At 69.5% G+C, this 55,998-nt stretch carries 53 protein-coding genes, 1 tRNA gene and 1 pseudogene (2 of these 55 cut by a window edge); 36 read left to right on the top strand and 19 right to left on the bottom strand.

Annotation, left to right across the window (positions count from 1 at the left end):
* Positions 1-636: the 3' portion of a glycosyl hydrolase family 95 catalytic domain-containing protein gene (locus ACZ6SA_RS15500; RefSeq protein ID WP_465828438.1), read on the top strand. Its footprint begins 2,184 nt before the window's first position; the window shows 636 of its 2,820 coding nt (coding positions 2,185-2,820); its start codon lies off the left edge, out of view; the stop codon is at positions 634-636.
* A gap of 237 nt (positions 637-873) precedes the next feature.
* On the opposite strand, the gene ACZ6SA_RS15495 is transcribed toward ACZ6SA_RS15500, so the two are convergent.
* Positions 874-2,046, bottom strand: coding sequence for an SGNH/GDSL hydrolase family protein (locus tag ACZ6SA_RS15495; RefSeq protein ID WP_347642427.1), 1,173 nt, complete (start codon positions 2,044-2,046; stop codon positions 874-876).
* A gap of 302 nt (positions 2,047-2,348) precedes the next feature.
* On the opposite strand from ACZ6SA_RS15495, the gene ACZ6SA_RS15490 reads away from it, so the two are divergent.
* The 6 genes from ACZ6SA_RS15490 (at position 2,349) to ACZ6SA_RS15465 (ending at position 10,266) form a co-directional block, all read left to right on the top strand.
* Positions 2,349-3,134, top strand: a complete 786-nt coding sequence (locus ACZ6SA_RS15490; protein ID WP_347642428.1) for a GntR family transcriptional regulator — start codon at positions 2,349-2,351, stop codon at positions 3,132-3,134.
* Positions 3,135-3,265: 131 nt separating this feature from the next.
* Positions 3,266-4,303, top strand: coding sequence for an ABC transporter substrate-binding protein (locus ACZ6SA_RS15485; RefSeq protein ID WP_465828435.1), 1,038 nt, complete (start codon positions 3,266-3,268; stop codon positions 4,301-4,303).
* 4 nt (positions 4,304-4,307) lie between these two features.
* Positions 4,308-6,008 carry an ABC transporter permease gene (locus tag ACZ6SA_RS15480; RefSeq protein WP_465828433.1) on the top strand — a complete coding sequence of 567 codons (1,701 nt, stop codon included), beginning with the start codon at positions 4,308-4,310 and terminating at the stop codon, positions 6,006-6,008.
* 20 nt (positions 6,009-6,028) lie between these two features.
* The gene (locus ACZ6SA_RS15475) at positions 6,029-7,156 is read left to right on the top strand and encodes an ABC transporter ATP-binding protein (protein WP_465828431.1); all 1,128 of its coding nucleotides are present in this window, start codon (positions 6,029-6,031) and stop codon (positions 7,154-7,156) included.
* A 4-nt stretch (positions 7,157-7,160) separates the two neighbouring features.
* A complete protein-coding gene (locus ACZ6SA_RS15470; RefSeq protein WP_347642432.1) occupies positions 7,161-7,967 on the top strand; it encodes a phosphatase in 807 nt (268 codons plus the stop codon).
* 10 nt (positions 7,968-7,977) lie between these two features.
* A complete protein-coding gene (locus ACZ6SA_RS15465; RefSeq protein WP_465828430.1) occupies positions 7,978-10,266 on the top strand; it encodes a phosphodiester glycosidase family protein in 2,289 nt (762 codons plus the stop codon).
* A 76-nt stretch (positions 10,267-10,342) separates the two neighbouring features.
* On the opposite strand, the gene ACZ6SA_RS15460 is transcribed toward ACZ6SA_RS15465, so the two are convergent.
* Positions 10,343-10,627, bottom strand: coding sequence for a hypothetical protein (locus ACZ6SA_RS15460; RefSeq protein ID WP_465828429.1), 285 nt, complete (start codon positions 10,625-10,627; stop codon positions 10,343-10,345).
* 282 nt (positions 10,628-10,909) lie between these two features.
* Between ACZ6SA_RS15460 and ACZ6SA_RS15455 the strand changes: the two genes are divergently transcribed.
* Positions 10,910-12,370, top strand: a complete 1,461-nt coding sequence (locus ACZ6SA_RS15455; RefSeq protein ID WP_465828427.1) for an RICIN domain-containing protein — start codon at positions 10,910-10,912, stop codon at positions 12,368-12,370.
* 290 nt (positions 12,371-12,660) lie between these two features.
* Here the strand turns inward: ACZ6SA_RS15455 and ACZ6SA_RS15450 are convergent, their stop codons facing one another.
* Positions 12,661-13,116 (bottom strand): nuclear transport factor 2 family protein, encoded by a 456-nt coding sequence (locus ACZ6SA_RS15450; protein ID WP_443150850.1) that lies wholly within the window; start codon positions 13,114-13,116, stop codon positions 12,661-12,663.
* A gap of 383 nt (positions 13,117-13,499) precedes the next feature.
* Between ACZ6SA_RS15450 and ACZ6SA_RS15445 the strand changes: the two genes are divergently transcribed.
* From ACZ6SA_RS15445 to ACZ6SA_RS15430, 4 genes are all read left to right on the top strand, one after another.
* On the top strand, positions 13,500-13,664 hold the full coding sequence (locus ACZ6SA_RS15445) for a hypothetical protein (protein ID WP_465828426.1): 165 nt from the start codon (positions 13,500-13,502) through the stop codon (positions 13,662-13,664).
* Between the two features lie 444 nt (positions 13,665-14,108).
* Positions 14,109-15,815 carry a CocE/NonD family hydrolase gene (locus ACZ6SA_RS15440; protein ID WP_465828425.1) on the top strand — a complete coding sequence of 569 codons (1,707 nt, stop codon included), beginning with the start codon at positions 14,109-14,111 and terminating at the stop codon, positions 15,813-15,815.
* 390 nt (positions 15,816-16,205) lie between these two features.
* Positions 16,206-16,967 (top strand): glucose 1-dehydrogenase, encoded by a 762-nt coding sequence (locus tag ACZ6SA_RS15435; RefSeq protein WP_465828627.1) that lies wholly within the window; start codon positions 16,206-16,208, stop codon positions 16,965-16,967.
* A 156-nt stretch (positions 16,968-17,123) separates the two neighbouring features.
* The gene (locus tag ACZ6SA_RS15430; RefSeq protein ID WP_465828423.1) at positions 17,124-17,483 is read left to right on the top strand and encodes a hypothetical protein; all 360 of its coding nucleotides are present in this window, start codon (positions 17,124-17,126) and stop codon (positions 17,481-17,483) included.
* On the opposite strand, the gene ACZ6SA_RS15425 is transcribed toward ACZ6SA_RS15430, so the two are convergent.
* Positions 17,440-17,754 (bottom strand): hypothetical protein, encoded by a 315-nt coding sequence (locus tag ACZ6SA_RS15425; RefSeq protein ID WP_465828421.1) that lies wholly within the window; start codon positions 17,752-17,754, stop codon positions 17,440-17,442. The genes ACZ6SA_RS15430 and ACZ6SA_RS15425 overlap by 44 nt on opposite strands.
* 174 nt (positions 17,755-17,928) lie before the next feature.
* Here ACZ6SA_RS15425 and ACZ6SA_RS15420 point away from each other — a divergent pair, with 174 nt between their 5' ends.
* Positions 17,929-19,197, top strand: a complete 1,269-nt coding sequence (locus tag ACZ6SA_RS15420) for a DUF5685 family protein (RefSeq protein ID WP_465828419.1) — start codon at positions 17,929-17,931, stop codon at positions 19,195-19,197.
* 327 nt (positions 19,198-19,524) lie between these two features.
* Here ACZ6SA_RS15420 and ACZ6SA_RS15415 read toward each other — a convergent pair whose 3' ends face one another.
* The 5 genes from ACZ6SA_RS15415 to ACZ6SA_RS15395 all read right to left on the bottom strand — a co-directional run bounded on the left by ACZ6SA_RS15415 (position 19,525) and on the right by ACZ6SA_RS15395 (position 23,574).
* Complete coding sequence (locus ACZ6SA_RS15415; RefSeq protein WP_465828417.1) at positions 19,525-20,283, bottom strand: SDR family NAD(P)-dependent oxidoreductase; 759 nt, start codon at positions 20,281-20,283, stop codon at positions 19,525-19,527.
* The gene (locus ACZ6SA_RS15410) at positions 20,280-21,041 is read right to left on the bottom strand and encodes an HpcH/HpaI aldolase family protein (protein ID WP_465828415.1); all 762 of its coding nucleotides are present in this window, start codon (positions 21,039-21,041) and stop codon (positions 20,280-20,282) included. Before ACZ6SA_RS15410 ends, ACZ6SA_RS15415 begins: the two co-directional genes overlap by 4 nt.
* A gap of 3 nt (positions 21,042-21,044) precedes the next feature.
* The gene (locus tag ACZ6SA_RS15405) at positions 21,045-21,932 is read right to left on the bottom strand and encodes an ABC transporter permease (protein ID WP_347642445.1); all 888 of its coding nucleotides are present in this window, start codon (positions 21,930-21,932) and stop codon (positions 21,045-21,047) included.
* 8 nt (positions 21,933-21,940) lie between these two features.
* Entirely contained in the window at positions 21,941-22,729 is a 789-nt protein-coding gene (locus ACZ6SA_RS15400) for an ABC transporter ATP-binding protein (RefSeq protein WP_347642446.1), read from the bottom strand.
* A gap of 65 nt (positions 22,730-22,794) precedes the next feature.
* On the bottom strand, positions 22,795-23,574 hold the full coding sequence (locus tag ACZ6SA_RS15395) for an IclR family transcriptional regulator (RefSeq protein WP_465828413.1): 780 nt from the start codon (positions 23,572-23,574) through the stop codon (positions 22,795-22,797).
* Between the two features lie 211 nt (positions 23,575-23,785).
* On the opposite strand from ACZ6SA_RS15395, the gene ACZ6SA_RS15390 reads away from it, so the two are divergent.
* From ACZ6SA_RS15390 to ACZ6SA_RS15335, 12 genes and pseudogenes are all read left to right on the top strand, one after another.
* Positions 23,786-24,676, top strand: a complete 891-nt coding sequence (locus tag ACZ6SA_RS15390; RefSeq protein WP_443150858.1) for a DUF6282 family protein — start codon at positions 23,786-23,788, stop codon at positions 24,674-24,676.
* 35 nt (positions 24,677-24,711) lie between these two features.
* Positions 24,712-25,578, top strand: coding sequence for a cupin domain-containing protein (locus ACZ6SA_RS15385; protein WP_347642449.1), 867 nt, complete (start codon positions 24,712-24,714; stop codon positions 25,576-25,578).
* Positions 25,579-25,593: 15 nt separating this feature from the next.
* The gene (locus tag ACZ6SA_RS15380) at positions 25,594-26,685 is read left to right on the top strand and encodes an ABC transporter substrate-binding protein (RefSeq protein WP_465828410.1); all 1,092 of its coding nucleotides are present in this window, start codon (positions 25,594-25,596) and stop codon (positions 26,683-26,685) included.
* On the top strand, positions 26,686-27,657 hold the full coding sequence (locus ACZ6SA_RS15375) for an LLM class flavin-dependent oxidoreductase (RefSeq protein WP_347642451.1): 972 nt from the start codon (positions 26,686-26,688) through the stop codon (positions 27,655-27,657).
* Positions 27,654-28,736 carry an ABC transporter substrate-binding protein gene (locus ACZ6SA_RS15370; protein WP_465828408.1) on the top strand — a complete coding sequence of 361 codons (1,083 nt, stop codon included), beginning with the start codon at positions 27,654-27,656 and terminating at the stop codon, positions 28,734-28,736. Before ACZ6SA_RS15375 ends, ACZ6SA_RS15370 begins: the two co-directional genes overlap by 4 nt.
* A 28-nt stretch (positions 28,737-28,764) precedes the next feature.
* The gene (locus ACZ6SA_RS15365) at positions 28,765-29,958 is read left to right on the top strand and encodes a thiolase family protein (protein ID WP_465828407.1); all 1,194 of its coding nucleotides are present in this window, start codon (positions 28,765-28,767) and stop codon (positions 29,956-29,958) included.
* Complete coding sequence (locus ACZ6SA_RS15360) at positions 29,955-30,617, top strand: 3-oxoacid CoA-transferase subunit A (RefSeq protein ID WP_465828405.1); 663 nt, start codon at positions 29,955-29,957, stop codon at positions 30,615-30,617. Before ACZ6SA_RS15365 ends, ACZ6SA_RS15360 begins: the two co-directional genes overlap by 4 nt.
* Positions 30,614-31,297 (top strand): 3-oxoacid CoA-transferase subunit B, encoded by a 684-nt coding sequence (locus ACZ6SA_RS15355; protein ID WP_465828403.1) that lies wholly within the window; start codon positions 30,614-30,616, stop codon positions 31,295-31,297. The genes ACZ6SA_RS15360 and ACZ6SA_RS15355 overlap by 4 nt, the downstream gene beginning before the upstream one ends.
* A 12-nt stretch (positions 31,298-31,309) precedes the next feature.
* The gene (locus tag ACZ6SA_RS15350) at positions 31,310-32,737 is read left to right on the top strand and encodes an aldehyde dehydrogenase family protein (RefSeq protein ID WP_465828401.1); all 1,428 of its coding nucleotides are present in this window, start codon (positions 31,310-31,312) and stop codon (positions 32,735-32,737) included.
* A 16-nt stretch (positions 32,738-32,753) separates the two neighbouring features.
* Positions 32,754-33,377 (top strand): nuclear transport factor 2 family protein, encoded by a 624-nt coding sequence (locus ACZ6SA_RS15345; RefSeq protein WP_465828399.1) that lies wholly within the window; start codon positions 32,754-32,756, stop codon positions 33,375-33,377.
* A gap of 288 nt (positions 33,378-33,665) precedes the next feature.
* Positions 33,666-34,766, top strand: a complete 1,101-nt coding sequence (locus ACZ6SA_RS15340) for an integrase core domain-containing protein (protein ID WP_465828397.1) — start codon at positions 33,666-33,668, stop codon at positions 34,764-34,766.
* Between the two features lie 65 nt (positions 34,767-34,831).
* A pseudogene (locus tag ACZ6SA_RS15335) lies at positions 34,832-35,140 on the top strand (ISKra4 family transposase); the annotation flags it as partial.
* 27 nt (positions 35,141-35,167) lie between these two features.
* On the opposite strand, the gene ACZ6SA_RS15330 reads toward ACZ6SA_RS15335, so the two are convergent.
* Positions 35,168-35,956 carry an inositol monophosphatase family protein gene (locus ACZ6SA_RS15330; RefSeq protein ID WP_347642459.1) on the bottom strand — a complete coding sequence of 263 codons (789 nt, stop codon included), beginning with the start codon at positions 35,954-35,956 and terminating at the stop codon, positions 35,168-35,170.
* 252 nt (positions 35,957-36,208) lie between these two features.
* Between ACZ6SA_RS15330 and ACZ6SA_RS15325 the strand changes: the two genes are divergently transcribed.
* The gene (locus ACZ6SA_RS15325) at positions 36,209-36,847 is read left to right on the top strand and encodes a TetR/AcrR family transcriptional regulator (RefSeq protein WP_465828394.1); all 639 of its coding nucleotides are present in this window, start codon (positions 36,209-36,211) and stop codon (positions 36,845-36,847) included.
* Between the two features lie 72 nt (positions 36,848-36,919).
* Complete coding sequence (locus ACZ6SA_RS15320; RefSeq protein WP_465828392.1) at positions 36,920-37,753, top strand: alpha/beta fold hydrolase; 834 nt, start codon at positions 36,920-36,922, stop codon at positions 37,751-37,753.
* Between the two features lie 381 nt (positions 37,754-38,134).
* Here ACZ6SA_RS15320 and ACZ6SA_RS15315 read toward each other — a convergent pair whose 3' ends face one another.
* Positions 38,135-39,901, bottom strand: a complete 1,767-nt coding sequence (locus tag ACZ6SA_RS15315) for an ISL3 family transposase (protein WP_465828390.1) — start codon at positions 39,899-39,901, stop codon at positions 38,135-38,137.
* Between the two features lie 155 nt (positions 39,902-40,056).
* Positions 40,057-40,689 carry a carbonic anhydrase gene (locus tag ACZ6SA_RS15310; RefSeq protein WP_347642464.1) on the bottom strand — a complete coding sequence of 211 codons (633 nt, stop codon included), beginning with the start codon at positions 40,687-40,689 and terminating at the stop codon, positions 40,057-40,059.
* Between ACZ6SA_RS15310 and ACZ6SA_RS15305 the strand changes: the two genes are divergently transcribed.
* Entirely contained in the window at positions 40,688-41,302 is a 615-nt protein-coding gene (locus ACZ6SA_RS15305; protein WP_465828388.1) for an STAS domain-containing protein, read from the top strand. The two genes, ACZ6SA_RS15310 and ACZ6SA_RS15305, sit on opposite strands and share 2 nt — an antisense overlap.
* Here the strand turns inward: ACZ6SA_RS15305 and ACZ6SA_RS15300 are convergent.
* On the bottom strand, positions 41,287-44,559 hold the full coding sequence (locus tag ACZ6SA_RS15300; RefSeq protein ID WP_465828386.1) for a BTAD domain-containing putative transcriptional regulator: 3,273 nt from the start codon (positions 44,557-44,559) through the stop codon (positions 41,287-41,289). The two genes, ACZ6SA_RS15305 and ACZ6SA_RS15300, sit on opposite strands and share 16 nt — an antisense overlap.
* A 159-nt stretch (positions 44,560-44,718) precedes the next feature.
* On the opposite strand from ACZ6SA_RS15300, the gene ACZ6SA_RS15295 reads away from it, so the two are divergent.
* The 3 genes from ACZ6SA_RS15295 (at position 44,719) to ACZ6SA_RS15285 (ending at position 48,437) form a co-directional block, all read left to right on the top strand.
* Positions 44,719-46,230 (top strand): MFS transporter, encoded by a 1,512-nt coding sequence (locus ACZ6SA_RS15295; protein ID WP_465828384.1) that lies wholly within the window; start codon positions 44,719-44,721, stop codon positions 46,228-46,230.
* A 55-nt stretch (positions 46,231-46,285) separates the two neighbouring features.
* Complete coding sequence (locus tag ACZ6SA_RS15290; RefSeq protein WP_347642468.1) at positions 46,286-47,185, top strand: NAD(P)-dependent oxidoreductase; 900 nt, start codon at positions 46,286-46,288, stop codon at positions 47,183-47,185.
* Between the two features lie 229 nt (positions 47,186-47,414).
* On the top strand, positions 47,415-48,437 hold the full coding sequence (locus ACZ6SA_RS15285) for an integrase core domain-containing protein (RefSeq protein WP_465828382.1): 1,023 nt from the start codon (positions 47,415-47,417) through the stop codon (positions 48,435-48,437).
* 219 nt (positions 48,438-48,656) lie between these two features.
* Here the strand turns inward: ACZ6SA_RS15285 and ACZ6SA_RS15280 are convergent.
* Positions 48,657-48,730, bottom strand: a tRNA-Ile gene (locus ACZ6SA_RS15280).
* A gap of 259 nt (positions 48,731-48,989) precedes the next feature.
* Here ACZ6SA_RS15280 and ACZ6SA_RS15275 point away from each other — a divergent pair.
* Complete coding sequence (locus ACZ6SA_RS15275) at positions 48,990-49,514, top strand: histidine phosphatase family protein (protein WP_347642470.1); 525 nt, start codon at positions 48,990-48,992, stop codon at positions 49,512-49,514.
* A 131-nt stretch (positions 49,515-49,645) separates the two neighbouring features.
* On the opposite strand, the gene ACZ6SA_RS15270 is transcribed toward ACZ6SA_RS15275, so the two are convergent.
* Together ACZ6SA_RS15270 and ACZ6SA_RS15265 are read right to left on the bottom strand one after the other, a co-directional pair.
* Positions 49,646-51,085 carry a S1 family peptidase gene (locus tag ACZ6SA_RS15270; RefSeq protein WP_465828380.1) on the bottom strand — a complete coding sequence of 480 codons (1,440 nt, stop codon included), beginning with the start codon at positions 51,083-51,085 and terminating at the stop codon, positions 49,646-49,648.
* An 84-nt stretch (positions 51,086-51,169) separates the two neighbouring features.
* A complete protein-coding gene (locus tag ACZ6SA_RS15265) occupies positions 51,170-52,102 on the bottom strand; it encodes a LysR family transcriptional regulator (protein ID WP_465828378.1) in 933 nt (310 codons plus the stop codon).
* A gap of 96 nt (positions 52,103-52,198) precedes the next feature.
* On the opposite strand from ACZ6SA_RS15265, the gene ACZ6SA_RS15260 reads away from it, so the two are divergent.
* The 3 genes from ACZ6SA_RS15260 to ACZ6SA_RS15250 all read left to right on the top strand — a co-directional run bounded on the left by ACZ6SA_RS15260 (position 52,199) and on the right by ACZ6SA_RS15250 (position 53,573).
* Positions 52,199-52,426, top strand: coding sequence for a DUF6158 family protein (locus ACZ6SA_RS15260; RefSeq protein WP_347642473.1), 228 nt, complete (start codon positions 52,199-52,201; stop codon positions 52,424-52,426).
* Positions 52,423-52,659, top strand: coding sequence for a hypothetical protein (locus ACZ6SA_RS15255; protein WP_347642474.1), 237 nt, complete (start codon positions 52,423-52,425; stop codon positions 52,657-52,659). Before ACZ6SA_RS15260 ends, ACZ6SA_RS15255 begins: the two co-directional genes overlap by 4 nt.
* A gap of 131 nt (positions 52,660-52,790) precedes the next feature.
* Positions 52,791-53,573 carry a putative hydro-lyase gene (locus tag ACZ6SA_RS15250; RefSeq protein ID WP_347642475.1) on the top strand — a complete coding sequence of 261 codons (783 nt, stop codon included), beginning with the start codon at positions 52,791-52,793 and terminating at the stop codon, positions 53,571-53,573.
* Here ACZ6SA_RS15250 and ACZ6SA_RS15245 read toward each other — a convergent pair.
* From ACZ6SA_RS15245 to ACZ6SA_RS15235, 3 genes are read right to left on the bottom strand one after another with little or no spacing between them, the layout of a single operon-like run.
* Complete coding sequence (locus tag ACZ6SA_RS15245; protein WP_347642476.1) at positions 53,555-54,181, bottom strand: P-loop nucleotide/nucleoside kinase family protein; 627 nt, start codon at positions 54,179-54,181, stop codon at positions 53,555-53,557. The two genes, ACZ6SA_RS15250 and ACZ6SA_RS15245, sit on opposite strands and share 19 nt — an antisense overlap.
* 9 nt (positions 54,182-54,190) lie before the next feature.
* On the bottom strand, positions 54,191-54,586 hold the full coding sequence (locus ACZ6SA_RS15240) for a PPOX class F420-dependent oxidoreductase (RefSeq protein ID WP_347642477.1): 396 nt from the start codon (positions 54,584-54,586) through the stop codon (positions 54,191-54,193).
* A 34-nt stretch (positions 54,587-54,620) separates the two neighbouring features.
* Positions 54,621-55,541: a phosphotriesterase family protein gene (locus tag ACZ6SA_RS15235; protein ID WP_347642478.1), complete on the bottom strand. Its 921-nt coding sequence runs from the start codon at positions 55,539-55,541 to the stop codon at positions 54,621-54,623.
* A 148-nt stretch (positions 55,542-55,689) separates the two neighbouring features.
* Between ACZ6SA_RS15235 and ACZ6SA_RS15230 the strand changes: the two genes are divergently transcribed.
* Positions 55,690-55,998 carry the 5' portion of a TIGR02611 family protein gene (locus tag ACZ6SA_RS15230; RefSeq protein ID WP_347642479.1) on the top strand. 153 nt of this gene lie beyond the right edge of the window, so only the first 309 of its 462 coding nucleotides appear in the window; the start codon lies at positions 55,690-55,692; the stop codon falls past the right edge of the window.

Raw genomic sequence — 55,998 nt, 5'->3', positions numbered from 1 at the left:
ACGGTGGACGTGACCTGGAGTTCCGGCGCGGCCACCGAGACCCTCGTCACGTTCGACCGCGACGCGACGATCAACGTCCGCAGCCGCTCGTTCGCCGGAACCGTCCAGGTGACCGACACCACGACCGGCGGCGCCGTCACCGTCACCAGACCCGAGCCCGACGTCGTCGCCCTGACCGGCCAGGCCGGCCGCGCCTACCGCGTGACGGCGTCCGCCCCGCCCGCCGCCTACGTCCGCCTCGCCAACGTCTCCACCGGCCTCGTCCTGGACAGCGGAGGCAACGTCGCCTCCGGCTCGGTGCTCAAACAGTGGAATTATGACGGCAGCCCCAACCTGCAGTGGCAGCTCCTGGACCTGGGTGGCGGCTGGTACCGCATCGTCAACCGCACCAACGGCATGGTCATCGACAGCTGGGGCGACACCGCCAACGGCGCGAGCGCGCGGCAGGCGGTCTGGAACGGCGGCAACAACCAGCAGTGGCGGCTCAACGCGGTGAGCAGCGGGCGCTGTCAGATCATCAACCGGGGCACGGGGACCGCTCTGGACGGGATGGGCAACAGCACCGTCGGCTCCACCGTGGCGATGTGGACGCCCAACAGCAGCACCAACAACCAGTGGACCGTCACGGGCACGTGAGGGCCCGGCAAGCCAGGCGGCGAAGCCGTGGACGTGGCGGAGCGCGGGGCGTCGCGGGAGCCGGTGCCGGGCTGGGAGAGCGTCGCCTCGCCATCAGGTCCGGCGGGCGTGCGACGCGGGGCGGTCGGCGAACCAGGGGTGTGGATCGAAGCCGGTGCGGAGTTCGGCCGGGGAGCGTTCTCCAGGCCGGCTACCGGCACAACCCGAAGTGCACCGGGGTCATCGGCGCGGTCCGTCTCACCTGTCGTGGAGGATCGGGCGCAGGACCTTCTCGTACGCCTTGGCGTACGTGACCATGCCCAGGTCGCTCGGATGCGATCCGTCGACCATTTCCTCCGCCTGCGGGAGTTTGTCGGCCTTGAGGTACCAGAGGTGCTTGACGCCGGAGGCGCGCAGGTTCATGTACGCCGCGTGGAGGGCGGCCGCGTTCTGGGCGTTGCGATCCCGGCGGAACTGGACGAACTGACCGTCCCCGTACCGACGGTCCTCGACGAGGAGGATGGGGGTGTCCGGGCGCGCCTCGCGCAGGATGCGGACGAAGGGTTCGGCGCGTTCGGAGATCTGCTGCGGGTTCATGTTGGGGGAGCTGTCGACGGCGTAGACCGACGCCTCGAGCTCGGTCATCAGCTCGGCGATCTCGGGTTCCATCCTCGCGTTGCCGGAGAATCCCAGGTTGATGGTGGGCATGTCGAAGCGGCGGCCCAGGAGCGCCGTGATGGACATGCCGGGCCGGGACGCCACCCCGCCCTGCATGATCGAGCTGCCGTAGAAGACCGCGGGCCTGGCGGTGCGCGGGGCGACCCCGGCGAACGAGGCGCCGGCCTCGACGCCGATCTGGAGCTGCTGCGGGCTGTTGTACAGCGGGAGGTAGGCGGTGTAAAGGCGCTCTCCGGGGTCGACCGCGAGGCCCATCTGCTGGTCGACGGTCTGCGCCGTCGGGTGCGTGTTGGCCAGCCAGGCGTCCTGCCCGGCTCCGGTGCGCGCGTACAGGTCCACGCCGCTGTGGCCGATGGCCGGCATGTGGTACATCGCGGTGGTGGCCAGGTTGAGCCGGTAGCGGGCTCGGAAGATCGTCGAGTTGGTCACGAACCGGGTCGAGAGCCCGGAGGAGTTCCTGCTCCGCACCCAGACCTCAGGGGTCACGAGGCCTTCGGCCCTGGCCGGCAGCCGGTCGTAGAAGGCTGCCGTGTCGGACCAGCCCTTGCCCTCGACGCCCCAGTGGGACACGTCGTACCAGGCGACGTCGCCCTCGACGGTGGGCGTCACCTCGACGAACTCCGTGGGCCACGCCGCGGGCGGTTGCGGGGCGGCGTGGGCCGGCGTGGGTAACAGGCCGGGTATCGCGAGGGCGGCTCCGCCGGCGCCGGCGAGTCCGAGGAGGTGACGGCGATTGACCATGTGGTTTCCCATCGGTGCTCCCTTGTCGATCGATGTTTCTCAGGGCTCGGGCCGGACGGGGAAGGCGCTGGTCGAGGCAGGGTGGTCATGCGTCGGCCCTGATGCGACGATGATCGGACCCGGCCTGACGGTCGCGGCCAGCCGTGGGACGGAGGAGTGGCGGTGCGTCGGCGCTCCGCCATGGTTCACCGGGAGGTCATGATTCCTCGGTGACTTTATGAGCTGGTATACAAGTCGTCAATACCAATTCATGGCCGTGGCGTAAAATGCGGGATAAGCGAGGGTGCCGCCGTGAAGGGCTGGAGGGGGTGGACGTGAGCGACGCAGACGCTCGTCGCGGGCGCAAGCACAACATGGTCCGGGAGCGGATCATGAGCCTGCTCGAGGACCTCAACGTGGGCGATCCGATCCCGCCGGAGCGGGTGCTGGAAGAGGACTGCGGGGTCTCCAGGCTCACGGTGCGGCGAGCCGTCGACGACCTGGTCAGGGACGGTCATCTCATCCGCAGGCAGGGCAGCGGGACCTACGTCGCGCGGCCCACGATCACGCAGTCGCCGGCGGCGTCGTCGTTCTCGATGAGCCTGCGTCAGCGGGGGATCACGCCGTCGACCCGCGTCGTCGGGGTGGAGCGCTCGGACGCGGGCGTCCGGCTGAGCTGGCGGCTCCAGATCGCGCCCTCCGACGCGATCGTGACCGTACGGCGGCTGCGGCTGGCCGACGGCGATCCGATCGCGATCGCCACCACGACGCTGCCGGACGCCCTGGTCCCCGGCCTGCCCGCCGGAGAGCTGGAGGAGAAGTCCCTCTACCGGCTGCTCGCCGATCGGTACGGGCTGAAGGTGGCCTCGGGGACCCAGACCATCGAGCCGACGGTGCTCAGCCCGGAGGAGTCCGCGATGCTCGACGCGCCGCCCTACTCTCCCGCGTTCCTGTTCCGGACCGCGACCCGCACGTCGGACGGCGTTCCCGTCGAGTTCACCCGGACGTTGTTCAGAGGCGACCGGTACATGATCACATCGGAGCTGGACCTGACGGCCACGCCGGAAGAGGACCTCGGGCACCCCCGCGGGGTGACGCACACCGCGACGTCCCTGGGCTGACGGCGGCCCTCCGGCGACTGCAATTGGTGTACAAGAGGTATTGACACCTAGAGCCTCAGATATCACCATTTCGTGCAGCGTGACCTTGCGCCCCTCTCTTCGCGGGCCTATCGATCCGAAGGCGGTCACTCATGCGCACACCCCTGTTACGCGTCGCCGCAGGCGCGCTCTCTCTCGCACTCCTCATGTTCGGGTCGGCGGCCTGCGGATCCGGCGGCGACGATGACGCCGCGTCCGCGTCCGGCGGCCCGGTGACGTGGTACACGCCGATGCCCGAGGAACCCGCTCGACGGCTGGCCGAGGCGTACGAGGCCGAGTCGGGGATCGAGGTCGAGGTGCTGCGGCAGAGCGCCGGCGAGCTCCTGGCGAGGCTGAAGGCCGAGGCCGGCCGCCCGGCGGCCGACGTGATCGGCCTGGCCAGCGGGGACGCCGGCCCGCTCGCCAAGGAGAAGCTGATCCGGCCCCACAAGTCCACCGTCGAGGGCGTCGACAAGCGGTTCGTCGACCCGGCCGGCTACTGGCACGCCAACGAGCTCATCCTGATGACCGTCGGCGTCAACGCCGAGCGGTGGAAGGAGGAGACCGGCGGGGCCCCGCTCCCCAAGACGTGGGACGAGCTGCTCCGCCCCGACCTGAAGGGCCAGCTCGTCATGCCGAACCCGACGCTGTCCGGGACCGGGTACACGTTCGTGGCGACGCAGTTCTTCCGGCACGGCGACGACGCGGCCGCGTGGAAGTTCCTCGACTCGTTCCACGAGCTGGTCGGCCAGTACACCGACAGCGGGGGAGCGCCGTCCCAGCTGGTCGCCACCGGCGAGTACGCGGCCGGCGTGTCCTTCGCCCACGACCTGCTCAACGTGCGCGGGGCCGGGTTCCCCATCGAACTCGTCTACCCCAAGCCCACCGGCGTCGTCATCTCCGGCAACGCGCTCGTCCAGGGGTCGCCGAATCCCCAGGGAGCCGAGAAGTTCATCCAGTGGCTCCAGGGCAGGAAGGCGTCCCAGATGATCGTCGACCTGGTCCACTCGTACCCCGTGCGGAACGACGTCGACCTCCCCGACGGCGCGCAGGGGCTCGCCGAGCTCGACCTCGTGGACTACGACCCGGTGCGCGCCGGCGAGATGCGCGACGCGGTGTCGAAGGAGTTCGCCAAGCGGTACGGGGTCTGACGCCGTGCCCTCGACGACCCGACGCACCGTCCAGGAACAGCGGACCGAGCAGGAGCCGGCCCCCGGGACCCGCCCGGACTGGCAGCGGCGCAGCCGCAGGCGGCTCCTGGCCGACCGGATCACGGTCGGCACCCTCGCGGTCTACGTCGGCGGCCTGCTCGTCCTCCTCGTCCTGGTGCCGACGGTGGCCATGCTGTTCGAGCCCGACGGCGAGGCATGGAGCGGGCTCGCCGAGCCGCGCGTGGCCCAGGCCGCGAAGAACACCGTCGTCATCGGCGTGGCCTCGACGCTGAGCGCCACCGTGGTCGGCTTCCTGTTCGCCTACGCCCTCAGCCGGCCCGACATCAGGGGCCGGGCCGTGCTGCGGGTGATGGCCCTCCTCCCGCTGATCTCGCCGCCGTTCGTCGTCGGTCTCGCGGTGCTGCTGCTGTTCGGGCGGCGGGGGCTGGTCACGCACGAGCTGCTGGGGCTGGACGTCAGCCTCCTGGGACTCGGCGGTCTCTGGCTCGTCCAGACGCTCGCCTTCTTCCCCATGGCCACGCTGACCCTGCTGCCGACGCTGAAGAACATCGGCTCCACCCTGGAGTGGGCCAGCCGGGATCTCGGCTGGACGTGGTTCCAGACCTTCCGCCGGGTCACGCTGCCGCTGGCGTTCCCCACGATCCTGAACGCGCTGCTCCTCGTCGGCATGTTCGTCATCACCGACTTCGGCAACCCCGTCCTCATCGGCGCCGGGTACCAGGTTCTCTCGGTCGAGGCCTACGTGCAGGCCGTGGGCAGGCAGGACTTCGGGATGGCGGCGGTGCTGTGCGTGCTGCTGTTCGTGCCGACGCTGGTCCTCTTCCTGATCCAGCGCCGCGTCCTCGCGCGGCGCTCCGCGGTGACCGTGTCGGGGAAGACCGGGAGCCTGCCTCCCGCGCCGCTCCCCGCGACGGTGCGGCGCGGGCTCCTCGCCGTCCTCGGCATGGTCAGCGTCCTGATGATCCTCATCTACGGGAGCATCCTGGTCGGCTCGTTCACCCGGGCGTGGGGCGCGGACTGGAGCCTCACGCTGGACCACTGGCAGACGGCTCTCCTGCGCGGGGACGACATCCGCAACTCCGCGCTGTTCTCCGCCACGGCGGCGATCATCACGACGATCAGCACCCTGGTCGCCGCCTACGTCGTGCACCGCACGAAGGTCGTCGGCCGTGGCGTGATGGACGGGCTCGCGGTGCTGCCGTCGGCGATCCCCGGGACGATGATCGGCATCTCGTGGCTGCTCACGTTCAACGAGGCCCCGCTCGCTCTGACCGGCACCGCGCTGATCCTGGTGCTGGTCATGGTGGTCCGCGCCATCCCGGTCGGCTACCGGACCGCCGTGACCACGATCAACCAGATCAGCCCGTCGATCGACGAGGCCGCCACCGATCTCGGCGCCTCGCGGGCCCGGGTCATCGTCCAGATCATGTTCCCCCTGCTGGGCGGCGCGTTCACCACGTCGCTCGTGTTCGGGTTCCTCCACGCGATCAACACGCTGAGTGCCGTGATCTTCCTGACGTCGCCGGGGATCGGCCTGGGCGCCCCCACCATCGTCAACCTCGCCGAGTTCGGCCAGTGGGGCGCCGCGACCGGCGTCGCGGCCGGCCTGATGGTGGTCAGCTTCGCCGGGCTCGCCGTCGCCAAGCTCGCCCTCGGCTCCCGGCTGCGGCTCTACGACCTGTGACACCTGCTGATGGAGATTCCATGATCGAACTGAAGTCGTTGTGCAAGTCGTTCGACGGGGTGCCGGCCGTCCGTGACCTCGACCTCGTCGTCGGCCGCGGCGAGTTCCTCTGCCTCCTCGGCTCCAGCGGGTGCGGCAAGAGCACCACGCTGCGGATGATCGCCGGCTTCGTCCGGCCCGACAGCGGGACCGTGCTCATCGACGGCGTCGACGTGTCCGGCTTCGGCCCGGACGCCCGGCCGACGTCCATGGTGTTCCAGGACTACGCGATCTTTCCGCACCTCACCGTCGCGGAGAACATCGAGTTCGGGTTGAAGGCCCAGAAGCTCGCCAGGGACGAGCGGGCCCGCCGCACCGAGGAGGCGCTCGAACTCGTCGGCCTCACGGGCCTCGGCGGCCGGCGGCCGAACGAGCTCTCCGGCGGGCAGCAACAGCGCGTCGCCGTCGCCCGGTCGCTGGCGATCCGGCCGTCGGTGCTCCTCATGGACGAGCCGCTGTCCAACCTCGACGCGAAGACCCGCATCCAGCTACGCACCCAGCTGCGCGAGATCCAGCGCGACACCGGGACGACGATCGTCTACGTCACCCACGACCAGGAGGAGGCGCTGGCCCTCGGAGACCGGATCGCCGTCATGAGGGACGGCTCGCTCGAACAGCTCGGCAGCGCCCACGAGATCTACCTGGCCCCGTCCAGCGGGTACGTCGCCGACTTCGTCGGCATCACGAACTGGCTGGTGGGGGAGTTCGCCGGCGAGTCGGCCGGGTCATGGGAGGTCGACGTCGCCGGCGCGGCGCTCCCGGCGACGCCCGCGGGCGCGTCGTCCTCCGTCGCTCCCGGCTCGCTCGTCGACGTGTCGGTACGCCCTGAGGACGTGTCCCTCACCGAGGAGGACGCCACCGACGGGCGGGCGCTGCGCGGCGTCGTCCGCGACGTGCAGTTCCTCGGCCCGGTCGTCCGCACGTACGTCGACGTCGACGGCTCGGTCGTGATCGTGCATTCGGCTCAGAGCGACTGGTCTCCCGGAGCGGCCGTCCGGCTGGCCGTCGGGAACGGCGCGGCGCGGGCGTTCGCCAGGACCGAGGGGGCGTGGCGCCCACCGGCTGCCGCCGCCCGGCCCGGGAGCGCCGCCGCGACCGCGGCGAGCTGACGGCATGCGCACCGCACACGGAGAGGCGGACCTGCGCGAGCTGCTCGTCGAGCGGAGCCTGTCCGGCGACATCCGGACCACCCGCCGGCAGTCGCTGGCGTACGCGCTCAAGATGCTCGGAGGAGATCCGGACAACACCTTCGGGCTGCAGGACTGGCGTACGGCGACCGTCGACGAGGTCGTGACCGCCGTCGACGCCGGCATCGGCGACCGCATCACGCACGGCGATCCCGACCTGGGGTACATCGCGCCGGAGAACACGCTGGCCGGCATCCGGGCCCATGCCGACGCCCTGGCTCCCTTCCTGCGTGACGGCGGCGCCGCGGTGCTGCTGGCGACCGGGCACCCGACCGGGCTGCTGGAGCACTACGCCGAGCTGGCGCGCGCCCTGCGGAACGCGGGCAACCGGATCGTACGCGTCCTCGACGACCACCGTCTCGGCCTCGCCGTCGGCGCCCACTCCGCCGGTGAGTCGGGGATCCGGTTCTTCGGCGGGGTCGGGTGCGCCTTCCACGACGAGGCGATCCTGCACACCCACCGGCCCGAGTACATGGAGGCCATGATCGCCGCGGCGGCCGATGACGGCGTACGGATCGATCTCGTCATCGCCGACCACGGCATGGCCGGCGCGGCGATCGCCGCCGGCCTGAACACGCTGTCGATAGCCGACGCCAACGACATCGCCCTGTTCCTGGCCCGGGCCCGGGGACGGCACGACCCCGTGCTCCCCATCGAGGACAACTTCACGCCCGCCGAGTTCGCCCCGGTGACCGAGTTCATGCTCCGGCGCGCAGCCGGCATCGCTGGATAAGGAGATGAGTATGTCTCGTCGCGGTTCGATGCGATGGAAAGTTCCCTCCGCCCTGTTATCGGCGGCTCTCGCCCTTGTCCTGACGGGCCCGGCGTACGCGCGGACGGAGGCGCCCGCCGTCGCGGCCACGCTCGACGCGCCGCGGACCACCGGCCGCACCGAGACCTACCGCGAGACCCGGCCGGTCGCTCCGGGGGTCGAGCTGAGCACGGTCGAACTGCACGGTCCCGACGGCGCCACCGGGGAGCCGGGCTGGCTGCAGACGTACCAGATGTCCGTGGACCTGACGTCCGGCGTACAGATCGGCCGGCTCTTTCCCGGCCGGGTCGCGGCGAGACGTCCGCTCCTCGACATGGCGCGGGAAGCGGGCGCCGTCGCCGCGGTGAACGCGGACTACTTCGACATCTCCGCATCCGGCGCGCCGTGGGGCGTGGCCATCCAGGACGGCGAGCTCCTGCAGTCGCCCCTGCCCAACACGAAGGCGACGCAGACCGACCGGACCGCGGTGATGTTCTCCGAGGACCAGGTGGGCGCCATCGGCGAGATCGTCTTCGAGGGGACCGTCGAGCTGCCCGGTGGCCGGACCGTCCCCCTGGACGCGCTGAACAAGGCGGAACTGCTCGACGGCCAGATCGGCATGTTCACCCCGGTGTGGGGCACGTACTGCCGCTGCCACCCGGTCAAGGGCGTCGAGCGGACCATCGAGGTGGTGGTGCGCGGCGGCGTCGTGGCCGAGGTGGTGGACGTCCCCCGCGAGGGCGCGATCGCCGAGGGCGCGTTCGTGCTGGTGGGGCGGGAGGCCGGGGCGGACGCGCTGTCCTCGTTGCGGGTCGGCGACCCGGTCTCCGTCGACTACGACGTACGCGCTCCGGCCGACATGAAGGTCAAGGCGGCCATGAGCGGCCGTCAGCTCCTCGTCGCTGACGGCGAGCCGCTCGAGCTCCCGGCGGAGAACAACACGCCGGAGCCGCGCACCGCCGTCGGCTTCTCCGCGGACGGGACCAGGATGTGGCTGGTCGCGGTGGACGGCCGCCAGCCCCAGTTCTCCCGCGGCATCGGGCTGAACGAGCTGGCGCGGATGATGGTCGACCTGGGCGCGCACAGCGCGCTGAACCTCGACGGCGGGGGCTCGACGACGCTCGTCGCGCGCGACCCCGGCCAGGAGGACGCCGAACTCGTCAACCGGCCGTCCGACGCCGCGGGCACCCGCCCGGTGCCCACCGGGCTGGCCATGTTCCTTCCCGAGGGCAGCGGCAGGGCCACGGGCTTCTGGGTGAGCACGGCGACGGAACGAGACCGGTTCCCGGGTCCGGATCCGGCCGCGTCATGGCGTACCGAGCGGGTCTTCCCCGGGCTGACCCGCCGGCTGAGGGCGGACGCGTTCGACGAGACGTACGGTCCCGCCGATCTGCCCGGCAAGGCCAGGCCACAGTGGCGGGTCGCGGACAACCGGATCGGCCGGGTGGACCACGATGGTGTCTTCCGCGCGCTGTCGCCGGGCAGCACGACCGTGACGGCCAAGCGGGGCAGGGCCACCGGGGACATCGAGCTGACCGTGCTGGGTGAGCTGGCCCGCCTGGACACCGGCTCCGGCCGGCTCAACCTCCTCGAAAAGGGCGCCAAGGGGACCTTCGAGGTCAACGGCTCGGACTCCGCCGGGTACGCGGCCCCCATCGACCCCGCCGACGTCACCCTTGCCTACGACGACGCCGCGCTGAAGGTGACCGCGGACGGCACCGGAGCGTTCACCGTCACCGCCCGTGCCGACGCCGGCGAGCACGTCGTCTCGGTGTCCGCCGGCGGCGTGACGACCGAGCTCATCGTGGGCATCGGGACGTCCCAGGACGTGGTGGACACCTTCGAGGACACGTCGAACTGGCGCTTCTGGAGCCTGCGCGCGACCGGAACCGTCTCGTCCACCCCGGACGGCCACGTCGGCGACGGGCTGAAGCTGGACTACGACTTCACCCAGAGCACCGAGACGCGCGGCGTCGGCATCTGGCCGGCCGCCAACCTCCTTCCGGTGGCCGGCGAGCCGACGGCGTTCAAGATCTGGGTGAACGCGGAAGGACACGTCCACCGGACGCGCCTCGAGGTCGTCGACCGCGACGGCACCCTGCACACGATCGAGCCCGCGTTCATCACCGAACCGGGCTGGCAGCAGATCACCTATGAGGTGCCGGACACCGTGACCTATCCGGTGAGCCTGCGCCGGATCTTCTTCAACGAGCTCGATCCGGACGCCGGCTACGTCGGCACCCTGGTCCTGGACGAACTGACCGCCGTGGTCGCGAGCTGACCCCGCGCCCCACCCGGACCCGGGCGTCGCCGATCCCGCACGGGACGCCCGGGCTCGGTGCGATGAACCGGGTGGGTCAGCGGCCGCCGGATGAGCCCCGCTCGGCGAGCATGACCGGCGTCCGGTGGCCCAGGCGCCACATGGTCAGATATCTCATCCGCGGCACTCCGACCACCGTCGCCGAGCGGCGGGTGAACGCCGTGCGCTGCGGGCCGACGCTCGCGCTCGGCTGGTCCACCGTCCACCCTCGCCGCGGGTCCTCGTGGATCGCGCGCAGCGCGGCGGCGATCCCGGGGTCGCCGGCCCGTGGCCAGCGCCCGGCAACCGTTCGACCTCGTGCTGCGTGCCTCGGTTCTCGCACGCCCTTTTCCCGGCGATGTGTTAACGCTAACTTGAGCTTGGTAGACGGATTTCTCTCCGGGCGGGCGTCAACGATCACGCGGTGAGCGTGCGCGAACCGGCAGTGCCGCCGGTCCATGGCGCATGCCCTCAAGGAGAGAACCATGACAAGCACCACGTCTCGTCGTGCCCGCTCGAGCGCGCGCGACCACGCCAGGTACCAGGACCATCTCGGCCGGAGCGGCCGACGCGACCTTCCGGCCCGTGAGCAGACCACGTGACGACGCACCAGAAGGGTTCCCTCATGGACACATTCCGGGCCAGGCGACTGCTCGCCGGGCTGGCAGCCCTGCTGCTCCCGCCGATCGTCGCGGTGAGCTTATGGACGACGCCCGCGTCGGCCGCGACCAGCCAGTTCCGCGGCATGAACTGGGCGGTGCCGGGCGACAACTTCAGCACCGGCCCGCTCGTCGTCGACGGGCTGAGCAGCTCCGACAGCCACGCCACCGTACAGGCCAAGGCCAACGCGCTGTACGACGACATGCAGTCGACACTGGGTGTGAACACGGTCCGGCTGCCGATCAACACCCACACCGTCGGCACCACCTGGTGGAACGCCTACCGCGGCGCCATCGACGCCGCCACGGCGCGCGGGTGGAAGGTGATCCTCGCGTACTGGGAGGACGGCGCGGCCTCCGGGGGCCGCATCACCGACCTGCCGGCGTGGAACGCGATGTGGTCGGCCGTGACCTCCCAGTACGGATCGAACAGCCTCGTGTACTTCGAGCCGATGAACGAGCCGCACGGCTACAGCTCGGCCGAGTGGCGCGACATCGCCGCCGGCTGGCTGGACCACCACTACCCGGCCCCGCCGAACCGGGTGCTCGTCGGCGGTGCCGGCTACAGCCAGGACCTCCGTGACCTGTGCGACGACTCGCGTTTCGCCGGCACGCTGTTCTCGTTCCACCACTACGCGTTCTTCTACCCGGCGAACACGTACGACGGCTGGCGGTCCCACGTACGGACCCGCCTCGGCAACTGCGCCTCGCGTGCGGTCGCCACCGAGTTCGGGGCTCCGATGAACAACGGCCTGAACTACGCCGACCCGAACAGCACGGACAACTTCGTCCGCCACATCCGCGCCGTCACCCAGGTGATGCGGGACAACGCCATGGGCGGCACCTACTGGCCGGCCATCGGCGGCAAGCCGGGCGACATCGGCTACGACTGGTACTCGATGTACGCCAAGAGCGGCAGCGGCACCGACCTCAACCTCACGATCCGCAACCAGTCCGGCGCGAACCGCCTGCGCTACGGCTGGGGCGACGACGTCGACGGCGGCGGTGACGCAACGACGACCCAGATCGTCAATCAGAACTCCGGCAAGTGCATCGACGTCCTGGAGGGGTCGACCGGGAACGCCGCCGAGATCATCCAGTACACCTGCACCGGAGCCGCCAACCAGCAGTGGCAACTGCGCGATCTGGGCAACGGCCACCACAACATCGTGGCGCGGCACTCCGGCAAGTGCCTCGACGTCAACAACGCCTCCACCGCGAACAACGCGGCCGTCATCCAGTACACGTGCGGCAGCGGCACCAACCAGCAGTGGGAACTCCGCACCGTGTCCGGCACGAGTCACGTCGAGATCGTCGCCCGGCACTCGGGCAAGTGCCTCGACGTGTCCGGCCAGTCGACGGCGAACGGCGCCCGCCTCCAGCAGTACACCTGCTGGGGCGGCGCCAACCAGCGCTGGGACGCTTGAGGCCACACCGGACAGGAGCAGGTGAACACGAAGGCATCGGGCCACGAGCGGCGAGCAGCCTACGTGATCCTGGACGGCGCCCTGGAGCGCCGTCCAGCCCGGGTCACCGCACGCAGCGGCCGGCCGAACACGGTGAGCAGACCGTTGTACCGGTGGAAGACCGGATCGAACGCCGGAGGGTGCTCGGCGGGCCCACCATGGACCCGGCCGGGGCAGCGCCGCCTCCCGCGACAGAGGCTGGCGCGTCGCCCCACGGGTCGCCTCACCTTCCGAGATGTCGCGTTGCCGGATCAGCCGGCGGGGTCCCAGGTCACATGAGGCGAACCCGGCAGCGCAGTGGTGTCGAGGTACCTGGGCTCGAGGACGCGCTCGGTGAACTTCCAGCCATCCGGGGTGCGCTGGTAGCGGTCGTGGAACAGGCCGTACATGAGGACCGACCTGCCGTCGCGCTGGCGACCGATCTCGAAGATGGATTCCCGGCCGGTCGCGGTGTCACCATCGAGTTGGATCGTGCCCGGGTGCACGTTCTGCACCCAGAACTCCCACGCACCCTGCAGCCGTTCGATACCGGCGCGGATCTCCTCCCGCCCGGTGAACTCGACGTCGGCGGGGGGTATCCGCCACACCGCGTCCCTGGTGAACAGCGACGCGAAACGGTCATAGTCGCCGATCATTGCCGCGTCGGCGTGGTCGCCCCGCAGCGCCTCGATCTCGACGCGGTCGGCGATGGCCTGCAGATCTCTCATCGGTTTCCTTTCTCCTGCGAACGTGATGGATGACGGCATCGGGCTCCTGCCGGAGGGTGCCGCGGGGTGCGTCCGCACCAGCGGCGCTTCACTGAACGTCTAGGTCTGGTGGCGTATCTGAAAGGGCCTGAGGTGACGGATGTCGGTGATGTGGAGGGGACGGGCGGCGTGTCCTGCCGGGGTCCAGAGTTCGTCGTGGTCCGGATACTCGCTCTGGCCTTTCGGCGGTTGTGCTCACGGGCCTGCCTCCCAGTTCGCCGCGCCATCTGCCCCGATCCGCTTGCCGACGTAGCAGGAGCGATCGTCCATGGTGGCCTTCTCGCCGCAGTGGCGGTTACAGATCATCGACGAACGAGTCCGGCGCGCCGGGACGGCCGGCGAACGTGATGGGGCTCACACCGCAGTGGCGAATTGCCGACGAGCACGGCAACCTGATCTGGATCTCCTCCGCCGAGCCAGGCCGCTCCAGCGAGATCACCACCGCTCGCCGCCACACGATTACCGCCTGGCTGCGCCGCTTCGACCTGGGCACCCTCGAACAGCTCTGAGCTTGGGGGACAGGTTTGTCCCCCGGGCGGCTGCTCGTCCGTCGCCTGGATATGAGCGACAACCCTCCCAGCCTTCCGCGCGCCCGGCATCGACGTCGCCTGCGAGTGATCGCATTCATGTGAGCGCTAGGGATGCCCCGCTCAAAGGCTGACCCGGCGCGGCCGCCGGCCGTGAGCGTCGCTGAGCCGAGGACGCACAGGCCAAGCACCCCATGACCGCCCCGAAGAGCGGCCCATCATCAAGGTGCCGAAAGGAGCCGGTGAGGCCGCACCAGTGCTCGAAGCTCCGGCTACAGCCGTCGATCAGCCCGGGCGTACCCCCATCGAACTGCGTGGATTCCCTGGATCGCCCCGCGAACATCGCCTGCCCATCCGGGCGGCGCGGACCAGGACCTGACCACCCCGACCACGACCCAGCACCTGCAAGCAAAGGAGCGAACCAACATGGCCCTTATCTTCGAGCGTGTCACCGTCCCCCTCCGCGACGGTGTCAAGGTCGAGGGTCTGCTGTACCGGAGCCAGGACGAGCCGAGACCGACGCTTCTCCTGCGGACGCCTTACGGCGTCGACAAGACGAACATGATCAGCGTGCCGGAGTATCTGTTCTTTCTCAAGGCGGGATACAACGTCGCGTGGATGGCGTGCCGGGGAACGTACGGCTCCGACGGAGACTTCCGCAGCATCGAGGACGAACGCGACGACGGCTACGACACCGTCGACTGGCTCGTGCGTCAGCCGTGGAGCGATGGCAGGGTCGCGACCTACGGCGCGTCATACGCCGGACAGACGCAATGGGCGATCGCAGCTTCCCGGCACCCGGCCGTCAAGGCACTCGCTGTCGAGGTGTCGGCCGCCGACTGGTATACCGGCCTCTGGTATCACCCCGGCGGGGCGATGTTCCATCAGCTCGCCCTGACCTGGCACTTCGGCATGCGGATGCAGGAGCAGGTCCGTGCGATGGCCTCGGGCGGCGGCGACCCCACGCTCGTGGCCGACCTCGGCGCCCAGCTAAGGAGCGGTCCGAACACCTATGACGATGTTCCGCTCCATCAGCAATCGCTGGTCGCCGGCGATGAGCGCCTGCAAAAGATCCTCGACAACCCGGAAAACAACGACTACTGGAAGGCCCTCGACAGGTCGCGGTCCTTCCCCGACATGACGCAGCCGATTCTCATGATCGCCGGCTGGTTCGATTTCTTCATCAACGGGCAGATTCGTGATTTCGCGCGTTACCGCACGACCGCGGCGACTCCGCAAGCACGGCGAGGGACACGGATCATCATCGGTCCCTGGGCGCACTGGCCGCTGGAGAACAACTTTCCCGAGGTCGATTTCGGGATGGCGGCGACCGCGCAGGGAGCCGACCTCATTGGAGAGCACCTCCGCCATTTCGCGCAGTGGCTTCCTGTCGGCGACGCGGTCTCTCAGCCGGCGGCACCCGTCAAGATTTTCGTCATGGGCGTCAACGAGTGGCGTGAGGAGCAGGACTGGCCGCTACCGGACACCGCCTACACCGACCTCTACCTGGACGCCGCCGCTTGCGGGCGTGACGGCTCGCTTCGCAGGTCTCCCGCGGCGAGCCGGAACTCCGCCGAGTACGACTACGACCCCAAGAACCCTGTCCCGAGCCGCGGGGGCAACTACAACGGGTCGTATCGCACGGATGGACCAGTAGACCAGCGGCACATCGAGGAACGAGCCGACGTGCTGTCCTTCACCACGGAGCCGCTGACGCAGAACACCGAGGCTACGGGCCACGTACGGGCCACGCTGTTCGTGCACTCCAGCGCTCCTGACACCGACTTCACAGCCAAGCTGGTCGACGTCCACCCCGACGGTAGCGCCCGCCACGTATGTGACGGCATCCTTCGCATGCGCTATCGCGACGGGCTCGAAACGCCCACCCTGATCAACCCCGGCCAGGTGTATGAGATCGAGGTGGACATGTCGGTGACCTCCATGGTGTTCCTGGCCGGCCACCGGATCCGCATCGATATCTCCAGCAGCAACTTCCCACGATTCGACCGGAACACGAACACCGGTGGTTTTATCAGCCGGGAGGCCGTCGACGACGCCGTGGTCGCCCATAACGCCATCCTCACCGGACCGGATCATCCGAGCCGGGTGACGTTGCCATTGATCCGGCGATAAGCGAGACACCTGGGAAAGCTCGTGTCTCGCGGTTTTCCTTGATCGCCATGTATGTGGCGAGGGGGATGTGTACGCGTGCCTCCACTGGTCTGCGGGGCGGATGCGGAGATGCCCGAGGAGCATCGGCGGTGTTCCGAGAGCGCCGAAGCGACCCGCTGGACGGGTCAACGAGCCGTCCTGCCGTCGGACAGCGAACGGTGCGAGCCGAGCCGGAAGCGGAAACTGATTGCGCGGCTCAGGGCCTGTTGGGCTGGTGTCACGGTGGTCACCGGGCACCCGATTTCTCCGACTACACCCGTGAAACCGCGGCCACCGGCGGCTCGAACGCCTGACAGCCGCGTTTCCCGGCGACTCAGCTCAACGAATCGACGAACAACAGGAAGGGATGAGATGTCTGATCTGCAGGACAAGGTAGTGATCGTGACGGGTGGCGCCCGCGGGATCGGTGCGGCCGTGGCCGCCCGCATGGCTCGGGACGGAGCCACGGTGGTGGTCACCGACCTGCTCGGCGAACAGGGAGCGAAGACCGCCTCCGAGATCCGGGGCCTGTTCCTCCGCCACGATGTGACCAGCGAGGATGGCTGGAAGAGCGTGACGGAGGCGACTCTCGAGCGCTATGGCCGGGTGGACGGCCTGGTCAACAACGCCGGAATCGCCGCGGGGGCACCTCTCGAGAGCGAGACGCTGGAGCAGTTCGAACGCGTGCTGAAGGTCAACCTGACCGGGGTGTTCCTCGGGCTGAAGGCGGTCATCGAAGCGATGCGGGCGGCCGGCGGCGGCTCGATCGTCAACATCGCCTCCGTTTCGGGCCTGATCGGGCTTCCTGGGGCCTCGGGGTACGGGACGTCCAAGTGGGGCGTCCGCGGCCTGACCAAGATTGCCGCGACGGAACTGGGCCGCCACCGGATTCGCGTCAACGCCGTGAACCCGGGCGTGATCTACACCCCGATCACCATGGAGCGTGACGCGCAGTTGGGAGAAGGCAACTTCCCGCCGGCCCCACTGGGCCGGATCGGCGTCCCGGAGGAGATCGGCGAGGCAGTGTCCTTCCTCATCTCGGACGCGGCCTCGTACATGACCGGTGCGGAAATCACGGTGGACGGCGGCTGGACGTCCGGACGGGCCATGATGACGCAGCACCCCGACACCTGACCCTCGGGTCAACTCGATTCCCTTGAGGCCGGGTCGCCGACGTCTCCTCCACCTTCACCCGGGACACCTGCACCAGCGTCTGTCCGGAGGTGTCGGACATGAACCGCGTCGGGACTGATGGAAACTTTGGTGTGCCCTGGTTCGATGGAGTCGCCGGTGCACGTCGTGGCGGGAAGACCCAAGCGGGCTGAGTTCCGTGGTTCGGCGTGCCCAACGACATGGGTGACGGCGATCCGGATCGCCGTCACCCCGCCGGGAGGTTACGCGGAGGGCTGGGAGACGACGACCACGTGGGTGGTCTTCGCCGGCTCGGTTGTCGAGTTCCCCACCAGCTGGATGACGTACGTGTGCTTGCCGGCCGTCGTCGGCGTGTCAGCGAAGCTGAACGACCCGTCGGCAGCGGCAGTCATCTTGGCCCTTGGCGAGCGTGCGGAGTCGTTCCTCTTCCTCATCCGCGACCGGGACGCCGAGTTCACCACCGCCTTCGACGAGGGCGGCGCGCTCGGTTCAGCATGATCAGCCCGGCGGTGAACGACCCGAGCAGGACCGGTGACCCGACCGCGAGGGCGCCCCATACGACGAGGCCGAGATAGCCGAGACCGGACGAACCGTACGTCGGGTCGGCGTCGGCGACCGCGAACAGCCCCAGGCCGCCGACGACACCGGTCACCGTGATCGCGATCGGTGTCCACAGGAGCACATGGGCCCACACCCGGTACGTCCGGCTGTAGATCCGCCGGACGGGCGGCACGTTCGGCTGCGGGGGATACCCGACAGATTCGCCCATGCCGCATTTCTACCAGCCCGCCTGGCCCCGCACTGCCGGGTCGGGTCGCGGCGAGGCAGGGTTCCACGGTGCCGCGGCCTCGGCGACCGCGGTGCTCCGGAGCGGCGTTTCCTGGGGGTTCTCCCGCCGTTGCCGCATCTTCTGACGGCCTGCTGCTACGGTTGGCTCTCCATTATGACCATAAGGGGACGTATGTTCGGCATTGTCCGCCCATGCCAGCACGTCCTGTGCAAGGGTCTCTACGCGGCCTGGATGGGCCACTTGTGCGGACTCTGCTTGGCCCTCCGCGACGAGCACGGACACCTGTCCCGTCTGGTGACCAACTACGACGGCCTGCTCGTGTCCGTCCTGACCGAGGCCCAGACGTCCGCGCCCACGTCGCGCCGGAGGGCGGGCCCGTGCGCGCTGCGCGGTTTCAAGGGCGCCGACGTGGTGGAGTCCGAGGGGGTACGGCTGGCGGCCTCGGTGTCGCTGCTCCTGGCGGCAGGCAAGGTGAACGACCACGTGGCGGACGGCGACGGCATGTACGCCCGCCGCCCCCTGGCCGCCGGCGCCACCCGCCTGGCGGGCCGCTGGTCCTCCGCCGGTACGGCCACGGCCGGCACGCTGGGCTTCGATCCCACCCCGCTGACGGCGGCGGCCGCCCGCCAGGCCCTCCTGGAACGCATCCCCGCCCAGAGGCCCCCGGGCAGCGGCGCGGCGACCGGATTACGAGAGTTGACGGTGCCCACCGAGGACGCCGTAGCGGCGGCGTTCGCGCACACGGGGGTGCTCGCGGGCAAGCCCCACAACCGCGAGGCCCTGGCGGCGGCCGGTCGCGGGTTCGGAAGACTGGCCCACCTGATCGACGCGGTGGAGGACCTGGCCGACGACCGGGCGTCCGGGGCGTACAACCCGCTGGCCGCCACCGGCACCGACCTGGACGAGGCGCGCCGCCACTGCGACGCCGCGCACGCCGACCTGCGCGCCGCCGTGAATGCGCTCGACCTGCCGCGCCCCGCCCTGACCCGCGCACTGCTGGTACGGGAAACCGGCAACGCCGTCTCCCGAGCCTTCGCCACCGCCGGATCGCAAGCCGCCGCAGGCACGCACGGCCCCGGTCACGGCCCCGGTCACGCGCCGGGTCATTCACCGGGTCATTCACCGGGTCATTCACCAGGTCATTCACCGGGCCACCCGCCCGGCGATCCCGGCGCACCGCCGGGACGACGGCCGCCGAAGCGGGATCCCGGCGGGCTGCTGTCGCTGGCGTGCGGCGCGTTGACCTGCTGCACCTGCGGCCTGTACCGGCCCGCCTGGGACGAGGGCCGCGAGGGCTCCTGCTGCGAGCGCTTCGACTGTTCCGGTTACGAGTGCTGCGGCAACTGCGGTAATTGTTGTTCCTGCTGCTCGGGCGAGGACGGCGGTTGCGGGTGCGACGGCTGCGGCTGCGGCTGCGATTGACGGCCGCGACTGCTCACTGCCGGGGCCAGGCACGCCGGGGAACCCGGTAGAGGACACGCGGCACCGCGAACCGGTCCCGGTCAGAGGACTTGATGCAGCCGAGGCCAACGTCAGTGCCTTGCAGCAGATCGAAGCGTTAGTCCTCAATCTGCAGTCCCTCGGTACGGGGAGGTCGGCCCCTCGATGCGGGACCGCTTTCAGGTGAACAGGGGGAGAAATGCGAAAAGCCCCTGAATTCCCCATGGGGATCAAGGGCTTTGGCGGATCGGGCACTGCGCCTGCCGATCGCAGCGCAGCGCACCGGTTGACCTCACGGGCCGGGACGGATCACGCGTCGTCGTTGCGAGGCACGTCGAGGTGGGTGACGAGGTTGATGCCGCCGTCGACGTGGATCACCTCACCGGTGACGAAGGGGGCCTTGATGAGCGCCAGGACCATCGCTGCGACGTCGGATGGTTGCCCGAGCCGGCCCAGCGGTGTCATTGCCCCGGTGCGCGCCGCCCGCGTGGCGAGGTTGTCCGAGGTCAGCCGGGTCTGGAGCGGCCCCGGGGCGATCGCGTTCACCCGGACGTCCGGACCCACGGCCTTGGCCAGCAGCCTCGTCAGGTGGTCGAGCGCGGCCTTGCTGACGGAGTAGGGGATCGAGCTGCCGAGGGGGCGCGAGCCGCCCACCGAGGTGATGTTGATGATCTGGCCGCCGGGCCCCATGACCTTCACGGCGGCGACGGAGACCTGCCACGTCCCGACGACGTTGACGCCGAGGATCCGGTGCCAGTCGTCGGCGGTGATCGCGTCCAGGTCGGCGTGCGGGACGGGTCGCGACACCCCGGCGTTGTTCACCAGCAGGTCGAGCCGGCCGTGCCGCTCCACGGCCGTCTCCACCAGGCGCACGGCGTCGGAGGGATCGGCGACGTCGGCCTGGACGTAGCTCGCCCCCGGGAGCTCGGCCGCGAGCCGCTCACCGGCGTCGACCGAGGTGGCCGAGTTCACCACGACGGTGAAGCCGTCGGCCGCGAGCGCGCGGGCGATGCCTTCGCCGATGCCGGAGCTCGAGCCCGTCACGATGGCGACACGTGGCGCGCTCATCGGGCGGCTCCCTCGGTTACGGGCGCTTTCACCGCGTTCACGATCGCCCGGCTTCCGCCGGCGAGGATCGAGGTGTCGTTGCTGACCACCACGTAGTCGTAGCCCCGGGCCAGCGCGGCCCTGGCCTGGTCGCTCGTGGCGGACGCGGTGCCGATGGGCACGCCTGCCGCGGCGGCGGCCTCCAGCGCGGACGTGACGAGCCGGTCCACCTCGTCGCCGCCCGCCGCGACGCCCATCGACATCGACAGGTCGGCCGTCCCGACCAGCGCGGCACCGACGCCGTCGAGGGCCAGGATCTCCCTGGCGTTCTTCATCGCCGGCTCGCTTTCGAGCTGGACGACGCACAGAACCCGCTCGTCGAGGTAGTCCGCCCGTGGCAGCAGCCCCCAGCGACCCGCTCGGCTGGTGCCGCCGGACCCGCGGTCGCCGCGCGGCGGGAAGCGGGTGGCCCGCACGACCGCCCGGGCCTGCTCCACCGTGTCGACGTGCGGCACGATCACACCGGCCGCGCCGGCGTCCAGGACCCGCTGGATCACGCTGAGGCCGTGGTCGGGCACCCTGACGAGGGGGTCCACCCCGAGGGCGCGGGCCATCGCGATGTGGGTCGAGGCGGCGCCCAGGTCGAGTGTCGTGTGCTCGAGGTCGATGACCACGAAGTCGAAGCCCGCGTACGCCATGATCTCGACGCTCTCGGGGCTGGCGAGCTTGATCCAGGTCCCGAGCGTGCCGCCGTTGATTCCGTCGCGCATCCGTGTCATGGCTCAGACCTCACCGGCGGTCTCGTTGGGGGTGGAGGTCCAGAAGACCAGCCACTTGCCGAGCTGTACGACGACCGCATGCAGGGCGATGCCGACGGCCGACAGCACGACGATCACCGCGAAGGTCCTGGCCACGTCCAGGGTGAAGTTGGTCGCCTGGATCAGGTAGCCCAGACCTTCCGAGCTGCCCACGAACTCCGCGACCACGGCGCCGGTCACGGACAGGATGACGGCGACCTCCAGCCCCGCGAAGATGTGCGGAAGCGCCGACGGGATCTGCAGGTGCCGCATGACCTGCATGCGGGACGCGCCGAATGACCGGAGCATCTCGACCTGCTCGTAGGCGGCGGACCGGAATCCCAGGATGGCGTTGATGAGGAGGGGGAAGAACGCGATCAGGGCCACGGTCAGCACCTTCGAGCTGATCCCGATGCCGAACCAGACGATCAGCAGCGGCGCCATGGCGACCTTGGGGATGGTCTGGGTCAGGATGAGCAGCGGGAAGAGCACCCGCTCCACCGTCCTGAACTGGGTGATGAGCACGGCGGAGACCAGTGCGGAGCCGACCGCGATGCCGAACCCGATCAGGATCTCCTTCAGGGTGACGAGCGAGTGGGTGATCAGGCTGCCGTCCTGGAAGCCTTCGACCAGGGAGGCGGCGACGGCCGTGGGCGCGGGGACGAGGATGTTGGAGACGTCGAAGATCTCCACGACGGCCTGCCAGACCACCAGCAGCCCGATGAACACCAGCACGCTGTAGGTGATTTCCGGCATTCGGCGGCGTCGGGCCGGGGTGTCCGAGTTCGTGGGGGCCTCCACCGGCACGGTCTCGCCGTCCGGGACGGCGGGTGCCTCTCGGCCGGCTGCGTGGCGTTTGGTGTTGGTGGACATGAGGTCTCCTAGTGGGCGCTGTGCTCGGAGTCGAGCAGCTTGCGGATCTTCAGGACGATCTCGCCGAACTCGGGCGTGTTGATGTTCTCGAGCCGCCGTGGCCGAGGGAGCGCGACCTCGACGACGTCCGCCAACCGGCCGGGTCGCGGTGTCATGACCACGACGCGGTCGGCGAGGAGCACCGCCTCGGGGATGCTGTGCGTCACGAACAGCACGGTCTTGCGGTCCTGGTCCCAGATCTTCAGCAGGTCCAGTCCCATCTGGTCGCGGGTCATCGCGTCGAGGGCGCCGAACGGCTCGTCCATGAGCAGGATGCGCGGGTCGTGCATCAGGGCGCGGCCGATCCCGACCCGCTGCTGCATCCCGCCGGACAGTTCGTTCGGGTACCGGTCGCCGAACTCCTCCAGGCCGAGCATCACCAGCAGCTCGTCGGCCTTCGCGTGGGTGCCGGCGTCCCGGCGCTGGTGCAGGTCAGGCGAGGTCAGCAGGTTCTTCCGCACGGTACGCCAGGGCAGCAGCAGCGGCTGCTGGAAGACCATCCCGAGCTGGTTGCGGTGGGTGTCGTCCGACGGCCCGAAGGTGACCTGTCCTGAGGTCTGGCGGGACAGCCCCATGATGATCCGCAGCAGCGTGCTCTTGCCGCAGCCGCTGGGACCGACGATGGAGATGAACTCACCGGCTCGGACGCTGAGGGAGACGTCGTCGAGAGCCTGGACGGTCCCGCCGGACTTCGTCGGGTAGAGCATGGACACCGAGTCCAGGCGGATCACGTAGTCGGTGTCGGTACTGGTCGGCATGTCTGTCATTCCTCACCTGGTTCGAGCGCAGGCTGCCCGCGCCTCGGTTGTCGTGCCGGCAGCGATCAGCCGGCCCTCTCGGGCCACGTGCCGCCCATCTCCTTGGTCAGTCGCTTGCAGACGGCCTTCAACGCCGTGGCCTCCCGGGAGTCCAGCGCCGCCGGCAGCATCCGCTCGGTGCCGACGGCCGCGATCGTGGCGCAGATCCCGGTCGCCGCGAACACCGGCGCCGCGACGACGCAGATGCCGCGGTGGTTGACGTGACTGCTCATGCCGGCCTGCCGGATCTCCTCGATGCGTTGGCGCGTCTCGGTGCGCTGGGGCTCGGGGAGGCTGCCGGTGAGACGGTCGGCGTTGAACTGGTCGGGGAGGAAGGCCAGGAAGACCTTGGCCTGCGAGGAGTCCAGCGCGAGCTGCGAGCCCACGCGCACCGTCACGAGGGTGGGGTGCTCGGCCTCCTCCACCAGCGAGACCACCGGTCCTGAGGTGCCCCACAGCGACAGCACGGTGCTGACCTTGATCTCGCGGACGAGCTCGCGCATGTGGGCCGGCGCCATCTGCATGATGCGCTGCCGGCCCAGCGCGAAGCTGCCGAGCTGCAGGATCGACCGTCCTGGACGGACGAGTGCGGAGTCCTCCACGCGCTCGAGCAGCCCGCAGCCGATCATCGAGCTGAAGTAGCGGTGCACCGTGGTCCGGTTCAGGCCGAGCCGGCGGGTGGCCTCCGCGACGGAGAGCTCAGGAGTCTCAGGACCGAACAGTCCGAGGATCTGCGCGGTCCGGCTCACCGCCTGGATGTCCTGCTCGCGAGCAGTCACCTGTCTGTCGTCCTGGCGCTCCGTCATCGGCCCCCACCCCGTCGCAGTTGATGTCCGTAGAGAGTTCTCGTAGTTCGCAGTACGGACAGAGGGTATGCACGCCCTCGGGATTGCTGCAAGGTTTTCCAGGTGTTTCAGGCAAGTGTTTCGATACGCACCCTATTGACAGACCGGATAGCGAACTTTCAGTCTGTGATGCGAACGGTGATGTGAACTTCCGCCGACACCCGGAGACTTCATGACTGACACCCCCGCCATCATCAAGCTGCTCGACGGCTGCGTTGACCTGCACTGCCATTCCGGCCCGAACCCGTTCCCCCGACGGATCGACCACGCCGAGGCCGGTAAGGACGGCGAGCGGCTCGGCATGCGCGGCGTGCTGGTGAAGTCCCACCACCACAACACGGTCATGGACCTGCTCGCGATGAACGACCGGCTGGCCAAGATCAAGACCCCGGTCTTCGGCGGCATCACCCTGAACAGCATGATCGGCGGCATCAACCCCCAGGCGGTGGCCATGTGCCTGCGCATGGGGGGCAAGGCCGTGTGGTTTCCGACGTTCTCGGCCGGCCGGCACATCGAATGCCATCCGGAGGGCGTCGGCTTCCCCACGGCGAGCGTCGAGGTGCCGTCGTCCAAGGTCGACGTCCACCAGGAGAACGGCGAGCTCATCCCCGAGGTCTACGAGGTGCTCGACCTGGTCAAGGAGACCGGCGCGATGGTGACCGGCGGGCACATGGAGACCGAGTCGATCGCCCAGCTGTTCGCCGCGGCCAAGGACAAGGGCGTCACCAGGATGCTGCTCAACCATCCCGACTACGTCATCGGCGCGGACGAGGCGAAGTGCCGTGAGCTGGTCGGCTACGGAGCGTTCATCGAGCACGAGACCGGCTTCTACGACCCCGAGGGGACCAAGAAGTGGGACCCGAGACTCCTCCTCAACTGGATCGAGAGGATCGGCCCCGAGCACACCGTGATGGCCTCCGACCTCGGCCAGAAGGACCGGCCGCTGCCGGTGGACTCCTACATCCGGGTCGCGACCGCGCTGCTGGACCTCGGCCTGGACGAGAGGTCGCTGCGGCAGATCTTCTGCGACAACCCGGCCTTCCTGCTCGGCCTGGACGACTGAACCGGCATCTTGCCGCTGACCAGAAAGGACAGACGATGACCACCCTGGCCACCCCGCCCGACGTGGAGTTCTCCGACCTCGGTACGGGCGATCCCGACGAGACGACCCCTGGCGGATCGTCGTCGTGGTACTTCCGCGGACACAACTTCGTGCTCGCCTACACGACGCTGGTCGCCGGCGACGTGCTGGATCGGGATGATCAGCCGGACGAGTACGTCGCGATCCTCCCGTACGAGGAGTGCAGCGTCGTCATCCGTGCGTCGCGGGAGTCCGAGTCGGTCTCGGGCAAGGCCGTGGTGATGGTCCCGCCGGGCAGCAGCGCGATCGTCGGCGTCGACGACTGCACCGTCGTACGGCTGTTCAGCTCCCGGTCCACCGACATGCTGGACAAGGCACGCAACCGGGACGCGTACGCCGATCCCCACCCGAACACCAAGCCGTTCGAGCCGTGGCCCGACCCGCCGGAGGGTTACCGCATCCGGGCCTACCGGCTGGCCGACCTGCAGGTGACGCAGGACGCCATCCGCCCGGGCCAGATCGTGCGGTGCAGCACCTTCATGGTCAACTTCCTGGCGCCCAGGATCGGCCCGCGCGATCCGAACACCCTCTCGCCGCACGACCACGACGACTTCGAGCAGTGCTCGCTCGCCGTGGAGGGTGACTACGTCCACCACCTGCGGACCCCGTGGTCCAGGCGGCGCAGCGAGTGGCGCGAGGACCGGCACCTGGAGTGCGGCAGTCCTTCCGTGGCCGTGATCCCGCCGCCCATGATCCACACCAGCGAGGCCGTCGGTCCGGGGACCAACCAGCTGATCGACATCTTCTGCCCGCCGCGCCTGGACTTCTCCCTGACGCCGGGCCGAGTGCTCAACGAAGACACCTACCCCCTCCCCAACCAGTAAGAGGCAGGTTCCATCGTGAAGACCGGACGAGCGGTGAAAGTCGTCAGTGGTGCGGTCGCCGTCTTGTGCGCGGTCGTAACGCTGAGCGCGTGCGGTTCCGACAGCGGATCCGGGGACCCGGCCGAGTCCGGCGAGCTGACGCCGGTGACGTTCGCGATGGCGTCCCCGAGCTGGAACGCCGGCTACGCGGTCATGGCCGTCGTCGAGGCCGAGGGCTTCTACGAGCAGGAGGGTCTGAAGGTCACGACCAACCTGTTCCCGTCGGCCACCCAGGCGGCGCAGCAGGTCGCCGGCGGCGGTGCCGACCTCGGCCTCATGACGGTCGAGCCCGTGGCCATCGGCCACGACAAGGACCTGGACCTGGCCTACTTCAGCTCCTACTGGGCGAAGTGGATCTACAGCCTGCAGGTGCCGGACGGTTCGGCCGTGCGGAGCATCGCCGACCTGAAGGGCAAGAAGATCGGCGTCTCCGCGGTCGCGAGCTCCGGCGCGACGTTCGCCCGTACCGCGATGGAGCTCAACGGGCTGGGCCAGAACGGAGCCACGCTGGTGCCGATCGGCGCCGGCGCCCAGCAGATCAACGCCATCAAGAGCGGCCAGGTCGACGCGCTGGCGCTCTGGGACATCCAGTACCAGATCGTCAGGAACGCCGGAGTCACCCTGACGCCGCTTCCTGTCAAGGAGACGGCGGACGCGTGGGGCGGCGGCTTCGCGACGTCTCGCAAGAACCTCGAGGCCAAGAAGGACGTCCTCGAACGGTTCGGCCGTGCGGTGGCGAAGGCGTTCGTCTTCGCCAAGGCCAACCCCGAGGCCGCGATCCGCGACCTGTGGAAGCTCCATCCGGAGACCCGCGGGTCGGAACCGGAGGAGAAGGCGCTGGCCGACGGGGTCAAGGTCCTCGAGGTACGCCTGGACGGACAGGGCTTCGACGACAAGACCCTGGGCCGGATCGACGAGGCGGCGTTCACCCGTTCGCTCGACTTCATGGCCTCAGCCGGGCTGATCAAGAAGTTCCCGGTGAAGGAGATCTACACCGACGAGATGTTCAAGGCGTTCAACGACTTCTCCTACGACGACGTCGTCAAGCAAGCAGAGAGCGCCAGTTGAATGCGGCTGGGGATCGCGCTCGACCTGAGCTCCCAGGAGCCGGTCCGCCCACAGGTGGATCGCGCGGTCACGCTGCTCGCCCGCGCGGAGCGGCACGGTTTCGACTCCGCGTGGGTGGGTGAGAGCTATCACGCGGCCGCTCAGCCGTTCCACCTCCCGTCCGTCCTGGTGGTCCTGGGACATCTGGCCGGGCGGACGTCCCTGGCGCTGGGATCGGCGGTGCTGCTCCTGCGCGCGTACAGTCCGGAGAAGCTGGCCTACGAGGCCGCGCTGCTCGACCAGTTGTGCGGCGGGAGGCTCACCCTCGGCCTCGGGCTCGGCAGCCCGGAGATCGCCCGACGGGCCGGGCTGCCCGCGTCAGGTCCGGCCGGCGCGGCCTTCGACGCCACGCTGAAGCTGCTGCGCGACGCCTGGTCCGGCGTCCCGGGTGCCGGCGCGCCGGTGGCGGTCCCGCCCCCGGTGCGGCGCGGCGGGCCGCGGATCCTGGTGGGCGGCAAGGTGGCCGCCTCGGCCCGTCGTGCCGCGACGCTCGCCGACGGCTTCTACGGCGCGACGAACTACCGCGACGACCTGCTGTTCAAGCAGGCGGCCGCCTACTGGTCGGGTCGCGGCGGGACGGCGGGAACGGTCGCCACCACCAGGTTCTGCGTCGTCCACGAGGACGCCGCCACCGCCCGCGAACTCGCCGCGCGCCACCTGAAGGCCGCGACCGGCTACTACACCGGACGGGGCCTGTGGACGGGTGCGGGCGGCCCTGCCGAGCCCGAGCTCCCCATGGTGGGCACGCCCGACGAGATCGACGCGACGATCGACCGGTACGTACGGGCGGGGGTCACGTCCGTCCAGCTGCGGGTCGCCCCGCTCGGCACGCCGCCGGAGGTCGCCCGCCACACGCTCGACCTCGTCGGGCGGCACGTCCTCCCGCACTGGCACGACACGAACACGAGCTCTGATGGGAAAGACCGACGATGACGAGACGGCTCAAGAGCCTGACCGGCCTGTTCGCGGGCGTCCTGCTGGTGGCCACGCTGGGCGCGTGCGGTGCGGAGGGGGGCGACCCGGCGGGCGGCGCCGGCCTCGACAAAGTCACCTTCGCCCTGAGCGCGCCCAGCTGGAACGCCGGCTACACCACCCTGGTGGTCCCCGAGGCCGAGGGCTACTTCAAGGACGAGGGGCTCGACGTCGAGGTCCAGCTGTTCCCCTCCGGCACGCAGTCGGCGCAGCAGCTGGCCGGCGGGGGCGCCGACGTCGCGCTGATGACCGGTGAGCCGGTCGCGATCGGTCACGCCAAGAACCTGGACCTGGTCTACTTCGCGTCGTACTACCCGCACTGGATCTACAGCCTGCAGCTGCCCCAGGGCTCGGCTGTGCGGAGCGTCGCCGACCTGAAGGGCAGGAAGATCGGGGTGACCGCGGTGGCCAGCTCGGGCGGGACGTTCGCCCGTACCGCGATAAAGCTTAACGGGATGAGCGAGAACGCCGCCGGCCTGGTGCCGATCGGTGCCGGCGCCCAGCAGATCAACGCCATCAAGAGCGGCCAGGTCGACGCGCTGGCCCTCTGGGACACTCAGTACGCGATCGTCGAGGACGCAGGGATCGAGCTCACCCCGTTGCCGGTGCCCCAGACCGCCGGCATCTGGGGCGGCGGGTTCGCGGCGACGCGGAAGACGATCGACGAGAGGAAGGACGTCCTGGAGCGGTTCGGTCGCGCCATCGCGAAGGGCTTCGCCTTCGCCCAGGCCAACCCTGAGGCCGCGATCCGCGACCTGTGGAAGCTCCACCCGGAGACCCGGGGCACCGGACCGGAGAGGGACGCGATGGCGTCCCAGGTCAAGATCCTCCAGGTCCGGCTGGCCGACCAGGGCGTCGAGGACGGCGACTGGGGCCGGATCGATCCGAAGGCGGCAACCGGGATGGTCGAGTTCATGGCCTCGGCCGGGCTCGTGGGCAAGGCGTTCCCGGCCACGGAGATCTACACGACCGACCTGCTCGACGCCATCAACGACTTCCCCTACGACGACATCCGCAAGCAAGCGAAGGACGCCTCCTGAGATGGGGCAGGAAGTGGAGACGACCCGAATGAGCAGCTCATTCGTGTACGCGTCGGTCCGGACCCCGTTCGGCCGGTTCAACGGAGCCCTGGCCGACACGAGGACCGACGATCTGGCCGCGACCGCGCTGAAGGGACTTCTCGACCGCTCGCCGGGCCTGGATCCCGGCCTGGTCGACGACGTGTTCTGGGGCAACGCCAACGGCGCCGGCGAGGACAATCGCAACGTCGGCCGGATGGCCGTGCTGCTGGCGGGCATGCCCGTCTCGGTGACCGCCACCACGGTGAACCGGCTCTGCGGCTCGTCGCTGGACGCCGCCATGATGGCCGCACGCATGATCGAGGTCGGCGACGCGGAGATCGCGATCGCCGGAGGCGTGGAGTCGATGACGCGGGCGCCGTGGGTCCTGCCGAAGCCGTCGCGCCGGTTCCCGGCAGGCGACGTCACCGCCGTCTCCACGACGCTGGGCTGGCGGCTGGTGAACGAGCGGATGCCCGCCGAGTGGACGGCCTCGCTGGGCGAGTGCAACGAGCAGCTGCGGGAGAAGTTCTCGATCTCGCGCGAGCGGCAGGACGAGTTCGGCGCTCGCTCGCACCGCCTCGCGGCGGAGGCGTGGCGGAAGGGCTTCTACGACGACCTCGTGGTGCCCGTCCCCGGCACCGACCTGGTCCAGGACGAGAGCATCCGGGCCGGCACCTCGCTCGAGGCGCTGGCAGGGCTGAAGCCGGCGTTCCGGCCCGACGGGACGATCACCGCCGGCAACTGCTCACCGTTGAACGACGGCGCGAGCGCGGTCCTGCTGGGCTCGGCGAGCGCGGCCGCGACCATCGGCCGTGACCCGGTCGCGCGGATCGCCGGTCGCGGCTGGGCGGCGCTGGAGCCGCAGCAGTTCGGCTACGCCCCGGTCGAGGCCGCCAACGGCGCGCTCCAGCGGGCGGGCATCACCTGGGACGACATCGGCGCCGTCGAGCTGAACGAGGCGTTCGCCGTCCAGTCGATCGCCTGTGTCGACGCCTGGCTCGAGCTCGGGCTGCGGGACGCCGAGGTCGTCAACGCCAAGGGCGGGGCGATCGCCATCGGGCACCCACTAGGTGCCTCGGGCGGGCGCGTTCTCGGGACCCTCGCGGCGCGGCTCACGGAGTCCGGTGAACGATGGGGCGTGGCAGCCATCTGCATCGGTGTGGGTCAGGGCTTGGCGGTCGTGCTGGAGAACGTCGCATGACGCTGCTCTGCACCTCTGTCGACGAGGCGGTCAGCGGCATCGCCGACGGCTCGACGGTGCTGGTCGGCGGCTTCGGCACGGCCGGCATGCCGTTCGACCTGATCGACGCGTTGATCCGGCAGGGAGCGCGAGACCTCACCGTCGTGTCGAACAACGCGGGCAACGCCGACACCGGGCTCGCGGCGCTGCTCGCGGCCGGGCGGGTGAGCAAGATCGTGTGCTCGTTCCCCCGGCAGACGGACTCCTGGGTCTTCGACGAGCTGTACCGCAGCGGGAAAATCGAGCTCGAGGTCGCGCCGCAGGGGAACCTGGCCGAGCGCATGCGCGCCGCCGGAGCCGGGATCGGCGGGTTCTACACCCGCACCGGAGCCGGGACCCTCCTCGCGGAGGGAAAGGAGACCCGCGAGATCGACGGCCGGACGTACGTCCTCGAGCTGCCCATCGCCGCCGACGTCGCGCTCATCAGCGCCCACACCGCGGACACCCTCGGGAACCTCGTCTACCGCAAGACGGCACGCAACTTCGCTCCCGTCATGGCGACGGCCGCGACGACCACCGTCGTGCAGGTGCAGCACGTCGTCGAGCCGGGAGCGCTGGATCCCGAGGCCGTGGTCACCCCAGGCATCTACGTCGACCGGATCGTGCGGGTGCCGTCATGAGCATGGTGTCTCCGAGCATCGTCGAGCACACCGACCGTGGCCCGCTCGGACGGGACGAGATGGCCCGGGTGCTCGCGGGCGACATCCCCCGCGGGGCGTACGTCAACCTCGGCATAGGTCAGCCCACGACCGTCGGCGACCACCTCCCCCCGGAGTCGGGGGTCATCCTCCACACCGAGAACGGCATGCTCGGCATGGGGCCGGCGGCGACGGGCGACGCGATCGATCCCGACCTGATCAATGCCGGCAAGTTCCCGGTGACCGAGCTGCCCGGCGCCTCGTACTTCCACCACGCCGACTCGTTCGCCATGATGCGAGGCGGCCACCTCGATCTGTGCGTCCTCGGCGCCTACCAGGTCTCGACAGCGGGGGATCTCGCCAACTGGCACACCGGCGAGCCCGGCGCGATCCCGGCGGTCGGCGGGGCGATGGACCTCGCCGTGGGCGCCAGGCAGGTCTACGTGCTGATGTCGCTGTTCACCCGGACCGGCGAGCCGAAGCTCGTCAGGGAATGCACGTATCCGCTCACCGCGCTGCGGTGCGTGGACCGGGTCTATACCGACGTCGCCACGTTCGAGATCACCGGGGGGGACCAGGTCCTCGTCCGGGAGACGTGGGGGATCTCGTTCCACGAGCTCCGCTCGCGCGTCGACGTCCCGCTCGCTGCGGCGACACCATGAGGAGGTAGGAGAGTGTCCACCAGGCACCAGTTCTACATCGGGGGCGCGTGGGTCGATCCGGCCGCGCCGCGGACCTTGGGCGTCCTCGACCCCGCGACCGAGGAGACGTTCGCGGAGATCAGCCTCGGGACGGCCGAGGACGTCGACCGCGCGGTGGTGGCGGCGCGCGCGGCCTTCGCCGCGTACGCGCACGTCAGCGTGGAGCAACGGCTGGCGTACCTCGAGCGGATCATCTCCGGCTTCCGGGCTCGGCTGCCCGAGATCGCCCGGACGATGACGCGCGAGATGGGGTCGCCGATCACGTTCTCGACGGAACGCCAGGCCACGGTGGCGCTGTTCCACTTCGAGGAGGCGGCCCGCGTGCTCGCGGGCTACCGCTTCGAGGAGGAGATGGGAGCCGGGATCGTGCGGCGCGAGCCGATCGGCGTCTGCGGTCTCATCACGCCGTGGAACTGGCCGCTGAACCAGGTCGCGTCGAAGGTGGCCCCGGCCCTTGCCACGGGATGCACCGTGGTGCTCAAACCGAGCGAGATCGCGCCGCTCAGCGCCATGGTGCTCACCGAGGTCATCCACGACGCCGGGCTGCCGCCCGGCGTGTTCAACCTCGTCAACGGTGACGGTCCCACGGTCGGTGAGGCCATCGCGGCGCACCCCGACATCGACATGGTCTCGCTCACCGGCTCGACCGGTGCCGGCATCAGGGTCTCCAAGCTCGCGGCCGACACGGTGAAGCGGGTCGCGCTCGAGCTCGGTGGCAAGTCGGCCAACATCATCCTGCCCGACGCGGACCTGGAGTCCGCGGTCGTCACCGGGGTGCACTCGTGCTTCACCAACGCCGGCCAGAACTGTCAGTCGCCCACGCGGATGCTCGTGCACCGCTCGCAGCGCGACGAGGCGTACGCCGCTGCGCGACGGGCGGTCGAGGAGGTCCGTCTCGGGGAGCCGCTCGATCCGTCGACCACGATGGGGCCCGTGGTGAGCCAGGCTCAGCTGGAGAAGATCACCGCGCTCGTGCAGTCGGGGATCGACGAGGGCGCGACGCTCGTGGTCGGCGGCCCGGGGCGCCCCGACGGGCTCGACGAGGGGTTCTACGTCCGCCCGACCGTGTTCGGCGACGTCACGCCGCAGATGCGGATCGCGCGCGAGGAGATCTTCGGCCCCGTGCTCTCGATCCTGCTCTACGAGACCGAGGACGAGGCCGTCGAGATCGCGAACGACACGCCGTTCGGTCTGGCGGGCTTCGTGCAGTCGAAGGACCCCGACCGCGCCCGCAGGGTCGCCAACCGCATCCGCGCGGGCCGCGTCTACCTCAACGGCGCTCCGTTCGACCGCAGCCTGCCGTTCGGCGGCTACAAGCAGTCCGGGAACGGACGAGAGTTCGGGCGGTTCGGCTTCGAGGAGTACCTCGAGGTGAAGGCCGTGCTCGGCTATCCCCAGTGAACGAGAGGACGACCTGGTGAACCCTGACCACAGCGAGCGGCTGGCAGTCCTCCTGGACCGCGCGGAGCTCTTCGACCTGGTGAGGCGGGAACGCTTCGCCCGCGACCAGCGACTCTTCGACGTGATGCGTGACTGCTTCCACGACGACGCCTACGTCCGGACCACGTGGTACGACGGGCGCGGCGGCGAGGCCTACGTCGAGGCGACGAAGACGTGGATGGCGCGGACCGGGAACAGCAAGCACTGGGTCTTCCCCGCCTACGCGCGGGTCGACGGCGACCGGGCGACCGTCGAGAGCCCGGCGAAGATCTTCAACCGGACCACGGTGGAGGGAGTGGGGGTCGACTTCCACGCCTACTGCCGGTTCTTCTCACGTGCCCTTCGGGACGAAGGACGGTGGAGGCTGATGAGCTTCGAGGTCCTGATGGAGCGCGACGAGCTGCGCCCCGTCCACGCGGGTGAGGTGCTCCCGGTGGACGTGGCCCAGCTGGCTGGGCTTCGGCCGTCCTACCGGTTCCTCACCTGGATCCAGTCGACCCGCGGCGTGACGGTGAGTCAGGACCTGCTCGGCGACGACCGGCCGGCCGAGCTCGACGCGTTCCACAAGGGTGAGACCGCCTGGCTCGCCGGCGGGGGATAGTCCGAAGTTCTCACTGATACGGGATCAAGGAAGCCGCAGGTAGCACCTGCGTCGAAAAGTAAGGCGGGTGAGACTTGAACCCACGAGCAACCACCGAGCAGCCACGCATTCTTGACTATGGCCATTATGGGTGTTGGGGGCGGCCATCTCGACTGGTCAGGGCCACAGTGACGCTGCGCCTGCCGATAATTACGTCCACCCAGGTCATGACTCTGCGAGGGCTTCGCGTGGCGTTCGCGAGCTCCGGTTGCCCATGAGAGGGAAGCGTGTACGGCAGGATGATCCGCTGTGCTGCTTCGCCTGGCCTACCTGACCGTCACGAACACGTTCGCCGCGCTGCGGTTGCTGCCCATGGGTGATCGGGACAAGGACGTGGAGATACTTGCTCTGCGTCACCAGATCACCGTCCTTGAACGCCAGCTCGGCGCTGACACCAGAGTGCGGTTCGCGCCCGAGGATCGAGCCTTCCTTGCCGCGCTCCTGACGTCGCTGCCGCGCGAGGTCCTGCGCCAGCTGCGGCTCCTCATCCGTCCGGACACGGTTCTCCGCTGGCACCGCGATCTGATGCGACGTCGTCATGCCCGTACCTGCCGGCCGAAGCGGCCTGGCCGCCCACCCACCGTCCGCTCTATTCGCGCCCTCATCCTGCGCCTGGTGCGAGAGAACCCCGGCTTGAGCTATCGGCGGGTGCATGGTGAGCTCGCCACACTCGGTATCAAGGTCGCGCCGTCCACGGTGTGGGAGATCCTCAAGCGGGAAGGTCTTGATCCGGCGCCCGAGCGGGCGGCCACCACGTGGGCCGACTTCCTGCGCTCGCAAGCAAACGCCCTACTGGCCTGCGATTTCATCGAGACCATCACCCTGAACGGGCAACGCCAGTACATTCTGGCGGTGATCGAGCACGCCACGAGGCGGGTCCGTGTGCTCGGCACCACCGCACACCCGAGCGCCGGCTGGGTCATCCAAGCGATCCGGAATCTGGTGATGGATCTGGACGATGCGGGCTGTCGGGCGCGCTTTCTGCTCCGCGATCGGGATGGGAAGTTCCCTGCCCTCATGGACGAGGTGCTCGCCGAGGCCGACATCAAGATGGTGCTCACCGGTATCCGGATGCCGTGGATGAACTCGATCATGGAGTGGTGGGTGCAGTCGTGCCGTCACGAGCTTCTCTACCGCTGTCTGATCTGGAACGAACACCACCTGCGGCACGCCCTGCGCGAATATGAACACTTCTACAACCAGCACCGAGCACATCAAGCCCTGAACCAAGCAGCCCCGCTGCGCACCGTCCCCGATCCGATCACGGACCCAGAGCGAATCATCGACCTGAATGTCCGCCGACGAGACCGGCTCGGCGGCGTCCTCCATGAGTACTCACAAGCGGCGTGACCTGCATGGATGGAATTGTCGGCAGGCGCAAGGTCATCACCGACCTCGAGACCCAAGCCGCCATGCTCCCTGCCAGCCGCCGCAGCGAGATCGACGCCTGCATCCGCTACCTGACCGACCACGCCGAGTTCCTCTGCTACGACCAGGCCCTGGAGAAGGGATGGCCGATCGCCACCGGCGTGATCGAAGGCGCATGCCGCCATCTCATCAACGATCGCCTGGACATCACCGGCGCACGCTGGGGCCTGGCCGGTGCCGAAGCCATCCTGAAACTCCGCGTCATGATCGCCAACGGTGACCTGACCGGCTACTGGCGCTACCACCTCCACCACGAGCACCAACGCATTCACCACGGCGCAACTGGACCGCCCTGACGGCGTGGCGCAGGCTGACCTGCGGGACTATTGATTACCGATGAGGTCCAGCAGCGCCATGTGGGTCTCATGGTCGGCTGCTACGACCAGCCCGCCGGTGCCGGTGTTCGGCGAGTGACCGTCAAGGCCGGTCACCACGCATCCGGCGGCTTGGCACAGCGCAATCCCGGCGGCAAAATGCACGCTGTCATGCAGTCGGCCGTCAGTGACGTAGGCGGCTCGCCGACCGGCGGCGACCCAGGCCACCGCCAACGTGGTCGAGACGACACGCGGGCGAAACCGCTCAGCGAACCCGGGGTCGGCCAGCAGAGCGGTAGCACGGAATTCAGGCGCGTTCGGGAACGGCGGGTCGAGATTCACGTCTACCAGGCCGGAATCCGGCGACGGCTTGAGCGGCTCGTCCACCCCGTTCCGGCGGACATGCGCGCGAAAGCCGTCGCTCCAGAACACCTCGCCGGAGAACGGATCGGCCGTGGCCGCCACCGTAGTTTCCGAACCCACGCGCAGGGCAACGTTCACCGCGACCAGCATGCTGCGCACGGCGTAATTCAGCGTGCCGCACAGCGGGTCGACCAGCCACATCCGCTCGGCGTTCGCCGAGCCCGTCCGCCCACTTTCCTCGCCGGTCACAGCATCGCCAGGCCGGGCGGCGTGAATTACGCCGAGAATAGCCTTCTCCGACTCTACGTCGGCCTCCGTGGCGAAGTCACCACCGTTCTTCTCCAAGCGGGCCAGCGACGCGCCGAACATGGTGCGCACCACAGCTGCCCCCGCCTGCGCCGCTGAACGGGCCATCTCAACGTCTGCGATCAGCATGGATCGCAGGATACGGCAGGCAAGACCGGCCAGAACGGCGTGATCAGCCCAGTCCCTTAAGAGGAGCCGCACCCAAGGCAGAATGCTCCGATGACCCGACTGACATCGCACAGCCTCTGGGGACCGGTTTCTTCGACCCCGCCGCCCGCCGCGTGGGCTGAGACTGGTCGCCGCGGCTTCAGTGCTGGACGACTGGCCACTGTTTGGGGGAGAAGAGGCGTCAGCTAACGTTACCGCCGTTGACGTCGAGTCATGGTGGTGACGGTGATGGTGGCGGAGAAAAGCGATCCGAGAGGCACGGCGGAGCCGCGGCGACGCCGTGACGCCGCGGCGACGCGGCAGGCGCTGCTGGAGGCGGCCCGCCAGCGGTTCGCCCGTGACAGCTACGAGGCGGTCAGCGTCAGGGACATCGCCGCGGACGTCGACGTCAACGTCGCCTTGGTGTACCGCTACTTCGGGTCGAAGGGGGGGTTGTTCGCCGTGGCGGCGGCGGACTCGGCGATGTTCGGGCAGTTGGACGTGCCGGCCGAGGAGCTGCCTGACCGGATGGCCGAGCTGTGCGCGTCCGGTGCGGCGGGCTCGCTCGGCCTGGACGACCTGCTCACGGTCTGGCGGCTGATTGGGGAGAGCCCTGATCAGGAGGGGCCGCCCGAGAAGGTGCGGGACTACGCCGAGAACACCGTCGTCGGGCCGTTCGCCACGGTCGCGGCCGGTGACGACCCGCTGCTGCGCGCGGAGCTGGCCGCCGCGCTTCTCGCGGGGATCAGGGTGCTGCGGTGGGCGTCCCCGCAGGGACGGCTGGCCAGCGCGCCGCCCGAGCAGGTGGTCGAGTACGTCCGCCAAGGAGTGTGGGCGCTGCTGCACGGCAGTGCCGGGGAAGGCGGTAAGTAAACACGTTTACTTACCGCCGGACTGACGCTACCGTACGAATGTAAACATGTTTACTTCGTAGGGAGCCTGCCCATGAGCACACAACGCACGCACTACGTCACCACCACCGACGGCGTCACGATCGGTGGGACCGTGCACGGCCAGGGGCAGCCACTCGTGTTCCTGCACGGGGGCATCGGCGATGGCGACCTCGACTGGGACCGGCTGCTGGGACACCTGACCGGCCGATTCACCTGCCACCTGCTGAGCATGCGCGGTCGTGGCCTCAGTGGCGATCACCCCGACCTCAGCCCGGGTCGGCAGGTCGACGACGTCCTTGCCTACATCGACAGCATCGGGGAACCGACCGGGCTGGTGGGCTGGTCCGCCGGCGCCAACCTGGCACTCGGCGCGGCAGCGCGGCCCGACGCGGTGGACGCGGTGGCCCTCTTGGAACCTCCGATGCGGAGCCTGATGAACGAGCAGGAGCAAACCGTGATCAGCGACGCCATCGCCCGGATGGGCAAGCTGGCCGTTGAAGGCAACTTGACGGCCGCGGCCCGCGCGTTCGCGAGCGGCCCCTTCAACGATGAGGAGATCGCCGCGGCCGAGGACGCCGGCTATTTCGAGGCCGCGGGCCGTTACGTCCCGCGCCTGCTCAACCTCCTTCAGCAAGTGGTGGCCTACGAAGGCCCCACCGCTGAGGATCCGGGTGTGCTCGGCGCGATCTCCGCTCCAGTGCTGGTGCTGTACGGATCCGACACCATGCCCTTCTACCTCGCCAGCGCGCGGCACGCGGCCGACCACATCCCCAACGCGCGGGTGCGCGAGATCCCCGGCGCCGGGCACGCCGCCCCGCTGACCCATCCCGAGGCGCTCGCCAAGGCACTGACCGATTTCTTCGGAGCCACGCGGCGGTCCGGGTAACCGGCCGGCCCTTGCGGGGACTGTTGCCGCATGGCCGACCGGCCCGCACCCCACGAGGACGGCAAACCTACAGACGGGGCAAATGGGGGCTGCGCAGCTCAGGCCAGGCCGATCGCAGCGCCTTGGCGACTGTACGACGCTCGACCTCGTACTTGTGCGCCAGTACGCGTCCGGACAAGCCCGACTGCTACCGGTCGGCGTGGCCGGGCATGTCATCATCCGCACTGCTCGGGACCATCGTGGTCGACCGGGACTGGCGGATCCCGGCCATCCACATCGCCGAAGCGCGAGCCCACGACCCGTCCACGCCGGTTCGGATGTACTTTAGGCACCTTCTACCTGAGCCATCGTTATCTAGGGTTGGAGGACCCTTCCAGCAGGTCAGAGGACGATGATCTCTTCTTTCACGTAGGCCAAGTTGACCGAACGCAGCCCGTGCCAAGCGGCATGAGAGAAGGGGCTCTGGCTCACTCTCGATGATCTCGGTGACAGAACGTGCAGGGTGTCAGGAGTTGCGGAGGACTCGGGCCCGTAGAAGGTCGAAGTTTGCGCGGCGAACATCTGCCGCTTCAAGAATTTGATCTTGTTGACGGTCCCTTCGACGGCCCCACTGCTGTGAGCGAGTGGCAGCCCGGCCTGCACTGCGGCGTGGTCGCGTCGGAGGCTGGTGGCGAAGGTGGCCAGGTAGGGCGAGGCTCCGGCTTCGGCGGCGGCGATCCAGTCGTCGAGCAGGTGGCCGTCGCGGTTGGTCATCATCGTGGCGAAGCTGCGGACCAGCTCGGCGGTGTTGATGAGCTCGGGGCAGCGGGCCAGGATTTGTTCCAGTCTGGCCTTCTCCTCGGTGTCCAACCGGTCGGGATGGGTCATGAGCCAGCCGGTGACGCGGCGGGGTTTGGGCGGTGGACATGGCTCTTGCTGTACTTCCTGGTATCCGCGCAGTGGCTGGAGCCAGCCTTGGACGGCCCGGCGGCTGCCGGTGAATCCCTGAGCCTTGATCTCGGTATAGAGCTGGACGGCGTTGCTGCAGCCCTCGTTCCACCGGCGGGTGAGGTAGGGCTTGAACTCATCCAGCTTGCTGGAGCGAGCGAAGGTCGGGGCCAGGAGTTCGTCTGCGCTGGTGGCGTTGGCGTACTTGCGGACGGTGCGGAAGGCCAGGCCGAGTTCGCGGCTGATGGCGTTCAGCGACAGGCTCTTGGCCCTCAGCTCCTGGACCTGGGCGTGGCGTTCGTGTGTCCGCGCCACCATCGGCCGTTCGTTGCCGTAGGAGTCCAGGGTCTTGGGCCGCTGGACGGGTTCGGTCCCGCTGCCGATGTCGTCCTTGATCGGGGCGTCTTGGCCGGAGACTTCCTGGAGGCAGGATCGGTGCGCGCGGATCGTCTTCTCCAGTGCCGTAGCGAGGTTTTGCCACAGGTGGAAGCGATCGGCGACTTGGGTGGCGTCGGGCGCGCCCTCACGGGCGCCGTCGGCGTAGGAGCCGGCCCGATCTCGGCAGATCACCTGCACCCCGGGATGGTCCTTCAGCCACGTGGCCAGGTCATCGGCGGTCCGGCCGTCCAGCAGATCAATAGGACGGTGGGTGTCCATGTCCACCAGGACGGTGCCGTAGGAGTTTCCGCGCTTTTTGGCGAAGTCGTCGACGCCCAACACTGTGACCTGCCCTATCTCGGGATCGGGCAGCGCCCGCAGTATCCGTAGCAGCGTGGATCTGCTGACCGGCACGCCGACCAGGCCTGCCATGCGGGCACCAGCTCGCCCGGCCAGTGCTATCGCGATCGAGGTGAGAAGGGCGCGTAAGGCGTTGCTGCGACGGGCGCGCCGCTGGGTCAGCCCGCCGACCTGCTCGGCGAAGATCTCTCGATCACAAGAGGGCTCGCCGCAGAAGAAGCGGCGCACCTCCAACTCGACCTTGACCGGCCGCCCGCCCGTCGCCAGATCCCACACGGTCCGGCGATACCGGCTGTGCACTCGGGTCGAAAGCAGCCCACACTCTGGGCACGGGACCTCACTCACCACGGTGCGCGCCGCGATCAGCATGCTGTCATCGAGGGTCTCCACCTTGAGGACGTCCATCTCCCGCAAAGCGGGGCAAAACAAACGAAGGCAGCAGGTGTTCTCACCTGCCGGCGCATGCAGCACAATGAACCCCACGGCCGCTCGTTGATGATCAGGTGACGGTCCGGTGCCCCGCCCGCAAGGTAGAGCAGCCTGGCAGCGCCACCACCCATTCAGGGCCCAGCCTCTGCCCGGGCACGTGCGATGCCCTGCTCGCCCAGGCAATCCGGGGCCGCCACCCAGACGCCTATCTAGACCGCAGCCCCGCTCAGGCCATGCGCGGCGACCAGCCGCGCACTGCCATCAGCCAGCCGATACGACAGGCCCACCACCGCCAGGCGGCCATCGGCCACCCGCTCCGCCAGGACCCGAGAGCGCTCCAGCAACAGGCCGGCGCTGTGCCGGATGTGCTCATGCAGGATCTGCTCGCCCTGATCGTGTCCGGCGGCGCGGGCCGCCAGCACGCTCGGCATCACCCGCTCGACGACGTCACGGACGAACCCGGCCGGGGTGCTGCCGCCGTCGGCGGCGGCGCAGGCCGCCGCGATGGCTCCGCACGACTCATGGCCCAAGACCACGACCAGCGGGCAGCCCAGCACACTCACCCCGAACTCGATGCTGCCCAGCACCTCGGTGCCGGCCACGTGCCCGGCCGTGCGGACCACGAACAGATCACCCAGGCCCCGGTCGAAGATGATCTCGGCGGCCAGCCGGGAATCGGAGCACCCGAACAGCACCGCGAACGGGCTCTGCGCCGGCGCGGTCTCGGCGCGGCGGGCGGCATCCTGGTTGGGGTGCTCCGGCGTGCCGGCGACGAAGCGCTGGTTACCCTCCAGCAGCATCGCCAACGCATCATCGGGCGTCAGCCTCAGGATCTCGGTCATGGCCGCAGGCTACTGGGTATCAGGCCACGGCCCACGCACCGTCCCGACGCCGGCCGTACGCGCCCACGCGCTCGGGCTCCACCAACGCGGCCCACTCGATGCCGGAAATCTGCTTCCAGTATTCTGGACACTGCTGGGTCCGGCCCAGCACCGACCATGCTCGGCCACCGACCATCGTGGCAGGAGGCACGATGTCGAACCCCACCCCGTTCCCGCCGCGTCAGACCCTGCCGCTCGAGCCCTCTATGACGACGACATCCTGCACATCACCCGTGTCCGGACGCCTGATACGTCGCTGATCCGGCTCGACGGCCAGATCGACGCCTCCAACAGCGAGGCGGTCCGCTCCACCCTGACGCAGACCCGGCATCAGCACGCCCACGTCGTCATCGACGTCGGCCGCGTCACCTTCGCCGACGTGACCGGCACTCGGTCACTGGCCGACGTCACCCGAGGCAGCCGCAGCGCCCAGCTCCGGCGCATCCCTCGCCAGGTGAAACGCGTGCCGGACCTGCTGGAACTGGCCTGCAAGCAGCGACCACCACCGCAAGCACATGTCCTCAACGTGTGGCCGGCGCCCATCAGCGCGCTCGCCCATCATTCCTCGCATTGAGCGGCGCTGAACAGGTGGTCAGGACACTCTTCGGGCTGCAGCGTGGCCCCTCGTGCGAACGCGGCGTCGTATGAGGCGTCACCCAGGGCTTGCCGTGCGCGCCTGGTGATGCGGTCGACGTCGTCTCGTTCTCCCTCGGGCAGCGGCACGCCTACCGAGGCTCGCGCGGTGTGGGCGGCCCCCAGCAGCCGTGCCGCGTGGTCGGCGTGACCTGCCAGTGCCTGGGCTCCTGCCAGCCCCTCCAGGGCCAGGGCCACCGCGCGTGGATCGCCGGTGGACCGTGCGGTGGCCAGGCCGTCGAGCTGGAGCTCCCGAGCAAGGTGCGGGTCCTCCCGTAGTTCGGCGATGAAACCCATCTCCGCGAGGATCAGCGCAGGCATGCCTGGCTCGTATCCCGCCTTCCGGTGCAGTGCTAGAACGCTGCGCATGTGGGTCTCGGCGGTGTCGAGGTCGCCTTCCCGTCGGGCGCCCAGGCCGAGCCCGATTTCGGCGAACTGCTCACCGAAAGTGTCCGACTGCTCGATCGCGAGCCGTCGCGCGCGCTCGTGGAATTCCCGCGCCTGTGGGTAGTCGCGCAGGAGCAGCGCGATCCGGCCGAGCCCGGCGAGCTGGTAGGAGACCTGTGGCCACAGCTTGAGGTCTTCCGCGATCCGCAGCCCGTCGCGGAAGAGCCGCCTGGCGTGCGGATAGTCGCCGACGATCTCCGCCAGTGTCGCCAGCGGCACCATGGCCTGGAGTTGCCCCCACTGATCGCCCAGTTTCCGGAACATCGCCAGACTCTGCTCGCCGTCACGGCGCAGCATGTCGAAATCCCCGCGCAGTTTCGCGTAGAACGCTCGCGTGCTCAGTGCCGCCGCCGTACCCCAGCGGTCGCCGCTCGAGCGGAACGTCTCCAGCGCGCGATTCAGCAGGTCCTCGCTCTGCGACAGATCGCCCACGCCGTACAGATTGGAGCCGACGAACCACTGCGCTCGTGCCCGGCCCTGCGGGTCGTCGATCTCCTCGTACGGGGCCAGCGCGGCCTCGTACTCGCCGCGCGGGTCGGCGCTGCCGCGGAGCGCCAGCCGGAACCCACCCCGCCAGGCGGTGGCCCTGGCCACCGGTATGGCCGGCGGGGCGCCGAGCGACAGCGCCGAGGTCAGTGCGCGATCAGCTTCGTGGTTGCGGCCACGCAGCTGCCAGTACCAGGTCAGCGCGTTGGCCAGGCGCAGCGCGCTTTCGGCGTCGTGGGCGCGTACGGCACTGTCGAGGGCGGTGCGCAGGTTGGCGTTCTCGGTGTCCAGACTGCGCAGCCACTGCCGCTGCTCGTGGCCGCGCAGGTGCGGCTCGGCGCGCTCGGCCAGGCTCGTGTAGTAGCGCCGGTGGCGCCGCTGGAGATCCTCCAACTCCCCCGTCTCACGCAGCCGTTCCAGGCAATAGGCGGTGACCGACTCCAGCAGGCGGTAGCGCAGGCCTTCGACGTCTTCGGTCGCCACCACCAGCGAGCAGTCGACCAGCCGGACCAGCCGGTCGAGCACCGCGAAGCGGTCCAGGTCGTCGGCGGCGCAGACCTCCTCGGCCGCGGCGAGGGTGCAACCGTCGGCGTGCACGGCCAGCCGCCGCAGCACCGCACGCTCCTGCTCGCCCAGCAGTTCCCAGCTCCAGTCGATCATCGCACGCAGCGTCCGTTGCCGTGCCGGGGCGGTGCGTGTCCCGGCGGCAAGCAGGTGCAGGCGGTCGTCGAGCCGCGCGGCCAGCTCTTTGACGCCCAGCGCCCGTACGCGTGTGGCAGCCATCTCCAGAGCGAGGGGAACGCCGTCCAGCCGCTGGCAGATCGAGGCGACCGCCGCGGCGTTGGACTCGTCGAGGACGAAGTTGGGCGCGGCCGCCGTCGCCCGCGTCACGAACAGTTCCACGGCGCTGAACCGCAGGAGCGCCTCGGGGGACAGGCCGGTCGGCGGCTCGGGACTCAGCAGTGGCAGAACCTCGCGCAGATGCTCGCCGGTGACGCCGAGCCGGGTCTGGCTGGTGGCCAGGATCCGCAGGCCCGGGTTCATTGTGAGCAGCTCTTCCGCCAGCTCGGTGACCGGCTCGACCACGTGCTCGCAGTTGTCGAAGACCAGCAGCGTCGGCTGGCCGCCGATTGCCTGCGCCATCCGGTCGGTCAACGGCCGCGGACGGGAGGCGAAGTGGTCGCGTACGCCGAGGACCGCAGCGACCGCCTCCTGCACCTGCGTCGCGGCCGAGACAGCGGGTCGGCCTGGAACGCCCGATCCGGGGACGGTGTCCAGCGCGGCGAACTCGACCAGCCACACCCCGCCCGGGAACCGTGCGCCCACCCGCGCGGCGGCCGCCAGCGCGAGCTGAGTCTTGCCGACCCCGCCCGAGCCAGTCAGCGTCACCAGCCGGCGCGTGCCGAGCAACTCCAGCAGCTCGTCAATGGCCTCACTCCGGCCGATCAGCTCGGTCAGCGTGACGGGGATGTTCGTCGCCAGACGGGCCGCGCTGGTGACAGGCGGGAGAGCGGCGTTCAGCCCGGGATCCTGGGTGAGGATCGCCTGGTGCAGCGCCGCCAGTTCAGGGCTGGGATCCAGGCCGAGCTCGTCGGCCAGACGCTCGCGCAGCTCCGCGTAGCTGCGCAACGCGGCGCTCTGCCGCCCTGCGAGATACAGCGCCCGCACGTGGGCGGCGCGCAGCCGCTCCCGCAGCGGGTGTGACGCAACCAGGTCGCCCAGCTCGTCGGCGACCAGCGCGTGCTCGCCCAGCTCCAGACGGGTCTCGGCCTGCTCTTCCAGAGCGCTGAGCCACTGCTCCTCCAGCCGCTGCCTGGCAGCGCGGACGAACTCCTCGTCGGCGAAATCGGCGAACGCCGGGCCTCGCCACATCGCCAGCGCGTCCGCCAGCAGGCCGGCGCGCACGTGCAGGTCGGCGATCGTACGCGCGCGGGCCACCAGGGCCTGAAACCGGCCCGCATCCACAGCGTCGGGGCCGGCCAGCAACTGGTAGCCCTGCCCTCGCCAGGCGACGAGAGCACGGCCGTCCGGCTCCGAGCTCTCCAGCGCCCGCCGCAGCTGCCACACCTTGTTCTGCAGCGCGCCGGTCGGATTGGCGGGTAATGCGCCGCGCCAGAGCTCGTCGATGAGCCGATCGGCGGAGACGGGGCGTCCCTGGTGCGCCAGCAGGCACGCCAGGAGAGCACGAACCTTGAGCTCCGGAACCCGCACCGGATCGCCCCAGGCCGTCCACACCTCCAACGGACCGAGCACCCCGAAACGCATGCGCTCACGCTACCGGCCAGGTGGACCAAGAGCGCACCAAGAGTGGTCCGGGAGCGGCCATGTGCATGGTGATCGCTGTATACGAGCGCATCGCGAAGGAGAGTTGAGATGTCCGATGTCACCCCGAAGGCAGGGGCCAGGGAATGGACCGGGCTCGCCGTGCTGGCCCTGCCCACCCTGCTTTTGTCGCTGGACCAGAGTGTCCTGTTCCTGGCACTCCCCTCGCTGGCGGAGGCGCTGCGGCCCACCGGGAACCAGATGTTGTGGATCATGGATATCTACGGTTTCCTCATGGCCGGCTTTCTCGTCACCATGGGTACTCTCGGTGATCGGATCGGCCGCCGCAGACTGTTGCTGATCGGTGCCGCTGCCGTTTTGGTCACTTCCCTGCTGGCCGCCTACTCCGGCAGCGCCGAGATGCTGATCGTCAGCCGTGCGCTGCTCGGGGTCGCCGCGGCGACGATCATGCCGTCCACGCTTGCCCTGATCGGCAACATGTTCCACGATCCAGCCCAGCGCGGCCGGGCCTTCGCGCTGTGGGCGAGCTGTTTCCTGGTCGGCACCGCGCTCGGCCCGGTCGTCGGCGGCCTGCTCCTCGAGCACTTCTGGTGGGGTTCGGCCTTCCTGCTCGGTGTCCCGGTCATGCTGATCCTGCTCGTCGCCGGACCGATGCTCCTGCCCGAGTACAAGGCCCCCGTCGGCGGCAAGCTCGACCTGATCAGCGTCGTCCTCTCGCTCGCGGGGATCCTGCCCGTCATCTACGGCATCAAGGAGATCGCCAAATATGGCTTCGACGTCATGCCGGTCGCAGTCGCCCTGGCCGGTCTGATCATGGGCGCGCTGTTCGTGTTGCGGCAGGGCAGGCTCGAGCATCCGGTGGTGGACGTCACGCTGTTCCGCAACGGTGCCTTTACCGCCTCGCTGCTGATCCAGGTGATCTTGATGGTCGCCGTCGCCGGCAGCTACCTGTTCATCACCGGTTTTCTGCAGATGGTGCAGGGGCTCTCCCCGATGCACGCAGGCCTGTGGATGGTGCCCTCCGCGATCGCCTCCATCGTCTCCGCGCAGCTCGCCCCCGGCCTCGCCAAGCGGTTCTCCACGGCGGCTGTCATCGCGGTGGGTCTGGCCGTCGCGGCGGCCGGCTACGTCATGATCGCGTTCGTCGACCCGGTCGGCGGGTTGCCACTGTTGGTCATCGGCTTCGTGATCGCGTTCTTCGGCACCGGCCCGATTGGCGCGCTCGGCACCAACCTGATCGTCAGCGCGGCGCCGCCGGAGAAGAGCGGCTCTGCCGCCTCGCTCTCGGAGACCGCCAGCCATCTCGGCGTAGCCGTGGGCATCGCCACTCTCGGCAGCCTGGGCTCGATCGTCTACCGCAGCTCTGTGACCGTTCCGGACGGTGTGCCGGCGGCCGACGCCGAGACCGTGCGCAATAGCCTCGAAGGGGCGCTCGGGGCCGCCCAGGACCTCACCGGCTCGGTGGCCGGGCAACTCCTTGCCGGCGCGCGGGAGGCGTACACCAGCGGGCTGAACGTGGTCGCCGTTGTCTGCGCCGCCTTCGCCGCCGCCACCGCGCTCATCGCCCTGACCGCGCTGCGCAGGGCGGTCACCGACAGCAGCGGGCAGCCCTCTCGGGGAGACAAGCCGCTCCAGCCCGCCGAGAGCCCTTGAGCAGGCAAACGACCAGCACCGAGAAACGTATTCGCTCGGCAAGGAAAGGAACATCATGACAACAACGACAACCGACGGCCCAACTGCCGCGGCCGGTCAGGTCACCGTGCTCGGTCTCGGTGACATGGGCTCGGCGATCGCCAGGACGTTGGTCGACCGTGGATATCGCACGACGGTCTGGAACCGGACCGCGAGCAAGAGTGCGCCGCTCGCTGACGCCGGTGCCACAGCGGCCGCGACGACCGTGGAAGCGGTGGCGGCGAGCCCGCTCGTCGTGGTCTGTCTGCTCGACAGCACAGCGGTTGACGAAGTGCTGGGTTCCGTCGATGCCGCGGTCGCAGGCAAGGTGCTGGTGAACCTCACCAGTTGCTCCCCCGGTCAGGCGCGGGCGAACGAGCGCTGGGCACGTGAGCGCGGCGCCGAGTACCTCGACGGCAAGATCATGGGAGACCCTCCGTATGTGGGCACGCCGAACATCATGTTCCCGTTCAGCGGTTCCCGCAGTGCGTTCGAAGCCCACGAGTCGACGCTGCAGGTGCTGGGCAGCATCGCGTACCACGGCGAAGACGCCGGCTTGGCCGCCGTGGAATTCATGGCCCAGGTCGCGGTGGCCTACGAGCTGCTTATCGGCTTTCTGCACGCGCTCAGGCTGGTGCAGGCCGAAGGGGTCGACGTGGCGGAGTTCGCCGAGCGCATCGCCGGCTCGGTGGTCGCTTACCCGCCGTTGTTGCTCTCGATGGGCAAGGCGGTCAAGAGTGGCGAATACCCGCCAGATCTTGGTTCGCTCAATGTCCAGGCCGCAGTGATGGACGACATGATCAGCCATCGGGATTCCCTCGGCGTGGAAGCCGTGCGGATGCGGCAGGTCAAGGAACTGATGGATAACCGAATCGCCGGCGGCCACGGCGAACAGGGCTTTTCGAGTTTGTTTGAGTTGCTCGCGAAGCGACGCTGAGGATTTCTCCCGGGCGGCGTCAAGTGGTTCGAGTTGGGGCGTCCCGAGGCTGCCCTGCCCCGAGAGGGCAGGGCCGGGGTTCACCGCCGCATCGGCGATCCTGGCCTCGTTGTGTGCGTGGAGAACCCTGCGCCTGCCGATAATGTCATCCGGCCGGGTCATGGCCTTGCTGGAGATTACCTGATGCATGTGATCCCCAGCCGCTCGGAGTGCGGCATGATGATCGCCTGTGCTCTTTCGTCTGGCCTATCTCGCTGTCACCAACATCTTCGCCGCGCTGCGGCTGCTGCCGATGGGCGATCGGAACAAGGACGTCGAGATCCTCGCTCTCCGCCACCAGATCACCGTTCTTGAACGGCAGCTCGGCGCCGGCATCAGGGTGAGATTCGACCCCGAGGACCGTGCCTTCCTCGCCGCCCTGCTGACCTCCCTACCCCGCGAGGTGCTGCACCAGCTGCGGCTCATCGCCCGCCCGGACACTGTCCTGCGTTGGCACCGCGATCTCGTCAGGCGGCGGCACGCCCGTATCAGTAAGCCCAAGCGACCGGGGCGCCCGCCCACGGGCCGCTCCATCCGTGCTCTCATCCTGCGCCTGGTCCGGGAGAACCCGTCCTGGGGATATCGGCGGGTGCACGGTGAGCTGACCACGCTCGGTATCACGGTCGCGCCCTCCACTGTGTGGGAGATCCTCAAGCAGGAAGGCGTTGATCCTGCTCCTGAGCGGGCGTCGGCCACCTGGGGCGACTTCCTGCGTTCCCAGGCCGATGCGCTGCTGGCCTGCGACTTCATCGAGACCGTCACCCGCACCGGGCAGCGCCAGTACATCCTGGCCGTCATCGAGCACGCCAGCAGCCGCGTCCGCGTGCTGGGCACCACCGCCCGCCCGACTGCGGTCTGGGTCGTCCAGGCGATGAAGAACCTCGTGATGGACCTGGAAGAGGCCGGCATCCGGACCGTGCTCACTGGGATCCGGGTGCCGCGGATGAACGCGGTCATGGAGCGGTGGGTGCAGTCGTGCCGCCGCGAGCTGCTCGACCGCTGCCTGCTGTGGAACGAGCACCACCTGCGTCACGCCCTGCGTGAGTACGAGCGGTTCTATAACGAGCACCGCGCTCACCAAGCCCTGGATCAGGCAGCCCCGCTGCGCACCGGCCCAGACCCGATCACGGATCCGACGCGAATCACCGAGCTGAGCGTACGCAGACGGGACCGACTTGGCGGGGTCCTCCACGAGTACTCACACGCCGCTTGAACTGCATGGATGTAATTTTCGGCAGGCACAGTGTCCCTAAGCCTAGACACCCTCCGCGGTTAGGCGCTGAAGGGCGACTGTTATCCATGATCGTGGGGGCGCATTGGGGAGAGCCACCCGCAATCGATCGGCGAAAGCCGTAGACAGTCGGACATGAAGAACCCCCACCCCGGGCGCAACAGCGCAGGTCAAGCGGGGGTTCGGGCTGGTCGACAAGAGTAGGGCGGGTGGGACTTGAACCCACGACCCACGGATTATGAGTCCGATGCTCTGACCGGCTGAGCTACCGCCCCTGGATTCAGTTGTGTGACGTGCGGTGGGCGCCGAGAGGATCATGCCGCCGCCTCGCGCATGCTAAGGCTAGAGCATGGGAACCGCTTGTGGTGCCCGGCCGGACGGGAGACATCCCCGCACACATCATTCCACGCCCGGACGTGTCGGTGGAGCCTGAGGCGATCATATTCGGGTCCCGGCCGGGCCCTCCAGCACCGCGACCGCGGGCCGGGCGGGCTTTCCCAGCAGGTACGCAGGTAAGCCCGGTACGGTCTGGGCGTGGTTGTCAGACTGATCTACGAGACCCACTCCACCACCGTGGACAACGAGACGGGCATCGCCACCGGATGGTTGCCGGGTGAGCTGTCGGCGCTCGGGCGTGCTCAGGCGGTGGAGCTGGGGGCGCGGCGGCGGAAGGTCGACGTCGTCTACTCGTCTGACCTGCGGCGGTCCGTGCAGACGGCGGAGATCGCCTTCGGGGACGGCAAGGAGCTCAGGCTCGACCGGCGGCTCAGGGAATGCGACTACGGGATCTACAACGGGCGGCCGGTGAACGAGGTGGCGGCGTTGCGGAGCAGGCACATCGACACCCCGTGGCCCGGCGGGCAGAGCTACCGGCAGGTGGTCGCCGAGACGGCGGCGTTCCTGCGGGACGTGATGGCGGAGTGGCAGGGGCGGACGGTGCTGGTGGTGGCGCACACCGCGAATCTCTGGGCGTTGCGGAACCTGCTGCACGGCACGTCGCTGGAGGATCTGGTCGGCTCTTTCGAGTGGCGGCCGGGGTGGGAGTTCGAGCTGGCCTAGAACGTTCGCGCCCGAGCGCCGGGGAGAGGGGGAGGGCCGGCGAATGTCGGGTGCTGCTCGGCACTCGCCGGCCCTCGGGTCTCAGGTGTCGGTGTCCGGCGCTCGCCGGCCCGCGGCCTCGGGGGTGGTGCTCACGGCCGGTTCAGGCCCAGCGTGTACGCGCCGGACCCGCTGTAGGCGTGCACGCGGTACCGGTAGTAGCCCGCGGTCCCGTTGTAGGTGACGGTCTCGTCGGCGTTCGGGCTGTCGCCGCTGGCCACCACGGTCCAGGAGAAGCCGTTCCACTTCTGCAGGTACACGTCGAAGTCCGTGCCGTCGGGCGCGTCCAGGCAGGCGGCGTGGGTGCCGGAGGTCGTGGCCTGGTAGTAGGAGCCGTTCGGCTGGTACGCGCTCTGGTTCCCGCTCAGCGATCCCGTGTAGGTGTCCTCGTAGCTCTGGCAGCCCTCCGGCGGGTCCGGGTCGCCGCCGGACGTGATCAGGGTGAGGCCGCCCACGGAGAGAAGTTCGCCGAGGGGCTGGAAGTACGTGGTGCCGCCGAAGCTGCAGTTCCCGGAGCCGCCTGAGGTCATGCCCTGGGCCTGGTCGCCGGAGATGAACGAGCCGCCCGAGTCGCCGCCTTCGGCGCACACGTTCGTCCGGGTCAGTCCGGACACGGTGCCCTCCGGGTAGTTGACGGTGGCGTTCAGCGCGGTGACGGTGCCGCAGTGCCACTGGGTGGTGGAGCCGGAGCGGCACACGGAGCCTTGGGGCTGGGTGACGGTCGAGCCGCGTACGGGGAGGGTGCCGGCACTGTAGCCGTTGACCACGCCGGGCGCGGTCCAGTTGGAGTTCGTCGCCACCCAGGCGTAGTCGTTGCCCGGGAACGACGAGATCTGGAAGGTTCCCTGCGCGACCCGGTTGTACCCGGTGGTGGTGACGCCGGTGCCGCCGCAGTGGCCGGCCGTGGTGAAGCCGAGCTGGCTGCCGCGCCTGGCCGCGAAGCCGATCGAGCACCGGTAGCCTTCCGAGGTGTAGTACGCGTCGCCGCCGCGGATGTCGTAGAACGGGCGCGGGCGTTCGGTGGACCGTTCGAACTTCACGGTTTCCGCGTCCGCGCCGCTGGAGGCGATCCACGATCGCGCCGCCGCTTCGTCGCTGGTCTGGACGACGACCGCGTTGTCCTGGGGCGAGACGGCCCAGCTGTGCACGGTGGCGGGCGGTGCGGCCTTGTCGAGGCTCTCCTTGGCCTGGGTGAGCTGGGCGAACGTACGGGTGACGATGCGTGCTCGCGCTCCCGCGCGGGTGATTTCGGCGGTGTCGGAGGGGTCGACGCTGGCGACGACGAGGGCGCTTTCGGCCCCTTCGTACCAGATGCCGGCGTAGTCGTCGCCGAGCCTCTTGCGCAGGGTGGGCGTCGCGGCATTGCCGCGGGACTCGTTGGCGAGGCGGTTGATCGCCTGTTCCTTGGTGATGCCGAGGTCACGCTGGATGGCGTCGACCACGCCGGAGGGGGGTTTCGCCGCTGCCGCTGGGGTCGCGGTCACGACCAAGGCGCCGATCGCGACGGCGATCAGCGCGGGGGCTCGGAGCACGGGGATCTCCTTGCTGCTGGGGGTGCCGTAAAGGTAACGGCGAACTCAGAAGCGGAGGAGTACTAGCTTGCCCCTATCGCGGCGTTATGGAGCTGTTCCATATCCCGGGTTACGTACGAGCCAGTCGTTGTAGACCGGGCTCTTGCGCACGGCGTCCATGTGGGCCTGTTTCGCCTGCGCCGCCACCCAGGCGGCGTCGGGGGCGGTGGGGTGGCGGCCGAGGAGTTGCCGCCAGCGCAGCGGCGCGCCGGCCAGCGGCACCATGACCAGGCCCTGGGCGGGCTGGTGGGTGGCCTGGCACAACACCGCGGCGCGGCCGACCTGCGCGAGGTGCGTGCACGTCGGCACGTCCGTCTCGTAGATCGTGCCGGGCGTGAAACCGGCCCTGGCGCAGGCCATCGCGAAGCAGTCGGCGAAGCAGCCGTCTCCCGGCGTGACCGCCCACTGCTCCTCGGCGAGCTCGGCCAGCTCGATCTCTTTCTCCTTGGCGGCGGGATGGTTCTCGGCCACCAGGCAGAAGACGGGGTCGACGCTGATCGTCTCCCACAGCAGCGAGCCGGTGGGGTTGCCGGAGTCGCCGCAGGCGCCGGTCAGCACGTAGTCGAGGCGGCCGAGCTCGGCCATGCTGTTCAGCTCGTGCGCCGACCAGGAGGTGAACGTGCTGATCGTGCGCTCCGCGGCGAGGCGGTCGACCAGGCCGCCGAGTATGGGGCCGTTGGTGGAGCCGATGCGGAAGCCGGGGGAGGGAGCCTGGGCGAAACGCAGCGCTTCGTCCTGGAGTTCCTTGGCTGCGGGTAGCAGCACGCGTGCCCTGGCGAGCACCAGCTCGCCGAGCCGGGTGGGCCGGGCGCCGCGGCGGTCGCGCTCGAACAGGGCGCCGCCGAGCACCCTCTCGATGCGCTTGAGCTGGGCGGTGAGGGCCGGTTGTGCCAGCCCGAGCAGGGACGCGGCCTTGCTCACACTTCCCGCGTCCGCGACCGCGCGGACGATCCTGAGGTGCCTGAGCTCGAGGTCCATAACGGGAAGGTAAGGCGGCGATGTCTTACAAACAATGCCTAAATGTCAGGAAATGTGACAGATATTGTTGCTGGTCTTCCGGGGTAGAGGGAGCCCATGACGACGATGGGAATAGACGCGGGCGAGCTCAGCGACGACGATCTGCTTCGTGAGCTGCGGCAACTGCACGCCACCCGGAGTGAGACGTTCTTCCACGGGTCGGACGACGCTCTCGCGACGCACACGTCGCGTACCGACGAGCTGGAGACCGAATACCTCCGCCGTTACCCCGAGCGCGAGATCGATCCGATGCGGCTGAGGGAGGGAGCGAGGCAGCGATCATGACGGAAGGCCACGATGTCCAGTCCCTGTCGGACGTGGACATCCACGTGTACGAGGCCGTGGCCGCCGAGGCGGTGGAGCACGGCGGCGCGGGGCTCGCCAGGCTGGTACGGACGGCCGGCCTGGACGAGGACGCCGTGCGGGGGAGCCTGACCAGACTCATCGAGCACGGTTACGTGGTGCCCAAGGGCGAAGGGTACGCGCTGGGCCCGCACACCTTCGAGGTCGAATACTGACGGGGCCCCGCGCGCGCACCGGCGGCCAGGGACACATCTGGCCGCGCCGCCACCCGGTACCCCGGAAATCACAACATCACGTGGCGAGCGCGGTGATGGACCGAGGTGCGCGGGGGTCATAACGTCAAGAGGTGGACGTCGCCGACCTGAGTCCCGAGCAGGCGCGAGAGCGCTTCCGCGCCGGCGAGCGGGTGCCCACCGCGGGCTGGTGCCGGGGCTGGACGCAGGCCAACCTCATCGCCGTGCCCGAGCGGCTGGGCTACGACCTGCTGCTGTTCGCCCACCTCAACCCGCAGGCGTGCCCGGTCCTCGACGTGGGTGAGCCGGGGGCCTGGTCCACCCGCCTGTTCCCCGGGGACCTGCGTACCGACCTGCCCGGCTACCGGCTCTACCGCGACGGCGCGGCGGTCGCCGACCTCGACGACGTGGTGGCCGAGTGGCGCGACGACCTGGTGCCGTTCCTCATCGGCTGCAGCTTCACCTTCGAACGGGCGCTGCTGGCCGCCGGGGTGCCGGTGCGGCACCTGGAGCTGGGGACGAACGTGCCGATGTACGTCACCGGCATCCCCTGCCAGGCCGTCGGCAGCCTGTCCGGGCCGCTGGTCGTCTCGATGCGTCCGGTGCCGGAGGATCGGGTGAGGACCGCCGTCGAGGTGAGCGGCCGCTATCCGATGGTGCACGGCGGGCCCGTGCACGTGGGCGATCCCGCGGCGCTCGGGATCGGCGACCTGGCCAGCCCCGACTTCGGCGACCCCGTGGAGGTGCGGGCGGGGGAGACGCCAGTGTTCTGGGCGTGCGGCGTGACGCCCCAGGCGGTGGTGATGGCCAGCGGGGTCGAGTACGCGATCGGCCACCTGCCGGGGCACATGGCGATCATGGACGCGCGGGACGACGACTATCGGGTCGCCTCCTGATCCCCCTCCGTCCGCCATCGGGTGACCCCGTGATCTCCGGAACGCGACGCCGATATCCCCGCCGCCGCGAGCTGTTCGGCGATCGGCGGCGCGCCCCGGCGGTTGTCGATCTCCAGGTGGGGCACGACGGGCGGCTCGTCCACCCGGATGTCGCGCAGGTAGGCGTCGAACGCCGCCAGCTTGCCCGCGTCGCGCGCGAACCCCCGGGCCGTGAGGCGCTCGCGCAGCGTCGCGCCGTCCGACCGGACCCACAGCAGCCGCACCGGCGGCCCGCCCAGCTCCGCCACCCACTCCGCCCACCGCGCCGCGTCGTGCACCTGCGTGGTGAACGGGCCGTCGAGCAGCACCGGGCAGCCGTGACCGCGGATCTGCCTGGCGGTCCTGGTCAGGCCGGCGTATTCGAAGCGCTTGACGTTCTCGTCGTACCAGGGGCCCTCGCGCTCGCCGTCGGGCCTGCCGTGGCCGCGCAGGACCCGCGCCACGAAGTCGCCGTAGACGGTGTCCTTGTCGAGCAGGGCGGGCACCGGGTCGAGCCGGGCGAGCAGCGCGGCGGCCACCGAGGACTTGCCCGCGCCCGGCGGCCCGCTGACCACCCACACCGAAGCCATACGATCAGCTTAGGGGCGCACCGTACGGCTCTTCCGCGCCCCGTCCACACCCCACGAGATGATCTTGGTGGGAGTGATCCGGATGATCTCCCTCGAGAAGAACGCCACGGGGGGCTCGTGGTCCGTCAGGGCCTCGGCGGTGCCGCGGATCTCGATGCCCCGCGGCACCCAGGGATCCACCGTGGCCAGGTCGTCCACGACGAACGCGACCGTGCTGCCCGCCTGGATGTTCCTGAACTTCTTCGACTTCCCGAGGGCGTGCCCGCCGATGGTGATCGTTCCGGTGGCCGCGTCGACGAAGAACCCGGTCGGGCTGTTCTGCACCTGCCCGTCGGGCGCGACCGTGGCCAGGCGGCCGAGGTGCTGGGTGGACAGGTAGTCGAGTTCCGCTTGCGTGAAGATCATGCACAGCAGTCTGCAACCTTGACATAGGTGGAGGTCAAGTAAGCCCGGAGGTCAGCCAGCGCAGCGGGTTGTCGTGGGTGATCAGGCGGAGGGTGTCCTCGCCGGTGCCCGCGTCGCGCAGGCGCGGCAGCAGGTCGTGGAAGAGGTGGGCGTAGCCGGGCCCGCCGTACTTGCGCGTCTGCGCCACCCGGCTCAGCCCGGTGCTGAGGAGGAGGCGGTCCGCGAGTCCGTCCTCGATCAGGCCGAGCGCGATCCTGGCCGCCTGGTCGGGGCCGTGCCGCCGGGCGAGCCCGAGAGTGCCGAGGCTCACGTACGCGCCCGCTTCGGCGATCTTCCTGGCGGCGGCCGGCTCGGCGCCCGCGTAACCGACGGCGACCCGGGAACCCGGCAGGTTCTGGCCGAGCAGGATCTCCAGCACCGACAGGGCGTTCCTGCCGTGCGTGGCGACCGGCAGGCGCGAGCGGAGCGAGGCGCGGGCCGCGGCGACCAGGAACCGTTCCTCCCGGGGGGTGGGTTCGGCGCCCCAGCAGCCGACCTCGCCGATCACGCCGGGGAAGACGCCCGTGCCGTCCACGCCGCTGGAGATCTCCTCCATGAGCAGGCCGGTGAGCGCGTCCACGTCGGCGTCGCCGACGGTCGTGTACGGCTCGGCGAACAGGCCGGTCGAGGCGATCACGGCCACCCGGCTGCCCGCCGCGACCCGGGCCAGGGTGCCGGCGTCGCGGCCCATGCCCAGGCACGTCAGGTCGACCGCCAGGGAGAGCCCGCCGGACTGCCGCAGCTCGCGCAGCTCCGCGGTGACGGTGGCCTCCTCGTCGAGCCACCGGTGCGGGTCGGAGTCGATGCCGACCGCCCAGCGCATGTCGGTGCGCAGGTGTTCATGGGGGAGCACGGCGCCCTCGATGGAGGCCGCGCGTACAGGGCCGGTGACAGTGCGGAGCAATACGTCGGGCATAGCAGACATTAACCGATATTTGCCGGTGAGAGCCTGCTCTAGCAGGAGATTTTACCCGTTTGCGGGTTTGGTGATTTGCTAGCCGTCTGCAAGTGTGGCTGAGGGCAGCACCGTATCCTGGGGGGCACACCGACTGCCGGGGGGAAATGTGACGATTCAGAGCTCCGACACCGGCGACGCCGACGTGATCAAGCGGAGGGCCGCCGATCGGTCCGGCATGCCTGGTCGGCGCAGGGGGATCCACGGCTGGCTGGACGGCATCCGCTCGACCCGTACGGGCGCGCTGACGCTGAAGATCGTGGTCGGCGTGATCGGGACGGTCATGGTGGTCGGGGGGCTGATCATGGTGCCGTTCCCCGGGCCGGGGTGGCTGGTCGTGTTCGCCGGGCTGGCGGTGCTGGCCACGGAGTTCCACTGGGCGCACAAGCTGCTGGAGTTCGGCAAGCGCGTGTTGCAC

Source organism: Nonomuraea sp. NPDC049378 (assembly GCF_055586745.1).
The sequence above is the reverse complement of the archived record's forward strand: the minus strand, read 5'-3'. Positions and strand labels throughout refer to the sequence as shown.

What these genes read in the sequence shown, in the direction of transcription:
- ACZ6SA_RS15495 (WP_347642427.1), bottom strand. Translation starts at nt 2,046, where the DNA reads ATGGGAAACCACATGGTCAATCGCCGTCACCTCCTCGGACTCGCCGGC.
- ACZ6SA_RS15485 (WP_465828435.1), top strand. Translation starts at nt 3,266, where the DNA reads ATGCGCACACCCCTGTTACGCGTCGCCGCAGGCGCGCTCTCTCTCGCA.
- ACZ6SA_RS15475 (WP_465828431.1), top strand. Translation starts at nt 6,029, where the DNA reads ATGATCGAACTGAAGTCGTTGTGCAAGTCGTTCGACGGGGTGCCGGCC.
- ACZ6SA_RS15470 (WP_347642432.1), top strand. Translation starts at nt 7,161, where the DNA reads ATGCGCACCGCACACGGAGAGGCGGACCTGCGCGAGCTGCTCGTCGAG.
- ACZ6SA_RS15465 (WP_465828430.1), top strand. Translation starts at nt 7,978, where the DNA reads ATGTCTCGTCGCGGTTCGATGCGATGGAAAGTTCCCTCCGCCCTGTTA.
- ACZ6SA_RS15455 (WP_465828427.1), top strand. Translation starts at nt 10,910, where the DNA reads ATGGACACATTCCGGGCCAGGCGACTGCTCGCCGGGCTGGCAGCCCTG.
- ACZ6SA_RS15450 (WP_443150850.1), bottom strand. Translation starts at nt 13,116, where the DNA reads ATGAGAGATCTGCAGGCCATCGCCGACCGCGTCGAGATCGAGGCGCTG.
- ACZ6SA_RS15440 (WP_465828425.1), top strand. Translation starts at nt 14,109, where the DNA reads ATGGCCCTTATCTTCGAGCGTGTCACCGTCCCCCTCCGCGACGGTGTC.
- ACZ6SA_RS15435 (WP_465828627.1), top strand. Translation starts at nt 16,206, where the DNA reads ATGTCTGATCTGCAGGACAAGGTAGTGATCGTGACGGGTGGCGCCCGC.
- ACZ6SA_RS15425 (WP_465828421.1), bottom strand. Translation starts at nt 17,754, where the DNA reads ATGGGCGAATCTGTCGGGTATCCCCCGCAGCCGAACGTGCCGCCCGTC.
- ACZ6SA_RS15420 (WP_465828419.1), top strand. Translation starts at nt 17,929, where the DNA reads ATGACCATAAGGGGACGTATGTTCGGCATTGTCCGCCCATGCCAGCAC.
- ACZ6SA_RS15415 (WP_465828417.1), bottom strand. Translation starts at nt 20,283, where the DNA reads ATGAGCGCGCCACGTGTCGCCATCGTGACGGGCTCGAGCTCCGGCATC.
- ACZ6SA_RS15410 (WP_465828415.1), bottom strand. Translation starts at nt 21,041, where the DNA reads ATGACACGGATGCGCGACGGAATCAACGGCGGCACGCTCGGGACCTGG.
- ACZ6SA_RS15405 (WP_347642445.1), bottom strand. Translation starts at nt 21,932, where the DNA reads ATGTCCACCAACACCAAACGCCACGCAGCCGGCCGAGAGGCACCCGCC.
- ACZ6SA_RS15400 (WP_347642446.1), bottom strand. Translation starts at nt 22,729, where the DNA reads ATGCCGACCAGTACCGACACCGACTACGTGATCCGCCTGGACTCGGTG.
- ACZ6SA_RS15395 (WP_465828413.1), bottom strand. Translation starts at nt 23,574, where the DNA reads ATGACGGAGCGCCAGGACGACAGACAGGTGACTGCTCGCGAGCAGGAC.
- ACZ6SA_RS15390 (WP_443150858.1), top strand. Translation starts at nt 23,786, where the DNA reads ATGACTGACACCCCCGCCATCATCAAGCTGCTCGACGGCTGCGTTGAC.
- ACZ6SA_RS15385 (WP_347642449.1), top strand. Translation starts at nt 24,712, where the DNA reads ATGACCACCCTGGCCACCCCGCCCGACGTGGAGTTCTCCGACCTCGGT.
- ACZ6SA_RS15375 (WP_347642451.1), top strand. Translation starts at nt 26,686, where the DNA reads ATGCGGCTGGGGATCGCGCTCGACCTGAGCTCCCAGGAGCCGGTCCGC.
- ACZ6SA_RS15370 (WP_465828408.1), top strand. Translation starts at nt 27,654, where the DNA reads ATGACGAGACGGCTCAAGAGCCTGACCGGCCTGTTCGCGGGCGTCCTG.
- ACZ6SA_RS15365 (WP_465828407.1), top strand. Translation starts at nt 28,765, where the DNA reads ATGAGCAGCTCATTCGTGTACGCGTCGGTCCGGACCCCGTTCGGCCGG.
- ACZ6SA_RS15360 (WP_465828405.1), top strand. Translation starts at nt 29,955, where the DNA reads ATGACGCTGCTCTGCACCTCTGTCGACGAGGCGGTCAGCGGCATCGCC.
- ACZ6SA_RS15355 (WP_465828403.1), top strand. Translation starts at nt 30,614, where the DNA reads ATGAGCATGGTGTCTCCGAGCATCGTCGAGCACACCGACCGTGGCCCG.
- ACZ6SA_RS15330 (WP_347642459.1), bottom strand. Translation starts at nt 35,956, where the DNA reads ATGCTGATCGCAGACGTTGAGATGGCCCGTTCAGCGGCGCAGGCGGGG.
- ACZ6SA_RS15325 (WP_465828394.1), top strand. Translation starts at nt 36,209, where the DNA reads ATGGTGGTGACGGTGATGGTGGCGGAGAAAAGCGATCCGAGAGGCACG.
- ACZ6SA_RS15320 (WP_465828392.1), top strand. Translation starts at nt 36,920, where the DNA reads ATGAGCACACAACGCACGCACTACGTCACCACCACCGACGGCGTCACG.
- ACZ6SA_RS15305 (WP_465828388.1), top strand. Translation starts at nt 40,688, where the DNA reads ATGGCCGCAGGCTACTGGGTATCAGGCCACGGCCCACGCACCGTCCCG.
- ACZ6SA_RS15310 (WP_347642464.1), bottom strand. Translation starts at nt 40,689, where the DNA reads ATGACCGAGATCCTGAGGCTGACGCCCGATGATGCGTTGGCGATGCTG.
- ACZ6SA_RS15300 (WP_465828386.1), bottom strand. Translation starts at nt 44,559, where the DNA reads ATGCGTTTCGGGGTGCTCGGTCCGTTGGAGGTGTGGACGGCCTGGGGC.
- ACZ6SA_RS15290 (WP_347642468.1), top strand. Translation starts at nt 46,286, where the DNA reads ATGACAACAACGACAACCGACGGCCCAACTGCCGCGGCCGGTCAGGTC.
- ACZ6SA_RS15265 (WP_465828378.1), bottom strand. Translation starts at nt 52,102, where the DNA reads ATGGACCTCGAGCTCAGGCACCTCAGGATCGTCCGCGCGGTCGCGGAC.
- ACZ6SA_RS15260 (WP_347642473.1), top strand. Translation starts at nt 52,199, where the DNA reads ATGACGACGATGGGAATAGACGCGGGCGAGCTCAGCGACGACGATCTG.
- ACZ6SA_RS15255 (WP_347642474.1), top strand. Translation starts at nt 52,423, where the DNA reads ATGACGGAAGGCCACGATGTCCAGTCCCTGTCGGACGTGGACATCCAC.
- ACZ6SA_RS15245 (WP_347642476.1), bottom strand. Translation starts at nt 54,181, where the DNA reads ATGGCTTCGGTGTGGGTGGTCAGCGGGCCGCCGGGCGCGGGCAAGTCC.
- ACZ6SA_RS15240 (WP_347642477.1), bottom strand. Translation starts at nt 54,586, where the DNA reads ATGATCTTCACGCAAGCGGAACTCGACTACCTGTCCACCCAGCACCTC.
- ACZ6SA_RS15235 (WP_347642478.1), bottom strand. Translation starts at nt 55,541, where the DNA reads ATGCCCGACGTATTGCTCCGCACTGTCACCGGCCCTGTACGCGCGGCC.